The organism is Pseudomonas sp. JL27(2026) (assembly GCF_056933555.1).
In genome coordinates this window covers 5872086-5928101 of sequence record NZ_CM167794.1, presented here as the reverse complement: position 1 = coordinate 5928101, position 56016 = coordinate 5872086, and the positions used below count along the sequence as shown (strand labels likewise).

Here is a 56016-nt window from a genome sequence, read left to right as displayed (position 1 = left end):
CTTGATTGCCGTGTCGGGCAAAGATGTCGATGACCTTTTCCGGGCCGAAGCCCAGCCGCTTGGCCGCATGTTGCATCGCCTGCTGGCTGGCCTGATGGGGGATCACCCAGTCGATTTGTGCCTGGGTCAGCCCGGCCTGAGTCAGCAATTCATCCATCAGCGTGGGCAGGTGCTTGGCCGCAAGACGGAACACGCCTTTGCCGTGCATCGAAAAACTGGTCAGTGGTTCGAACGGGGTGTCGATGCGGCGCGGGTGAAAGCGCGAGCCACCGGCAGGGATCTGGCACAGGTGTGCGCCTTCGGAAAAGGTCTTGAGGCTGGAGGCAATGATCTTCGGCCCGCCATCGCTGACGCCCAGCACCACGGCGGCCGCGCCGTCGCCGAAGATCCCGCAGACTTCCACCTGTTGCCAGTCCAGCCCGCACGAAGCGATGTCTGAACAGACCAGCAGGATGCGCCGGTAGCGCCCGGCGATCAGCGGCCACGACAGGGTGTCGACGGCAGCGATGAAGCCCAGGCAACTGGCGTTGATGTCCATGGCCGGAATGCCGGATTGCCCCAGCCCCAGTTCCCGGTGCAGCAGGGCGGCGTTGCACGGCATGCCTTGGTCCATGGTGCCGCTGGCGCAGGCGATCAGGTCGATCTGGTCCAGTTCGAGGCCGGCCGCGCGCAAGGCGTGGTGCGCTGCAATGGCACCAAGGCTGGCGGCGGTTTCGGCACGGCTGGCGACATGCCGTTGGACCACGCCGCTGATGCGCGCCACGCTGCCCGCCACCAGGCCCAACTCGGTGTCCAGTTGGGCGCTGGTGACAATGCGCTCGGGCAAGGCATGCCCGGAACCCAAAATGGTCACGGGGCGGGGGGCAAGCGGCAAAGGCTGTGAAGTCTGCATTCAAATTCCGTTTGGCGAGGATAAAGCGTCGTGCGATGAATCGGCGGGAGGGTCTTGCGGGCCGCGCACAATGTCGCCCGGCGTGACCGGTGATTTGTGTAGCAGCAGCGCCAGCCCTTTCTGATAGTGCTCGGGGTCCATGTCGTCACTGTGTTTGGCGATCAGCAGCACCTGTTTTTTGCGCAGCAGGGCGGCATCGGCCACTTCATAGAAGTCTTCGCATTGGCTGATCAGGACAATTTTGTTCCAGGCCAGCCGCGAGGTGCGGCGCTTGCCCCGGCTGAGGACTAACTGTTCGTCTTCGATCAGCAGCCGGTAAGCGCCCTCGGCCCGGCTCAAAACAAACTGCACTTTGGCGCGGATCACCCGCTCGTTCAGGCTGCGAAAGTCTTTGTGTGGCCGGGTACGGCGTTCGGCAATCTGCTGGCGCAGCGGCTGTAGCCAGCGGCTGGAATAACGTCGCCAGACCCATAGCAGGCCCAAGGCAAAAACGATGTTGGCGATGATTGCTTCCGGGGTGAATGCCTGCTGCGCAAAATAACTTGCCGCGCAACCGGCTACCAGCAACAGGAGCAGTAGCGCGGGTGAGAGCAAGCGATCCTGCCAGTACGCCGTGCGCTGGTGCAGGCGCGCGCTTTGCAGGTCGTGCTTGTGCATTTCATGAGGTAGCAGGATGCCGATCCGTTTGGCGGTGTGTTCGGGAGTTATGTGAAAGTGAAGTTCCATCGTTCGGCCCTGGCGTCCATGTCCTCGAATGCGGCCGCATCTTAACCGTTTCAGCTTTTACACGGTGTAAGGATCTTGTCGGGGTGGCGAGCAGGCGACGGGCAACTAGCGACCTGAGCGTTGGTCTTTTTGCCTACCGTGGGAAGGTCTCGATGTTCGCTTGCACCAGATTGACCAGCGCGGCATCGAGCGAATGCCGCTGCCGGGCGTAGGCCTCACCGCATGCAGCGAAAGCCTCATCCTGATTGATCAGCGCGGCAGTCTCTGTCGGTGTTGCAGTGCCTGCGTGGCTGTTTCGCAGGTACCTCTGACGCTGGTCTGCTTGTTGGAGCGCGTCCGCCAGTTCACTCATCTGCAAATACCGAAGCTGGGCGATTGCCTGCGGTAGATGAAAATACAGGGCGCTGTCAAAACCCTCCCACTCTTCATGGAGGGTCCATTCGTAGAGCGTCATGAAACAACGCAGCGGTGGCGCCAGCCGTTCGATGTCGTCAAACGCCAGCCAGTACTGGCGTTGCAGGTTCTGCGCGTGCTCAATCGCATCGGCGATCAGCCTAATGGCTCGGCTGTTGTCCTGGGGGTGCTTGCGCAGAATGCGTTCGGTCAAGGTGAAGCGAGCGTCTTCAATGGCGCAGAGTGCTTGAGGCAGCTCGTAGTGAGCGCGTTCCAGATAGGGCTGTGCCTCGGTCGGCGGCAAACCGGACTTGGCCACCAGCAAGTGCAGCAGCTCGCTTTTGAACCGCTCGGCCGCACGTTCCGCATTGCCGGCGCATTGGTCGAGCAGCGTCTGTGCATGGCGCAGACTCACCGGAACGAGTTGCCGCAGGCGTGTGATTGCCTGGATGTGCGTCGTGTCCATTGGTTGGCGATACCTCCCTGTCCGTAACGTTCAGATCGTTTGCTCAGTCGACCACAGGCTGCAACCTTAATGAAGGAGCCCGGCGTTGTCTTTCAGCAGACAAAAAAAAGGGCCTGGAGAATGATCTCCAAGCCCTCAAAAGGTGAGAGGTGTCTAGTCCCTCAACCTGGTGAGCGTGGCTCTTCGTGCTCTTCGTTAAAAGAGAAGAGAGCCGGCGTTTGGTCAGGCCTTCAAAGGCACCAGACGCGGGGCAATCATGTTTTCCGGGCGCAGGATGTCGGCGAGCATGTCTTCGTCGAGCAACTTCTCCTCGCGCACCAGTTCCAGCACGCCGCGGCCGCTTTCGAGGGCGATACGGGCGATACGGGTGGCGTTTTCATAGCCGATGTACGGGTTCAGCGCGGTGACCAGGCCGATCGAGTGCTCGACCAGTTCGCGGCAGCGGGCTTCGTTGGCGGTGATGCCGACGATGCAGTGCTCGCGCAGCATGTCCATGGCGCGTTGCAGCAGGCGGATCGAGTCGAAGATCTTGAAAGCGATCAGCGGCTCCATCACGTTCAGTTGCAACTGGCCGCCTTCGGCCGCGATGGTCAGGGCCAGGTCGTTACCGATGATCTGGAAGGCCACCTGGTTAACGGCTTCCGGAATAACCGGGTTGACCTTGCCTGGCATGATCGAGCTGCCTGGCTGACGCGCTGGCAGGTTGATTTCGTTGATGCCGGTACGTGGGCCGCTGGACAGCAGGCGCAGGTCGTTGCAGATTTTCGACAGCTTGACCGCGGTACGCTTGAGCATGCCGGAGAACAGCACGAAGGCGCCCATGTCGGAGGTGGCTTCGATCAGGTCGGCTGCCGGTACCAGCGGTTGACCGCTGATCAGTGCCAGACGCGAAACGGCCAGGTGCTGGTAACGCGGGTCGGCGTTGATGCCGGTGCCGATCGCGGTGCCGCCCAGGTTCACTTCGGTCAGCAGTTCAGGTGCCAGTGTTTTCAGGCGTGCCAGGTCTTCGCCCAGGGTGGTGGCGAAGGCGCGGAATTCCTGGCCGAGGGTCATCGGCACGGCGTCTTGCAGCTGGGTACGACCCATCTTCAGGACGTGGTTGAACTCTTCACCTTTGGCCGCGAACGACTGGATCAGGCTGTCGAGGCTGGCGAGCAGGGCGTCGTGACCCAACAGCAGACCCAGGCGGATAGCCGTTGGGTAGGCGTCGTTGGTCGACTGCGCCATGTTCACGTCGTTGTTGGGGTGCAGGTATTGGTATTCGCCCTTGCTGTGGCCCATGGCCTCCAGCGCGATGTTGGCGATGACTTCGTTGGCATTCATGTTGGTTGAAGTGCCAGCGCCGCCTTGAATCATGTCCACCACGAATTCTTCGTGGAAATCGCCGCGGATCAGACGGGCGCAAGCTTCGCTGATGGCAGCGTGCTTGGCTTCGCTCAGGTGACCCAACTCGCGGTTGGCATCAGCAGCGGCCTGTTTGACCATGGCCAGGCCCACCACCAGCTTCGGGTAATGCGAAATCGGAACGCCGGAGAGACGGAAGTTATTCACCGCTCGCAGGGTCTGGATGCCGTAATACGCTTGAGCCGGTACGTCGAGTACGCCAAGCAGGTCTTTTTCTGTGCGGAAAGATGCAGCGGAGGACATGATAGAAATCATCTCGATATGGACCCGGTCTGTGCCGGAACGCTGCGAATGCTAGGCGTGTGCAAAATTTTGGGCCAATGCTGTTAAACACTGGCCTATGCACATTCGGCATAATGTCGGTGTGACGCCGCGTGTGTGGCGAACGTGTGACCTAAATTGGTGCGTGTCCGGGAGGACGTGATGAATCTGGAAAGCAAATGGCTCGAGGACTTCAGTGCCCTGGCCGCCACCCGCAGCTTCTCGCAGGCCGCCGAACGGCGCTTCGTGACCCAGCCGGCATTCAGTCGGCGGATCCGCAGCCTGGAAGCCGCGTTGGGGCTGCAACTGGTCAATCGCTCGCGCACGCCCATCGAACTGACGGCAGCGGGGCAGCTGTTTCTGGTGACCGCCCGCACCGTGGTCGAACAGCTCGGCGAAGTGCTGCGCCACCTGCATCACCTGGAAGGCGGGCAGGGCGAAGTGATGCAAGTCGCGGCGGCTCACTCCTTGGCGCTTGGGTTCTTCCCGCGCTGGATCGCCCAACTGCGCAACGAAGGCCTGAACATCGCCACGCGGCTGGTGGCCACCAACGTGGGCGATGCAGTGCACGCGTTGCGTGAAGGGGGCTGCGACCTGATGCTGGCGTTCTACGACCCGGATGCCGCGATGCAAATGGACCCGGAGATTTTCCCGTCGCTGCACCTGGGCCAGACTGAAATGCTCCCTGTGTGCGCGGCCGATGCCGACGGCAAACCACTGTTCGACCTTGAAGGCGAGGCCAGCGTGCCATTGCTGGCCTACAGCGCCGGGGCCTTTCTGGGCCGTTCGGTGAACATGCTGCTGCGCCAGCGCGCCCTGCGGTTCACCACTATTTATGAGACGGCGATGGCCGACAGCCTCAAGAGCATGGCGCTGGAAGGGCTGGGCATCGCCTGGGTGCCACAGCTCAGCGTGCGCGCCGAACTGGCCCGCGGTGAACTGGTGGTCTGCGGCGGCCCGCAATGGCATGTGCCGCTGGAGATCCGCCTGTATCGCTGCGCGTTGGTGCGCAAGGCCAATGTGCGGTTGCTGTGGCGCAAGCTGGAAGGCGGGGCTGCGGCTGGAGCATGAAGGGCCGCAGGTGCGAGGAGTGCCTCGCGCCTGCGGCAAGTTTCAGTACTGGCTGTCGACAAACGCTTTTATGCGCTTTCTGTTTCCTTCACTGAACACATAGCAATTGGATCTCAGTTGCAAGGGATCGGACATGAAGGTTTCACACCACCATCCGTTATAAAGCACTTCACTCTCTTCATGGGCAGCATTAAATGAATGCCCTAGTTCGTGCCCTATGATTTGCTTGAAATCAAGCGAAGCAATGGCGGAGTGGCCAGGCTGAGTGGCGAGGCCGCCTGTCCCTCCGAAGAGCGGGCTGCCATTAATGAAATCGTTGGTAATTAAAAGAATTCGATCATTGTTGGAGATGAGGAACTCGTTGCGGTCGTGCCGCTCTTTTCTATACTTCCATGTCAGTTTTTTCCAGTCTTCAAACATTCTTGGAGGGTCTGCATTTTTGTAATTGAAGTTGGTATAAGGTGGCCGGTCTCGATCAAAGACTACGCTGATTTTCCGGCCGGTTATGCTTTCGAATTCCTCCATGAAAGGCCGGATATTCTCAACGTAGGCTGTTTTTCGCTTCGATTCTGGAACGTCATCATGGAAGAGGGCGAAGATCCGGAAAGGATTCTCGAAATCATCGATGAGCCCGGCTTGTTTGTTTAGCGCGTTAGCATTGATGCTGAATATAAAGGTGGCGGCAAGTGCAAATAGTTTGAGTGCAATATGCATAGGTAGTTCTCATGGAAATAATTCCATTGATGATGGATAAAGATAAGTGTTGGGATCCAGTTGGCACTTTTTGTCTAAGTGCTGCGTAGATATATACCATGCAAGTGCCGGTTTTTCTTTTGAAACAGTTGCACTTTCAGGCAGGTTTTTTTTGCAGAGTGTGTAGGGGCTTGGTTGATATTTTTATTGTTTCGTTTCAGTTGCAAGTCAACTCGGAGTGGTTGATGCTCTCTTGACTTTGAAGTCAGTAAAACCGTCGATTTGCGGCACATGACAGATGGTCGTATCGGGGGCTGTTTATCTGCTTCATTGAGGTATACTGCGCGGCCTTCGGCCGGTTTGACTGGCCATAATTCGTACAATCAAGCCACGCATTTTGCGTGGCTTGTTGTTTTTTGACGCGCCTGCGGGCGCCCAGAGAGAAGAGGCACGACGATGAGTGCACTGGTTGGCGTGATCATGGGCTCCAAGTCCGATTGGTCCACCCTTAGCCACACCGCCGATATGCTGGAAAAGCTCGGCATCCCTTACGAGGTTAAAGTGGTCTCTGCCCACCGCACCCCGGACCTGCTGTTCCAGTATGCCGCCGATGCCGAATCGCGTGGCATCGAGGTAATCATCGCCGGTGCCGGTGGCGCGGCCCACTTGCCGGGCATGTGTGCGGCCAAGACCCACCTGCCGGTACTGGGCGTGCCGGTGCAGTCGTCGATGCTCTCGGGTGTCGATTCGCTGCTCTCTATTGTGCAGATGCCTGCGGGCATTCCGGTTGCCACGCTGGCCATCGGCAAGGCCGGCGCGATCAACGCCGCCCTGTTGTCGGCGAGTATCCTGGGCGCCAAGCACCCGCAATTCCATGCGGTGCTCAAAACCTTCCGTGCTGAGCAGACAGACAGCGTCCTGGACAATCCAGACCCACGCATCGCCTGAGGTTGTTGACGATGAAGATCGGTGTAATCGGTGGCGGCCAGTTGGGCCGCATGTTGGCTTTGGCGGGAACCCCGCTGGGCATGAACTTCGCTTTTCTGGACCCCGCGCCGGATGCCTGTGCAGCCGCGTTGGGCGAACACCTGCGGGCCGATTACGGCGATCAGGATCACCTGCGTCAATTGGCGGATGAAGTCGACCTGGTGACCTTCGAATTCGAAAGCGTCCCGGCTGAGACCGTGGCGTTCCTGTCGCAATTCGTGCCGGTCTACCCGAGTGCCGAAGCCCTGCGCATCGCTCGCGACCGCTGGTTCGAGAAAAGCATGTTCAAGGACCTGGGCATTCCGACGCCGGCCTTTGCCGACATCCAGTCGCAAGCCGACCTGGACGCCGCAGTCGCCACCATCGGCCTGCCCGCTGTGCTGAAAACCCGCACCCTGGGTTACGACGGCAAGGGCCAGAAAGTCCTGCGCAAGCCTGAAGATGTCGTTGGCACCTTTGCCGAACTGGGCAGCGTGGCGTGCCTGCTGGAAGGCTTCGTACCGTTCACCGGTGAAGTGTCGTTGATCGCCGTGCGCGCACGCGACGGTGAAACGAAGTTCTACCCGCTGGTGCATAACACCCATGACAGCGGCATTCTCAAGCTGTCCGTGGCCAGCACTGACCACCCGCTGCAAGCCTTGGCCGAGGATTACTCCAGCCGCGTGCTCAAGCAGTTGGATTACGTCGGCGTGATGGCGTTCGAGTTCTTTGAAGTCGACGGTGGCCTCAAGGCCAACGAAATCGCCCCGCGCGTGCACAACTCCGGGCACTGGACCACCGAAGGCGCAGAGTGCAGCCAGTTCGAAAACCACCTGCGCGCCGTTGCCGGCCTGCCGCTGGGTTCGACCGCCAAGGTGGGCGAGAGCGCGATGCTCAACTTCATTGGCACTGTACCGCCCGTGGACAAGGTCATCGCCATCGATGATTGCCATCTGCACCACTACGGCAAGGCGTTCAAGGTCGGCCGCAAGGTCGGTCACGCCAACCTGCGTTGCGCTGACAGGGCCACGCTTGCGCAGCAGATCATCAAGGTCGAAGCGCTCATTGCCGAGCAATAAACCTTGCGCGAGGCGGGAACCTTCGGTAACCGCCGTTCTCTGATGGCAGGATGCCAAAGTCTGACTAGGCTTTGGCTAAGTGCCCTGTCTCACAAGTACGGTTCCTCTTTTGTGAGACAGGACACACCCCTTCATTTCAGAGGAAACGCCATGGGTATTATCGGAACCATCTTCATCGGCTTGATCGTCGGCCTGCTGGCCCGTTTCCTGAAACCGGGCGACGACAGCATGGGCTGGATCATGACCATTCTGCTGGGTATCGGCGGTTCGTTGGCCGCTACTTACGGTGGCCAGGCACTGGGCATCTACCACGCTGGCCAAGGGGCAGGGTTCTTCGGCGCGCTGGTGGGCGCGGTGGTGTTGTTGGTGATCTACGGCCTGATCAAGAAAAACACCTGATTCAAACGACAAAGCCCCCTCTGCCTCAACCGCAGAGGGGGCTAGAATGCTCGGCGTTAGATTGTCCTTCCCTTGCCGAGCACCTTCATGCGCCGTCTTCTGCTGACTCTCCTTTTACTGGGCACGGGCCTTGCCCATGCCGGCGAACTGCCGGAAACCGACTGGCTCGAACTGATGCCCAAATCGGATCAAAAAGCCCTCGAAGCCATGCCCGAAATCGACCACAACTCGCCCGAGGCCAACGGCACCTTCACTGATAAAGGTGGCTTGAAACAGAGTAAAGGCTTGCCAGCGGTGATGTATTCGACCAAGACCGTGGCGTCGATGAACGACAAGAACATCCGCATTGGCGGTTATCCGGTCCCGCTGGAAACCGATGCCAAGGGCCGCAGCACGCTGTTCTTCCTGGTGCCATACCCTGGCGCCTGCATCCACGTACCGCCACCACCGCCTAACCAACTGGTGTTGGTGCGTTACCCAAAGGGTCTGAAGCTGGATGATATCTACACACCGCTATGGGTCACCGGCACGCTGAAAGTCGAGAAGGTCAACAACGACCTGGCCGATGCGGCGTATGCGCTGGATGCGGCGAAAGTGCGAGTGGTCAAAGAGTCGGATTTGTAAATACGTCAGCCCGTCTGGCGCCGATTAAATGTGGGAGCGGGCTTGCTCGCGAAGAAGGAGTGTCAGTCACATTAGTGTCGCCTGACACACCGCCTTCGCGAGCAAGCCCGCTCCCACAGTGGTTTTGTAGTGTTGCTTACAGCGGTGTGCTGGCGATGCTTACGCTCAAGGTATGACTGGCACCAGGTGCCAGGGTCACCACGTCACCCATCACATTCGCCGTTTCGATGCACAGCATGCGCTGCCAGCCATCGTCGGCCATGTCACTGAGCGCCGCCGCGCGGTCGATCCACGGGTTCCAGATCACCGCTGTCCGTGAACCGCTGGCAGTCAGCTCGATGCGCCGCTCCCAGGATGGGTCGACGATGCTGAGCATTGGCGGAGCATCGAGGTAGATGCGGTCGGTTTCCCCGGTAAATCGCAAATCACCGGCCTGAGTGACGGTTTTCCAGTGATCCAGGGTTTCGATGTAGTTCAGCCCGTCCAGGCCTTCTACGTACACGTTGCGTACATCGCTGACCGCAAAATAGCTGTGCAGCGCCTGGCTGATGCTGACGCTGTCGGTGCCTCGGTTGTGGCTGGTGAGGTGGATGTGCAATTGTTCGTCCAGACGAATGCTTAGCGTCAGGTCGACCCGATGGGGCCAGCCGGGCAGGCCGCCTTCAGGGTAGGGCAACACAAATTCGACCTTCAGGCTTTCGCCTTCGGCCTCGATTCCGTCGAGCTCCCAATCCATGGTGCGCACCAGCCCGTGGGCGGTGGCGGGTTGGTCGCTGACGCGCATGGCCTGCACGCTCGGCGGGTTGCGGTCCAGGTTACCGAACCACGGCCAGCACACGGGGACGCCTGCACGGATGCTCTTGCCGGTCTTGAACACCGCCTCATCGTTGAGCCAGATCAGTGGCGGTTGCCCGGCCAGTTGATAACTGAGGATGTGCGCGCCTTGCTGGGCCACCAGTAATTCGGCCTGACCGTGACGGATGCGCCAGCAGTTCAGTTCATCCAGTTTCACGGCTTCAACGTTGGGCGTATTCATGGTGCACATCTCGTTCAGGATCAATGACTGCAAGGGACCGCCAAACGGTCACTGGGTTTAACGCCGTGGCGGCACCGAACGGGTACGGCCGCTGCCATCGATGGCGACAAACACAAACACCGCTTCAGTCACTTTGCGCCATTCGCTGGACAGCGGATCGTCGCTCCAGACCTCAACCATCATTTTGATCGAGCTGCGGCCGATTTCCGTTGCCTGGGTATAGAAGGATAGCTGCGCGCCCACGGCAACCGGTACCAGGAATGCCATGCGATCGATGGCCACGGTCGCTACGCGACCACCGGCCACCTTGCTGGCCATGGCTGTGCCGGCCAGGTCCATCTGTGATACCAGCCAGCCGCCGAAAATATCGCCAAAGCCGTTGGTTTCACGGGGCAGCGCGGTGATTTGCAGGGCCAGGTCGCCTTGCGGAATAGGGTCTTCTTGTTCTAGCTCTATCATGCCGGGGGTGCCTCTGAGCCGTGACTCTTGGAGTGTGTAGCGGGTGAATAGCCGTCTTGTGGCTCTGCACGCAAAGTGCCTGACCTTCGCTCGGCGGCTTTGCATACTAGAGCCTGGAAAAACGTTTCAGCCCGAACATACTACGTTCGTCACGTTTCTCGTAAGGCGTACTAAAGGGAAACTCTGCGAAAGCGGCTGACGGAGGCCAACGACGTTTTCGCACAGCAACCCCTTACAGGGTGTAACAAGGCTGCGAGTATATCGAGCGGTAGACCGCGCGACGACTATCGGGTTCTCATTTTGACCGCTCTATGTGCTATTTCGAACAATTTGCTATCGTGCCGAACCTGCCCAAACCCCGGCCAGCGTTGTCGGGGTGGCAGATCCGACTATAAGAAAGAGAATCCCTTGCCATGACGACAGCGCCATCGAGCATCGCGACACCTGCGCAACCCGCACGTCCCTTGACCCGCAGTGACTACAAGACGCTGTCGCTTTCAGCCTTGGGCGGGGCGCTGGAGTTTTACGACTTCATCATCTTTGTGTTCTTCGCCACCGTGGTCGGCAAGCTGTTTTTCCCGGCGGACATGCCCGATTGGTTGCGCCAGATGCAAACTTTCGGGATCTTCGCGGCCGGTTACCTGGCCCGGCCACTGGGCGGCATTGTCATGGCGCACTTTGGTGACCTGCTGGGGCGCAAGAAGATGTTCACCCTGAGCATCTTCATGATGGCCGTGCCGACGCTGATCATGGGGTTGCTGCCCACTTACGCGCAGATTGGTATCTGGGCGCCGATCCTGTTGCTGCTGATGCGGGTCATCCAGGGCGCGGCGATTGGCGGTGAAGTGCCGGGGGCCTGGGTCTTCGTTTCCGAACACGTGCCCCAGCGGCACATCGGCTACGCCTGCGGCACGCTGACGTCGGGCCTGACGGCGGGGATTCTGCTGGGTTCGCTGGTCGCCACGGCAATCAACAGCCTTTACACACCGGAGCAAGTGGCCGATTACGCCTGGCGGATCCCGTTCCTGCTCGGCGGCGTGTTTGGCCTGTTCTCGGTCTACCTGCGCCGTTGGTTGCACGAAACCCCGGTGTTCGCCGAGCTGCAATTGCGCAAGGCCCTGGCCGAAGAAGTGCCGCTGCAAGCGGTGCTGCGCGATCATCGCGGTGCCATCGTCATCTCGATGTTGCTGACCTGGCTGCTGTCGGCGGGGATTATCGTGGTCATCCTGATGACCCCGACCGTGTTGCAAACCATCTACCACTTCTCGCCAACCACCGCATTGCAGGCCAACAGCCTGGCGATTGTGTTCCTGAGCCTGGGCTGTGTGGCCTCGGGCGCGTTGGCGGACCGTTTCGGTGCCGGCCGGGTGTTCGTATTTGGCAGCGCGGCGTTACTGATCAGCTCGTGGACCTTCTACCACAGCCTGTTCAACCACCCTGACTGGCTGTTCCCGATGTATGCCCTGACCGGCCTGCTGGTCGGCACTATCGGTGCCGTGCCCTACGTGATGGTCAAAGCCTTCCCGGCGGTGGTGCGCTTCAGTGGCCTGTCGTTTTCCTACAACCTGGCCTACGCCATCTTCGGTGGCCTGACCCCGATGGTGGTGACACTGTTGATGAAGGAAAGCCCGATGGGGCCTGCTTATTACGTGGCGATCATCTGTGGTATCGGGGTTCTGGTGGGCGGTTATCTCTGGAAGAACAACCGCTAGTCGACTCTTTGTATCGTCTGTACTGGCCCCTTCGCGAGCAAGCCCGCTCCCACATTCGACCGCATTCTTCTGAGAGGGCTCGGTTAAATGTGGGAGCGGGCTTGCTCGCGAAGAACGATAACGCGGTATTCCTACAAAACGCCAAATACTGGCCTTTCATCCAATTGTCATATTTCAGCCATAGAGTGTTCACACGGCCTGCTGATACTTGGCCCCGACTAACACCCCCTATCTGCTAGGAGTAAGGCATGAAACTGAAGCGTTTGATGGCGGCAATGACTTTTGTCGCTGCTGGCGTTGCGACTGCCAACGCAGTTGCCGCTGTTGACCCTGCTATCCCGAGCTACACCAAGACCACTGGTGTGTCGGGCAACCTGTCCAGCGTCGGCTCCGATACCCTGGCCAACCTCATGACCCTGTGGGCCGAGAACTACAAAAAAGAATACCCGAACGTAAACATCCAGATTCAGGCCGCTGGCTCTGCCACTGCGCCTCCTGCGTTGACGGAAGGCACCTCTAACCTGGGGCCTATGAGCCGCAAGATGAAGGACACCGAACTGGCGGCCTTCGAACAGAAGTATGGCTACAAGCCAACCGCAATCCCGGTTGCCGTGGATGCCCTGGCCGTGTTCGTGCACAAGGACAACCCGATCCAGCACCTGACCATGGAACAAGTCGACGCAATTTTCTCCTCGACTCGTCTGTGCGGCGCTAAAGAAGAAGTCAAAACCTGGGGCGACCTGGGCGTGAAAGGCGACCTGGCCAACAAACCGGTTCAACTGTTCGGCCGTAACTCGGTATCCGGCACCTATGGGTACTTCAAAGAAGAAGCCCTGTGCAAAGGCGACTACAAGCCAAACGTCAACGAACAACCCGGTTCGGCGTCGGTCGTGCAATCGATCAGCTCTTCGCTGAACGGTATCGGTTACTCGGGCATCGGCTACAAAACCGCCAGCGTGAAGACCGTGGCCCTGGCCAAGAAAGGCAGCACTGACTTCATCGAAGACACCGAAGAAAACGCCCTGAACGGCAAGTACCCGCTGTCGCGTTTCCTCTACGTGTACGTCAACAAAGCCCCGAACAAGCCTCTGGCCCCGCTGGAAGCCGAGTTCGTGAAACTGGTTCTGTCCAAACAGGGCCAGGAAGTTGTCGTGAAAGACGGCTACATCCCACTGCCAGCCAAGGTTGCTGCAAAAGCACTGGCTGACTTGGGTCTGGCGGAAGGCGGCGCTGAAGTCGCAAAAAAGTAACACCCTGAATCCGGGGGTATACCCCCGGATTCCTGTGGGAGCGAGCCTGCTCGCGAAGGGGTCATAACCGCCAACATCACTGTTGATTGACCCACCGCTTTCGCGAGCAGGCTCGCTCCCACACTTCCAATTTTTCAGTCCGCTGCCAGTTCACTCGGGCGGCGGATTTGCTGCGTCACTGCATTGTCATCTTTCTGTCATACAGGATCGCTAGGGTGTGCGCATGAATGATCTGGCCAATTCCCCCATGACTACGACATCTCCTCCCAAGCGCATTGACTTCAATACGCCTGAACTGCAACGCAAGCGCCGCATTCGCGCGCTCAAGGATCGCCTGACCCGCTGGTACGTCCTCGTTGGCGGCCTTGCCGTTCTGGGTGCGATCACGCTGATCTTCTTCTTCCTTGGCTACGTCGTTGCGCCTCTGTTCCAGGGCGCCGACCTGACCGTCAAAGACGCGATCACCCCGGCCTGGATGCAAGACGCCGGCAAACCCCTGATGATTTCCCTCGAAGAGCAGAACCAGGTCGCCATGCGGGTTTCCGACAAGGGCCAGGCGCTGTTCTTTGATATCGACAGTGGCGCTGAACTCAAGCGCGTCGATCTGCCGGTTCCGGCTGGCACTACCGTAACCTCCATTGGCGAAGACCAACCGGGCCATCCGCTGGTGGCGGTGGGCTTGTCCAACGGCCAGGCACTGGTATTCCGTCACACCTACAAAGTCAGCTACCCGGACGGCAAGAAAACCATCTCGCCAGCCATCGAATACCCTTACGGTGAAACCCCGGTCGTGCTGAACGAGGCGGGCGGTGCGCTGGAGCACGTCAGCCTCAATGCCACTGACTCGACCCTGGTGCTGGCCGGTTCCACCGGTTCGCAGCTGCATGTACTGTCGCTGACCAGCGAAGAAAACATGATGACCGGTGAGGTCACCAACGAGCAGAAGCGCATCGACCTGCCGCAAATGACCGAGCCGGTAAAGAACATCTTCGTCGACCCGCGTCAGCAGTGGCTGTACGTGGTCAACGGCCGTGCCCAGGCCGACGTGTTCAGCCTGCGCGACAAGAGCCTCAACGGTCGCTACAAACTGCTTGAAGATGGCGACGCCCAAGTGACCGCCAGCACCCAACTGGTGGGTGGGATCTCGCTGATCTTCGGTGATTCCAAGGGTGGCCTGGCCCAGTGGTTCATGGCCCGCGACACCGATGGCGAGCAACGCCTGAAGCAGATCCGGACCTTCCAGATGGGCACCGCGCCCATCGTTGAAATCACCGCCGAAGAACGTCGCAAAGGCTTCATCGCCCTCGACGCTTCCGGCAAGCTCGGCGTGTTCCACAGCACCGCCCACCGCACCTTGCTGGTGGACCAGGTGGTCGACGGCCAAGGCATCTTCGGTATGTCGCCGCGTGCCAACCGGGTGATCGTGGAGCAGGGCGGCAAGCTGCAACCGCTACTGCTCGACAACCCGCACCCGGAAGTCTCGTGGAGCGCGCTGTGGAGCAAGGTCTGGTACGAAAACTACGACGAGCCTAAATACGTCTGGCAATCGACCGCCGCCAACACCGATTTCGAACCCAAGCTGAGCCTCTCGCCGCTGACCTTCGGTACGCTCAAAGCCGCGTTCTACGCGATGCTGCTGGCCGCCCCGCTGGCCGTGGCCGCCGCGATCTACACCGCGTATTTCATGGCCCCGGGCATGCGCCGCAAGGTCAAACCGGTGATCGAACTGATGGAAGCGATGCCGACGGTGATCCTCGGTTTCTTCGCCGGGCTGTTCCTCGCCCCGTATGTCGAAGGCCACTTGCCGGGGATCTTCAGCCTGTTGCTGCTGATGCCGGTCGGCATTCTGGTCGCCGGCTTCACCTTCAGTCGCCTGCCTGAGTCGCTGCGCCTGAAAGTGCCGGATGGTTGGGAAAGCGCAATCCTGATCCCGGTGATCATCTTCGTCGGCTGGCTCTCGCTGTACATGAGCCCGTACATGGAAACCTGGTTCTTCGGCGGCGACATGCGCATGTGGATCTCCCACGACCTGGGCATCACCTACGACCAGCGCAACGCCCTGGTGGTTGGTCTGGCGATGGGTTTTGCGGTGATCCCGAACATCTACTCGATCGCCGAAGATGCCGTGTTCAGCGTGCCGCGCGGTTTGACCCTGGGCTCGTTGGCCCTGGGTGCCACGCCGTGGCAGACCATGACCCGCGTGGTGATCCTCACCGCCAGCCCGGGTATTTTCTCGGCACTGATGATCGGCATGGGCCGTGCGGTCGGGGAAACCATGATCGTGCTGATGGCCACCGGTAACACCCCGGTCATGGAAATGAACCTGTTCGAAGGCCTGCGCACCCTGGCCGCCAACGTTGCGGTGGAAATGCCGGAGTCGGAAGTCGGCGGCAGCCACTACCGCGTGCTGTTCCTCTCGGCGCTGGTGCTGCTGCTGTTCACCTTCGTCATGAACACCCTCGCGGAACTGATTCGTCAGCGTCTGCGCAAGAAATACTCGTCGCTTTAAGAAAGGTAGAAGTCTGTGAAACAGAACTCCCTGAAAGGATGGTTCAAGAGCGGCGCCCCCGGCGTCTGGATCAGCGGTGGCGCGGTGTCCATCGCGGTCATCATGACCATTGGCTTGCTGGCGGTGATTGCCGTGCGCGGTCTGGGCCACTTCTGGCCGGCGGACCTGGTGCACGCCCGTTACGACGTGCCGGGGCAGGCCAATCACATCGTGATCGGCGAAGTGGTGCAAAAGGAAGAAGTGCCCCGTGAGCGTCTGAAAAGCGCCGGCCTGCCGGTGCCGGACCAGGGCCCGGAATTCATGACGCGCGAGCTGATCAAGGTCGGCAACCGTGACCTGAACGGCACGGACTTCACCTGGATCGTCGGCGAGTGGCTGACTGACCAGAAGACCCCGCCTGAGTTGATGACCCTCGAGCGTCGCGAGTGGGGCAACTTCTACGGCACCCTGGTCAACGTCAAACAGGACGGCAAGGTCATCGCCGAAGGCGAGGCCGCGTGGCCAGAGCTGCAAGCGCGGATCGAGCGGGTCAGCAAACTCGCTGCGCAACTCAAGAGCCTGGAAAAAACCGACATCGGCGCAATCAACTCAGGCCTGGAACGCATCCGCCTGCACGGTCGCAAGCTGGAACTGGACGGCAAACTCGACGCTGCGGCCCAAGCCGACATGGATGGCGAGCGCGCTGAACTGAATGCGCGTTATCAGGACATCGAAGCACGCTTGAGCGACCTGCACGCGCAGTTCAACCGCGACAGCCTGACCGCTCGCGATGCCAACGGCAAAGAAGTTGAAATCGGCATCGGCAAAGTGGTGCATGCCTACCAGCCGAACGCCATGGGCACCGTCACCAAGATCGGCTTCTACTTCAGCAAGGTCTGGGAGTTCCTCAGCGACGACCCGCGTGAAGCGAACACCGAAGGCGGGATCTTCCCGGCCATCTTCGGCACCGTGATGATGACCCTGATCATGGCGATGATCGTCACCCCGTTCGGCGTACTGGCGGCGGTGTACCTGCGTGAATATGCGCGTCAGGGCACCATGACCCGTTTGATCCGGATCGCGGTGAACAACTTGGCGGGCGTTCCGGCGATTGTCTACGGGGTGTTCGGCCTGGGCTTCTTCGTCTACGTACTGGGCGGCTCGGTTGACCGGTTGTTCTTCCCGGAAGCCTTGCCGGCGCCGACCTTCGGTACGCCGGGCCTGCTCTGGGCCTCGTTGACCCTGGCGCTGCTGGCGGTGCCGGTGGTGATCGTGGCCACCGAAGAAGGCCTGGCGCGGATTCCTCGCACCGTGCGCGAAGGCTCGTTGGCCCTCGGCGCGACCAAGGCGGAAACCTTGTGGAAAATCGTGTTGCCGATGGCCAGCCCGGCCATGATGACCGGCATGATCCTCGCCGTGGCTCGCGCCGCCGGTGAAGTGGCGCCGCTGATGCTGGTGGGTGTAGTGAAACTGGCACCGTCGCTGCCGCTGGACGGCAACTACCCGTACCTGCACCTGGACCAGAAGATCATGCACCTGGGCTTCCACATTTATGACGTCGGCTTCCAGAGCCCGAACGTCGAAGCCGCACGACCGCTGGTATACGCCACGGCATTGCTGTTGGTACTGGTGATCGCCACGCTCAACCTGTCGGCAGTGTGGATCCGAAATCACCTGCGCGAGAAATACAAAGCTTTGGATAGTTAACAGGTCGACGCGGATCTTGTGGGAGCGGGCTTGCTCGCGAAGGCGGTGGGTCAGGCAACATTGATGTTGAATGTGATGGCCTCTTCGCGAGCAAGCCCGCTCCCACACTGATCTGCGTTCACCGGAACATTTATTGGAACCGCCAAAAGCGTTCCGAACCGAATTTGTTAGCACAGGGAGCTTCCCATGCAGCACGAAACACATACTCACGGCATCAACATGTCGGCCTTGGGACGCGACAAGCAGAGCTTGAGCCTGGAACAGGAAACCGTGGCCATCGAAGTGCCCGGCCTGAGCCTGTTCTACGGCGACAAGCAAGCACTGTTCGATGTCAGCATGAACATTCCGAAACAACGCGTGACGGCCTTCATCGGCCCGTCCGGCTGCGGCAAGTCCACGCTGCTGCGCACCTTCAACCGGATGAACGATCTGGTGGACGGCTGCCGCGTCGAGGGCGCCATCAACCTGTACGGCAACAACATCTACCGTAAGGGTGAAGACGTGGCCGAGCTGCGTCGTCGCGTCGGCATGGTGTTCCAGAAGCCGAACCCGTTCCCGAAGACCATCTATGAAAACGTGGTCTACGGCTTGCGCATCCAGGGCATCAACAAAAAGCGCATCCTCGACGAAGCGGTCGAATGGGCACTCAAAGGCGCAGCGTTGTGGGATGAGGTCAAGGACCGCCTGCACGAATCGGCACTGGGCCTGTCCGGTGGTCAACAGCAGCGTCTGGTGATTGCCCGTACCATCGCCGTAGAGCCGGAAGTATTGCTGCTCGATGAGCCGTGCTCGGCACTCGACCCGATCTCGACGTTGAAAGTCGAAGAGCTGATCTACGAATTGAAATCCAAGTTCACCATTGTGATCGTGACCCACAACATGCAGCAGGCTGCGCGGGTTTCCGACTACACGGCGTTCATGTACATGGGCAAACTGGTGGAGTTCGGCGACACCGACACCCTGTTCACCAATCCGGCGAAGAAGCAGACCGAAGACTACATCACCGGGCGGTATGGCTAGTTGAGGCAGCTGCAAGCCGTAAGCTTCAAGCGGCAAGTCAGAAGCGATGCGGCTTCACGTTCTCCACAACACAGCTTGCAGCTTGTAGCTTGCAGCTCTTGGTTAAACGCTTTTTCGGAGCGAACACTATGATTTCTAAGGAAGGCCTTACCCACCACATTTCCGCGCAGTTCAACGCCGAGCTTGAAGAGGTGCGCAGCCACCTGTTGGCGATGGGCGGGCTGGTGGAGAAGCAGGTCAACGACGCGGTGACAGCGCTGATCGAGGCCGACTCGGGTCTGGCCCAGCAAGTGCGCGAAATTGACGACCAGATCAACCAGATGGAACGCAACATCGACGAAGAATGCTTGCGCATTCTGGCCCGTCGTCAGCCAGCGGCATCCGATTTGCGGTTGATCATCAGCATTTCCAAGTCGGTGATCGACCTGGAGCGCATCGGCGACGAAGCGACCAAAATCGCCCGCCGTGCCATTCAGCTGTGCGAAGAAGGCGAGGCACCGCGTGGTTACGTGGAGGTGCGCCACATCGGTGACCAGGTGCGCAACATGGTCCGCGACGCGCTGGACGCTTTCGCTCGTTTCGACGCCGACCTGGCGTTGTCGGTGGCTCAGTACGACAAGATCATCGACCGCGAATACAAGACCGCGCTGCGTGAGCTGGCCACCTACATGATGGAAGACCCGCGCTCTATCTCGCGGGTCTTGAGCATTATCTGGGTGTTGCGTTCGCTGGAGCGGATTGGCGACCACGCGCGCAACATTTCCGAGCTGGTGATTTACCTCGTGCGCGGCACCGATGTGCGCCACATGGGCCTCAAACGCATGAAGCAAGAAGTTGAAGGCACAAGTGGCGAAACCGCTAATGTTCCGGACGAAGCTGACGATAAGTAAGATTGCCCAAGTAAAGCGCCCGGCCTTTTGGCCGGGCGTTTTTGTTTGCGGTTTTTGAATTCATAGCACCCGCGAACGAAAAGTCCCGGCGTGACTGAAGAGTTTTGGCAATGTGCCATCAGCCAGCGTTATGCTTGCCGGGATTTTTATAGGGGTGTTGGATGAGCAAGATCAGTGTGTTGGTGGTGGACGATGCGTCGTTCATTCGTGACTTGGTGAAGAAGTGCCTGCGCAACTACTTCCCGGGCATCCGGACCGAAGATGCGGTCAACGGCAAGAAAGCCCAGGCCATGCTGGCCCGGGAAGCGTTCGACCTGGTGCTGTGCGACTGGGAAATGCCGGAAATGTCGGGTCTGGAGTTGCTGACCTGGTGCCGCCAGCAGGACAACCTCAAGAGCATGCCGTTTGTCATGGTCACCAGCCGTGGCGACAAGGAAAACGTGGTTCAGGCGATTCAGGCCGGCGTTTCCGGTTACGTCAGCAAACCGTTCACCAACGAACAGCTGCTGACCAAGGTCAAGCAGGCGTTGAACAAGGTTGGCAAGCTCGACACGCTGATGAACAGCGCCCCGACCAAAATGAACTCGGCGTTCGGCAACGACTCCTTGAGCGCCCTGACCGGCGGCAAGTCTGCCGTGGTCGCGCCTTCGGCGGCGCCGGTCAACCCGTTCGCCAAGCCTGCTGTCGTGGCGCCCACGCCAGCGGCAGCGCCTTCGCGTGGCCTGCTCAACAGCCCGCCCGTGAAAGCGACGACCGCCGCCGCACCTGCCAGTGGTCGTGGCCAGGGTCAACTGCGCCTGCCAAGTGGCACCCAGCCGTGCGTGATCAAGGCCCTGAGCATCAAGGAAGCGCTGTTGGTGGTCAAACGCACCGACACCCTGCCGCAAGTGCTCGACAGCGCTGTGCTTGACCTGGAGCAGGGTGACAACGCCGAAGTCGCGCGCCTCAACGGCTACCTGCACGCCGTCGTCGCCCTTGAGCCGAAGCCGGACAGCGAGTGGCTGCAACTGACTTTCCGCTTCGTCGACCAGGACGCGCAGAAGCTCGACTATATCTCCCGCCTGATTGCCCGCGGCACGGCGCAGAAGCACTTCGTACCGGGCGCTTAAACTCAGCGTTGCCTGATAGTCCGCCTTCGCGAGCAAGCCCGCTCCCACATTTGAAATGCATTCCAATGTGGGAGCGGGCTTGCTCGCGAAGGGGCTATCCAGCTCACTACACCTTTCCCTGATACGCCCATTTTGAAACATCTGCCAATTACCCTCGTCTGTCTCAGCTGCTAGGCTCCTCCCCAAGCCTCACTCGACAGAATCTTTGCCCATGCTCGCGCGCTTGCTGTTTTTCTGTGGTCTCTTCATGGCCTCCACCTCGGCTGTGGCCATGACCATTTACAAATCCACCGATGCCAATGGCGTGGTCTCCTACAGCGACCGGCCTTCGAAGGGCGCGCAGGTGTTTGTGTTCCGCGATCGAATGGACGAGCACCTCGAACGACAGGTTCACCTGGACATCAGGAAGCAGAAGGGCGCTGACAGCGTTTTTGTGCGCAATGACCTGTTTGCCCCGGTGGAGATCGAGCTGAGCTTCAGCGGCGTGAAGAATGTCAGCGGTGCGCCACCGAAACCCATCCGCCGGGTCTTGCCGGCGCGCAGCAACCTGCGTGTGGCGCTGCTCGTGGCCACCCAGGCCGGCAAGCCGTTGGCGTATACCCCCAGGTTCCGCTACTCCCTGGGCGATCCCTCAGGAGCCTCCCTGGCTTACCGTTATCCGTTCCCGTGGCGTGGCGGGCCGTTTCGCCTGACTCAGGGCGCCAACGGCCAATACAGCCATTTCGGGGCCAAGAGCCGTTACGCCATGGACATTGCCATGCCCGAAGGCACGCCGATCATCGCGGCGCGTGGTGGGGTGGTGGTCAAGACCGAGAACAGCCAGAACGGGCGCGGCACCGACCCATCCGGCAACTTCGTGCGGGTGTTGCACGATGACGGGACCATGGGCGTGTACCTGCACCTTAAACAAGGTTCGGTGAGTGTTCGCGAGGGGCAACGGGTGGGGGTGGGTAGTGCATTGGCGCTGTCGGGCAATACCGGCAACAGCAGCGGGCCGCACCTGCACTTCGTGGTGCAGCGCAATACCGGGTTGGGGCTGGTGTCGATTCCGTATCAGTTCCGTCAGCCGGTAGGCAGCTTGCCGAACTTTGCGTTGGGCAAGCAGTAGACGCGAGACCTATTGTGGAGGGTTCTTTGTGGCGAGGGAGCTTGCTCCCGCTCGGCTGCGAAGCAGTCGTAATAAAGGGGAATGAGGTGTTTCAGGGTTAATGCGGCTGCAGGGTTGGGGCCGCTTCGCGACCCGGCGGGAGCAAGCTCCCTCGCCACAAGAGCCCGCTCGTCACCAGTCCTGCATTTAGTCGAGCATCAACACCTTGGCCAGGATGATTTTCGGGCCTTTCATCTTTTTGATGATGATCCGCAACCCTTCGACTTCCAGCACTTCTTCCTCTTCAGGCACCCGTTTCAGGGTTTCGTAGATCAACCCGGCGAGGGTTTCGGCTTCGATGTGGTCCAGGTCGATGCCCAGCAGGCGTTCAACCTTGAACAGCGGCGTATCGCCACGCACCAGCAATTTGCCTGGCTGGTAGGCGAGTATCCCGCGCTCAGCCTTGCGGTGTTCGTCCTGAATGTCGCCGACCAGCACTTCCAGCACGTCTTCCATGGTCAGGTAGCCGATGATGTTGCCGTCGGCCTCTTCAACTACGGCGAAGTGCGAACCGCCCTTGCGGAACTGCTCCAGCAACTGCGACAGCGGCATGTGGCGCGACACGCGCTCCAGCGGGCGGGTCAGTTCGGCCAGGTTGAACGACTCGGGAATGTGGTCCAGCGCGGCCAGTTCCAGCAGCAGGTCCTTGATGTGCAGCAGGCCCACGAACTCCTGGCGCTCGCTGTCATACACCGGATAGCGGCTGAACTTGTGACGACGGAACAGCGCGAGGATTTCCTTGAGCGGTGCGTTGAACTCCAGCGTCACCAGGTCTTCCCGGGAGTTGGCCCAGTCGACCACTTCCAGCTCGCCCATTTCCACGGCCGAGGCCAGCACACGCATGCCTTGGTCGCTCGGGTCCTGGCCACGGCTGGAGTGCAGGATCAGTTTCAGTTCTTCACGGCTGTAATGGTGCTCATGATGCGGGCCGGGTTCACCCTGGCCGGCGATGCGCAAAATGGCGTTGGCGCTGGCGTTGAGCAGGTAAATGGCCGGGTACATGGCCCAGTAGAACAGGTACAGCGGCACGGCCGTCCACAGCGACAGCAGCTCGGGTTTGCGGATCGCCCAGGATTTGGGGGCCAACTCGCCGACCACGATGTGCAGGTACGAAATGATGAAGAACGCGGTGAAGAACGACACGCCCTTGACCACTTCGGCAGATTCCACGCCCACCGCGCTCAGCACGGGTTCGAGAATGTGCGCGAATGCCGGTTCACCGACCCAGCCAAGTCCCAGGGACGCGAGGGTGATACCCAATTGGCACGCCGACAGGTAGGCATCGAGCTGACTGTGCACGGTGCGCAGGATATGCCCGCGCCAGCCGTTTTTATCAGCGATGGCCTCGACGCGGGTCGAGCGCAGTTTGACCATGGCAAATTCGGCCGCAACGAAAAAGCCGTTGAGCACTACCAGGATCAGAGCAAAAAGAATCATGCCGAAATCGGCGAAGAGTGTTGCGAGGGTCAAGCCAGGGGAAGGGTCCATGATGGAGTTTTGCGGGTTCCGTATATTCGAATAGAAAGGGGATTGCCGAGCCTGAAGGGCAGGCCCAAGTCAGCCAATGTAGCGGCTGACAGGGCGATTGCCTAGGGGGTAGTGACCTGTGTGGCTAGTCGGTCAGGCTGCCGGCCCGTGATTTTGCGACCTGTGCCGGCGCGAAATGGCAGGTGAAGGTGCTGCCGTGCCCCGGCACGCTGCTGATCTCCATTCGCGCCCGATGGCGCAGCAGCACATGCTTGACGATGGCCAGGCCGAGCCCTGTGCCGCCGGTGTTGGAGTTGCGGCTGGAGTCGACGCGGTAGAAACGTTCGGTCAGGCGCGGCAGGTGTTTGCTGTCGATGCCGATGCCAGAATCCTGCACGCTCAGGTGCGCGCCCTGGTCGTCACCCCACCAGCGGATGCAGATGTTGCCACCGTCCGGGGTGTATTTGACAGCGTTGAACACCAGGTTGGAAAACGCACTGCGCAGTTCCGCCTCGCTGCCCTTGAGCAAAAACGTCGGGTCGGCTTCCAGGGTGATGCGCTGGTTGCGCTGCCCGGACAGCGCCTGAGCGTCGCTCTTGATCGATTGCAGCAGGCCGTCGATGGGCACTGGCTGGTTGTCCGACGGGTAATCGGTGGCTTCGAGCTTGGCCAGCAACAGCAAGTCGTTGAGCAGCGTTTGCATGCGCCCGCCCTGTTGTTGCATTTGCTGCAGGGCGCGGCTCCAGCGCGGATTCACGTCTTCAACGTTGTCGAGCAGGGTTTCCAGGTAGCCGCAAATCACCGTCAACGGCGTGCGCAGTTCGTGGGAGACGTTGGCGATGAAGTCTTTGCGCATCTGTTCGAGCTGATGAATGCGTGTCACGTCGCGCACCAGCATCAAGTGTTCGTTGTTGCCGTAGCGGGTGATGTACAGCTGAATCCGCATCCGGTCGTTGGTCGGCGAAGGGATTTCCAGCGGCTCGGCGTAGCTGTCCTGCTCGAAATATTCCTTGAAGCGCGGGTGGCGCACCAGGTTGGTCACCGGTTGACCGCTGTCCTGTGGCGTCTTGAGGCCCAGCAGGGTTTCGGCGGCGCGGTTCCACCACTCCAGGTTACCGTCGCTGTCGAGCATGATTACCGCGTCTTTCAGCGCGGCGGTGGACTCCTGAACCCGGTCGATCACCGCTTGCAGGCGCCCGCGTACACGCTGATCGCGGCGTTGCAAGTGATAGATGCTGTCAAATACCTCGCCCCAGAGGCCGTAGCCATCGGGCGGTGCTTCGTCGGGTTTGTGCAGGCGCAGCCATTCGTGCAAACGCAGCAATTGCTTGAGGGTCCAGGCCAGGTAAATGCCCAGGCCCGCGGCCAGGCTCCAGCCGTACCAGCCGGTAATCAGGCCGATCACCAGGCAGCCGGTGACCAGCAAAAGCATGTGGCGGATCAGAGTGCCATGCCAGTTTTGGTTCACTTAAACACGCGTCCTTGTCAGCTTGTCGAGCACGTAAGGGGCGGCTCAGGCTTTCGTCGAAAACCGGTAGCCGGTGCCGCGCACGGTTTGTACCAGATTCTCGTAGGCATCGCCGAGGGCTTTGCGCAGGCGACGGATGTGCACGTCGACGGTACGTTCCTCGACATAAACGTTGCCGCCCCAGACCTGATCGAGCAGTTGCCCGCGAGTGTAGGCGCGTTCCTGGTGTGTCATGAAAAATTGCAGCAGACGGTATTCGGTCGGGCCCATTTCGGCCGGTTTGCCGTCGATGGTCACGCGGTGGCTGATCGGGTCCAGCAGCAGGCCGCCGACTTCGATCGGCGCTTCGCCATCGGTCGGGCCGGCGCGACGCAGTACGGCTTTAAGGCGCGCCACCAGCTCACGGGGAGAAAAGGGTTTGGTGATGTAGTCGTCAGCGCCGACTTCCAGGCCCTGGATTTTGTTGTCCTCTTCACCTTTGGCGGTGAGCATGATGATCGGGATGTCCCCGGTCAGCTCATCGCGCTTCAGGCGCCGGGCCAGTTCGATACCGGAGGTGCCGGGCAGCATCCAGTCGAGCAGAATCAGGTCGGGTTTACGGTCGACGATAATGGCATGGGCCTGCTGGGAGTTTTCCGCCTCCAGACAGTCATAGCCGGCCATTTCCAACGCAACGGCGATCATTTCGCGAATGGGCGCTTCGTCGTCGACGATCAGAATGCTCCTGCCAACCATGCCTTAATCCTCTTGTCATTTAACTGTCTTGCGCCGCATTAGATAACGGAATTATTGCAGTCGTGTGACAGTATTTTAGACCGCAGGAGAACAGCACATTCCTGAGCTACGCTTTAAGTCCGAATCCTGACAACCACAAAAGAAGGTTTCCATGACTCACTACGCTCAATCCTTAAAAGCCCTGATGCTGGCTGCTGCCCTGGCACTGCCGGCAATGGCCTTCGCTGCCGAACCCGCCATGATGAAAGGCGGCATGATGGTCGACCATAAGGGCATGACGGTCTATACGTTCGATAAGGACGCCGGTGGCAAGTCGATGTGTAATGGTGATTGCGCCAAGAGCTGGCTGCCGATGATGGCCCCGGCGGATGCCAAGGCCGAAGGTAAATGGACGGTCATCAAGCGTGACGACGGCATGATGCAATGGGCTTACGGCGGCAAGCCGCTGTACACCTTCATGAAGGACGAAAAACCCGGAGAAATGAAGGGTGACGGTATGAAGGACGTCTGGCACGTCATCCACGAGTCACAGAAGTAACCGACCCCGCCGATGCAGCCTGCTCCGCTTGCCGGAGCAGGTTTTGATCAGCGCAGTGCGTAATCCAGCACCAGCCCGGCGAAAATCGCCATCCCCGCCCAGTGATTGTGCAAAAACGCCTTGAAGCACTTGAGCCGATCCTTGTCGCGGGTGTACCAGAACTCCCAGGCAAAACACCCGACCGCCACCAGCAAACCACCGTGGAACCAGCCGCCGAGCCCGAATTTCGAACCGGCCAGCAGCAGGCAGCCCAGCGACAACAGTTGCAAGGTCAGGATGATCACCCGGTCAGCATCGCCAAACAGAATGGCCGTGGATTTCACCCCGATCCGCAGGTCGTCGTCGCGATCGGTCATGGCGTAATAGGTGTCGTAGCCCACGGTCCACAGGATGTTGGCGATGTACAACAACCAGGCCGTGGCCGGCAGGTCGCCGGTCTGGGCGGTGAACGCCATCGGGATGCCCCACGAATACGCGGCGCCCAGCACCACTTGCGGGTAGTAGGTGTAGCGCTTCATGAACGGGTAGCAGGCTGCCAGTGCCAGGGCGCCGAACGAGAGCCAGGCCGTCGTTGAATTGGTGCACAACACCAGCAGGAAACTCACGCCCATCAACAGCGCAAAGGTTGCCAGCGCTTCTTTGGAGCTGATTCTGCCAGCGGCGAGTGGGCGTTCGGCGGTGCGCTTCACATGGCCGTCGACCTTGCGGTCGGCCCAGTCGTTGATCGCGCAGCCACCGGCACGGGTCAGCACCACGCCGAGAGTGAAAATGACCACGTTGGCCAGTGACGGCGAACCGTTGCCGGCAATCCACAAGGCACACAAGGTCGGCCACAGCAGCAGGTAAATGCCGATTGGCTTGTCCATTCGGGTCAACTGAATGAAGTCCCAGGCCCGTGGGTGCAGGTGGTTCAGGGACTTGAGCAGGTTTTGGTACATCAGCGGTTCTCCGCGTCGAGGCCGGCGGCGTGCCACAGGCTCGGAAGGAATATTTCCGCGACCAGCACGCTCAAGCCGTCCCGGTCGAAACGTGAGCGCCGGCCCCAGAGTGCCGGGGCTTGGGACGCCAGTGGCAACCATTCGACGGGATAGCGGCACACCTCGATGGCGCGGCGCTGGAATGCGTGATCGCAAAACAGCAGTTCGCCCAGCGAGCGGCTGCCGAGTTCGTCCATGTTCAGCCCACCGTCCTGCAAGGCACTGCGCGATGCGACGCTGCGGGCGAACACCCAGGCTTCGCCGTGGCCGCGCAAATACACCTCGCGCACCCAGCCCTCGCTGCCCTCGGGCAACGCCAGCGATGCACATTCGTCGGCGCGCAACGGCTGCCAGCCTTCGAACAGCGGGGTCACGCTGAAACCGTTGTCCGACAAACGGGTCAGGCGACGGGTGAGCGAGCCTTCATCGAACAGCCAGTCGAGGATTTGCGCATCGGGGCGGGGCGTCAGTTGGTTGTCTGGCAGCCAGACCAGGGCAGGGGGCAGGGGTTTTGAGTGCGGCACAGTGAGTCATTATTGGCAGCAAATGAGGTGGCGAGCTTACCATGGTGACGGGTGATTTTGACCGACCCGGCAGGCATGCGCAGCGATCAGGCTTGCATCTGCCGACCCCGATCAGTACAAAGCGCCCTGAGCCTGGCGGCAGGCCTTTACCTATCGACCGTCCGTGCCAGAAAAAGCCTGAGAACCTGAGGAAACAAGTGATGAAGAAGTGGCAATGCGTGGTCTGTGGGCTGATCTACAACGAAGCCGACGGCTGGCCGGATGACGGCATCGCACCGGGAACCTTGTGGCAGGACGTGCCAGAAGACTGGCTGTGCCCGGACTGCGGCGTCGGCAAGATGGATTTTGAAATGATCGAAATCAACTAAGACATTTAGAGGAGTAAGGAATGAACGCACCTGTCGTGATCGTCGGTACTGGGCTGGCTGGCTACAACCTGGCCCGGGAGTTTCGCAAACTCGATGGCGAAACTCCGCTGCTGCTGATTACCGCAGATGACGGACGCTCTTACTCCAAGCCGATGCTCTCCACCGGTTTCGGCAAGAGCAAGGACGCCGATGGCCTGAGCATGGCCGAACCCGGCGCCATGGCCGAGCAACTCAAGGCCGAGGTGCGCACCCATACGCGCATCAGCGGTATCGACCCGGGCCACAAGCGTTTGTGGATCGGTGAAGAGGCCGTGCCCTACCGCGACCTGATTCTTGCCTGGGGCGCCGAGACCGTAAGGGCGCCGGTCGAGGGTGACGCGCCCGAAGCGATTTTCCCGATCAACGACCTGGAAGACTACGCACGCTTTCGTGCGGCCTCGGCCGGTAAACGCCGGGTGCTGCTGCTCGGTGTCGGGCTGATTGGCTGCGAATTCGCCAACGACCTGATGCTTGGGGGGTACGAAGTGCAACTGGTGGCACCGTGCGAGCAGGTCATGCCGACCCTGTTGCACCCGGCGGCCGCTGCCGCCATCCAGTCCGGGCTGGAAAGCCTCGGCGCACGCTTTCATCTCGGGCCGGTGCTCACTCGCTTGCAGCGGGTCACGGACGGGCTCGAAGCGCACCTGTCCGACGGCCAGGTCATTGCCTGCGACGTGGTGGTCTCGGCCATTGGCCTGCGCCCACGCATCGACCTGGCGGCCGCGGCCGGTTTGCAGGTCAATCGCGGGGTGGTCGTCGACCGCCAGCTCAAGACCTCCCACGCCAACATCTACGCCTTGGGCGATTGCGCCGAAGTCGATGGGCTGAACCTGTTGTACGTGATGCCCCTCATGAGTTGTGCGCGAGCGCTGGCCCAGACACTGGCCGGCAACCCGACGGCGGTCAGCTACGGTCCGATGCCGATTACCGTGAAAACCCCGGTCTGCCCGTTGGTGGTGTCGCCGCCGCCTCATGGCATGGAAGGCGTCTGGACCGTCGAAGGGCAGGGCACCGACATCAAGGTGTTGTGCCGCGATGCCAGCGGCAAGCTGCTGGGTTACGCGCTGACGGGGGCGGCGGTGATGGAAAAACTCGCGTTGAACAAAGAACTTCCCGGCTTGCTGGCGTAAATACTGGTCGTTCTGTCGGAATCACCCCTCTTTTGCCCCGACAAAGGTCGCGGGGAGACTGGCGCCGCTCTTGAACGCGTGCCATCCTCACTCCCGTCTGCCGCAGAGTAGAGCCTGCGGCGCCTTGGGCGCTGTTCCCGCAGGGGCAGCACGGACATAACAACAAAAAACCGTCAAAGAGGCTTCACTAATGCGTAAACCAGAACTCGCCGCTGCAATCGCGGAAAAAGCGGATCTCACCAAAGAGCAGGCTAACCGCGTCCTTAATGCCGTTCTCGAAGAAATCACCGGCGCGTTGCACCGCAAGGACAGCGTGACGCTCGTGGGCTTCGGCACCTTCCTGCAACGCCACCGCGGTGCACGCACCGGCAAAAACCCGCAAACCGGCGAGCCTGTGAAAATCAAGGCCAGCAACACCGTCGCCTTCAAGCCTGGTAAATCGTTGAAAGACAGCGTTAATCCATAAATGCGGTGAACTCCCTGAGTAACGGGGGAGAGTCGTATTAAAAATGGGCATGCCGGTTGATCTGGGTGTCCATTTTTTATGGGCGTTGCTTCCCTCTATGCCCATTGCATTTGAGGACTGGTTAATGAACTCGGATTAGGCAAGTTATATCTGTGTTAATACTTTCGGGTGCTCGCAGCGGGCCATCTTCAAAGCTGCCATGACGGTATCGATGGGTACAGTGCAGGGTGTATCGGGAGTGTTGGCATTTGGCCCGCGGCAACACGAGCGTTGTGCTACCTGTAGGCATAAGCGCTAGGTAATCGAATCAATATCCAGGTGGAAGGGGGCTCCCACCGTGTGGCCACCCGTTATGGCAGCTATCGCCCGGTCATTGTCATCGGCCGCTGGTGGGATCATCGCCAGTTGTTCCTGGGCTGTGTTCTCCACGTGAGCTTTCCAGCGAGGCAAATTGTCCTCAGCCAGCTCGGGTAGTCCAGCGAATAGACCATACACATCGGTCTCGGTGACGGCCTGAACATGCAGGGTGCTTAGACGGACACGCGTATCGTTGATGTTGTCGACTTCTTTGCGAAGAGCGGTGATGGCCGCTGCTTGAGCAATGACATAGGCGTCGGGGCGCGCCGCCAGGCTGCCCGCCAGGGTGCGCAATTGCTTCTGGATGCTCGTTAACGCCCCATCCACCGAATTAAACTCACGGTCAGTGACTAATGGGCGATTGAATTTCTGAGCTTCCTGCCAGCGGCGCAGGCTGGCCCAGCAGTTTGGTATGTAGCTGACGACCATTTTGTGGTCGGCATTATCAACTATCTGTCGCAGGAATGAGCCGCGATCCGGCAGGCCGTCGGTTGCCTTCAGCGCTTTGGCGCAGCCGTGGTCGTTGATGGAGCTGCAACATGGTTTCCAGAGGATCGAGGACTTGTGGCCTGCTCCAAAGTTAACCGGCATAAAGTGTCGCAGCGTGCCGTGGTGCGTGTAGGGTTCGCCGGTCATGTTGATCATGCCCAACACCAGCAATGACACCCCGACAGGCGGGCTCAGCACCGTCACGACACCCTGTGCGATGTACTCCCGCTTGGTGGACGTATTCATCCATGTCGATGGGACGCTTGGCACCGGGTCGTTGTGGTTGACGGTGCGGTGGTGAATCAGCGGCGCAGCCCCTTCTGCGAAGACTTTGTCACCGGCCCGTGGGGCACCGTAGGTGTAAAGCACAATGTCATAGTTCTCAGGGCGCTGACGCAGCATTTCAGACACTATCAGCGCAATCGCTCCGCCCAGGCTGTGCCCGGTGATGACCAGCTTTTGCCCGCTGTAAAACTTATCCAGGTAACGGGCTGCAAAACGATAAGCCACTTTGGCCGCGCCATAAAATCCGTTGTGCACCTTGCCAACCCCTTGTTCAAAGGGCACTTGAGTGGCATCCATGTCACGCAGGGCATCCGCCCCACTGGCGGTGCCCCGTATCGAGATCAGAATCAGCGCATCATGGTGAGTGATGAAGGCTTGAGTATCGGTACCATCGTCAGCTGCACTGTCATCAAACCAGTGAATGTTCGCCGGATTTTCCTGTTTTTCACCCAGGCATGGGTTGTTAACTTCCGAGTACAGTTCTGGGTCGAAGGGCACCACTTCCAGGCGCTTGGAGTACGGCACCTCCTCATACAAGGGGTAATAGGCTTTCCCCCCGGCCTGCGCCGCATCCACCTGCCAAAGCTCGTCAAATTTTGGCAGCGCGTCACCAAACCAGTTGCCGATGCTCGGTTGCAACGGAAAGCTCACGTTGTCGGCTTCTACCGGGTGTGAGGGGGGTTGCTGACCAAAGTCGCTGTAGCTCAGGGTCGCCATCAGCGCCAGTTGGTACAGGTTGAGCGCGCAGAAATCGTTGCTAGACGAGAGCATCGGGCGCAGGGCGCGCAGTGGACGCACCTCCAGCACGCTATGCCGGTTCGGCATCAGACCAACGCCTCGTGGTGGGCCTGAAGACGGTGAAAACCCCTGCACTGACATGGCCAGATCGTTGTGCGTGACGACAGTGCTCTTGCCACCCTCCAGAAACCCGGTCTGCTGGACCTTAGCGTTTTTTACCTGAGATTCCTGCCGAAACAACGAGAAAACATGGGCGTTGGGGGGGAAGTTACGTTTAACCAGCGGCGGCAGGTGCGCGTCAAACTCCACCAGTTCACGTACCTCAACCTGAAAGTAGCTGTGGTCTTTGCCTCTGGCGGGATTGGAGTGGGTCCTTACCCCCGATTTATGCCGAAAGCGAGTTTTCTCGGCCCGTACTTGCAGCTCGGTGATAGGCAGGGGGTAATGCTTTCGTTCTTTTAAACGGACATATGTCTTGTCTTGCCCTTCGTAGGGCTGATTCAGTTTCAGCACCACAGGGCCACAATAATGGTTGTCCACCTTGCCGGAGCCATTGGCGTCCAGCTTGCCGGTGTAGACAGCATTCTCGTAGTCGGTGACCACATACGCCAAGCCTGCATAGGGCTTGCCGTCCCCCAACTCATCCACCAATTGAAAACTGGTCGAGTGCCCACGTAACGGGCAGGTATGAATACGACCGTCAAAGGACGGTTTGTCATCGTCTTTCAGGGGAGCAAGGCTCATGGGGTCACCTCCTTGTTTTCGGTGCAGCCTGGATAAATGCTGCAGGTGCGACCATCGGGCATTTTGAAGGTGCTGAAATCAGTGTGGTTACCGAAGCAGAATGCGTCCTGGTCTTCAAAACTGTCGCCCATGCAACGTTTCCAGCCTCCAGGCACCTTGACCCAGGTATCGCCCATGTAGGGTTCTTCCTCATCCGCCAGCTTGATCTTCAGCTTCACGGTTTTGCCTGGGAGTTGATCGAGGGTGTACGCGGCAAACGGACGACCTTTGGTGACATTGCCCTGGGTATCAGTGTTTTTGCAGTAGAGAATTTTCCTGAGGATTCGAGTTTTACCCGAAGTCCGGAAAAACCACTGGCACTGGCCGGAAAACTGGCTTTCGCCAGCAGCATTGAAGGTGCCTTTGTCGTGGGGGGCGAGGTAGTCCCGCACCGCGATAAACCCGGAATCACCACCAGAGTCCCCGATGTCTTTCCCGTACGCCGCGTTGATCTCAAGCTCTATGCTGTTCACCACCAACTCGCAGCCTTTGCGGGTGCGGCGTATTTCGATCTGCGCATCGGGCTTGTATTCGGTCTGCCATTCGCGGTTGAACTGCGGTTTCAAGTTGTCACGTTTGCCCAGGTTGCAGGATTGGCCAGGGACGGGCACGTAGGTCACGGTTGCGACATAGGCAAAGTCCGGTGGCAAGTCGGCGGTAAAGGTAAAAGTGTTGGACTTACCGGTGGCTGAGCAGCCCATGCTCAGGGCCAGGCAACTGCCAAGGATTAAACGGTGAATGACGCGTTTCATACGGGGGCATCTCCCTGCCAGTACAGCGCTGCCTGATAAACCCGGTCAAAGTGCATCGCCGGGGTTTCATGTGGCTGGGGTAGCCCGCTCATGGGGTCACCTCCTTGTTTTCGGTGCAGCCTGGGTAAATGCTGCAGGTGCGACCATCGGGCATTTTGAAGGTGCTGAAATCAGTGTGGTTACCGAAGCAGAATGCGTCCTGGTCTTCAAAACTGTCGCCCATGCAACGTTTCCAGCCTCCAGGCACCTTGACCCAGGTATCGCCCATGTAGGGTTCTTCCTCATCCGCCAGCTTGATCTTCAGCTTCACGGTTTTGCCTGGGAGTTGATCGAGGGTGTACGCGGCAAACGGACGACCTTTGGTGACATTGCCCTGGGCATCGGTGTTTTTGCAGTAGAGAATTTTGGTGATGTAACGCTTGGGGCCAATCGTGCGGAAAAACCACTGGCATTGGCCGGAAAACTGGCTTTCGCCAGCAGCATTGAAGGTGCCTTTGTCGTGGGGGGCGAGGTAGTCCCGCACCGCGATAAACCCGGAATCACCACCAGAGTCCCCGATGTCTTTCCCGTACGCCGCGTTGATCTCAAGCTCTATTCTGCTCACCACCAACTCGCAGCCTTTGCGGGTGCGGCGTATTTCGATCTGCGCATCGGGCTTGTATTCGGTCTGCCATTCGCGGTTGAACTGCGGGTTCAGGTTGTCACGTTTGCCCAGGTTGCAGGATTGGCTAGGGACGGGCACGTAGGTCACGGTCGCGACATAGGCAAAGTCCGGCGGCAAGTCAGCGGTAAAGGTAAAAGTGTTGGACTTGCCGGTGGCTGAGCAGCCCATGCTCAGGGCCAGGCAACTGCCAAGGATTAAACGGTGAATGACGCGTTTCATACGGGGGCATCTCCCTGCCAGTACAGCGTTTCCTGATAAACCCGGTCAAAGTGCATCGCCGGGGTTTCATGTGGCTGGGGTTGCCAGTTTTCGGGTGGGGTGTAATCCGGCGCCTGCAAGCTTTGCGTCAGCAAAAAATGAATGCTGTCCGGTTCCTGCCAGCCCCAGGTGTGCGCCAGGTCGAACTGGCCGCGTAGCCAGGTATCAATGTCCTGCTGCTGGGCCAGGCTGAGCAGGTTGTCGGTGTGCTCGCGGACCAGGTAGCGGCGCGTATTGTCGAACTGTACGCCCTTGAATGTGGCTTCTGGTGTAGGGGTATGACACCAGGCGGGGTCTGTTGGCAGCGGATACTGACCGGGCGCCGGATTGTCAGTGACCCTCCATTGCTCAACCTGCCAATAACAGACGCTGGCCATCGATCCCAGATACTCCGGGCGCTGTTCAGGTTGCAGGTAGGCCAGCGCACGTGCGAACACGCGGTTATCGTGGAAACGATAGACGGCTTGATGGGGGCGTTCGCCAGTCACCAGACGTTCGCGCCAATGGGCGCTCAGCGTATCGAGGTCGGTGTTTTCAGCGCTGGCCAGCCAACCCCAGTTGCGCTCTGGCGACGTGAACAAGGTCCGGAGCGCCGGGAGATCAAGCGAGTCGAGTTCAAACAGGTACGGCCCGTTTTTCGCCAGCGACTCAGCAGGTGTACCAATGTACAGGTTACGGTAGCGCTGAGTTTCCAGCGTGCTGACCAATGTATTGCGCTCGTCTAGCTGCCCGAGGGAGTCCAGCACCAGGTAAAAGCGCCGCCCTGTCGCGGACTGGTCGTGTAGCCATTGCTCCAACGTGCTCATGCGTTATCTCCAATAATGCACAGGCCATCACGACAAGCCTCGCAGAGCGGGCAGTAATCCGCTGCTTGTTGTTTGGTGGCGGTCACGATGGACAATGGACTGGCGATGATTGCCTGAGGTGCGCTAGCCAGCGCCTGTAGGGGGGGAACCCCCGCCACGGGCGCGCCGCCCTCAACAATGGCCACGCTGCTGAAAATGCCCGCTGCATTGATCACGAGGTGGTGGCCGCCAGCCTTGAGCGTCAGGCTCATCCCGGCGTCGATCACCACCTGGGCGGCGGTGAGGTGCGCGTGGGGGCCGGCCTGAATCACCAGCGTGCCGCCCGCCGTGGTGCTGCTGTTGCCAGTGATGGATATCAGCTCGTTGCCGCCAATCACGGTGTTGCGTTGACCGTCGGTGGTGTGGGTTTCATCGCCCTTGATCAGGCTGGTGCTGTTGTTGGCCACCTGTTCGCGGCGGTCGTTGCCGATTTTGGTGTCGCTGTCGTTGAGGATCAGTTGTTCGAGGTCGCGCTGGGCGCGCAGGTAAATCAGCTCCCGCCCGGCGCGGTCTTCAATCGACAGTTCGTTGTAACCACCGGTGCGCGGAGAGCTTTGGCTGCGCAGTACGGTTTTGGTTTTGTTTGCGGGTAACGGATACGGTACGGACGTGACCTTGTTGGGCACGCAACCGGTAATCAACGGTTGGTCGGGATCGCCTTCCAGGTAGGTCACGACCACTTCCATGCCGATGCGCGGGATGGTCACCGAGCCGAAACTTTCCCCCGCCCAGCTCGATGAAACACGTAGCCAGCAACTGCTTTTGTCGCTCTTGAGTTCGGCTCGGTCCCAGGGCAGCTCGACCTTTACTCGGCCAAACTCATCACAGAAAACCTCCTCGCCGGCCGGCCCGGTGACGCGGGCGGTCTGGCTGACCAGCACGGTTTTTCGGGTGATCATCGGCGGACGGTAGAACACGTCCCACGGGATGGCGTTGAAGGTGTTGCAGTAGCCTTGGGTAAAACCGTCGTTGGATTGGGCATCGTGGGTGACCGTCTCCTCAAGCACCTGGGGTTGCTTTCCTGAGTGCGTCACGCTGAGCAACAACCACAAATCGTTGCAGGACTTGCGCGGGTGTTCGGCCAAGTCGAAGAAGTGGCCACTACGCAGGGTCGGCTGGTCGCTTTTGCCCTCGGCCAACTGGTAATCGGTACGGTGGCGTTCCAGCGCCTGCCGGGCGAGTTGTTTACCACGTTTTTCGGTCGGCATCAGCACCGGGTAGCGGTAGTCTTCGAGTGCAGGGCTGAACTCGGCGGTGAAGCGGCTCTCCAGCAACTGACTTGGGCGTTCCAGGTCATAGTCGCGGTGCGTAGTGGTGCTGGTGCGGGTGCTGAAGCGCTGGGAAAACTGGCTGACGAGCGGGTGGTCCGCCACCTGGCCAGAGCCTTGCTGATAAGGGATTTCGCCCAGCTTGGGGAAGTAGGTCTGATCGTCGGTGAACACCAGCAGATGGCCCTCTGCCGAATGCTGGTGATGCCACGCGATGCCGTCCTCGGCGCACAGACGCTGGACGAACTCAAAGTCACTCTCCCCATACTGGGTGCAGTATTCGCGCTCGGGGCTGGTACCGACATTGAAGGTAAAGGCATCTGCCTGAATGCCGTGACTTTTGAAGACTTGGGCAATGATGTGCGGCACCGTCAGGCGCTGGAAAATCCGTTGCTGATGGCTGAACTGCAAATAGTGCAGCGCGGGCACCAGGGTCAGTTGGTAATGGGTCAGGCGTTTCCCGCTTTCGCCCACCAAAACCTCTTCGATACGGCCATGAATGCCTTCGCCCTTCAGTCCGAACTGGAGAAACGCAGGTTGGCTGAGCAGGCTTTCAAGATCGAAATTCGTGTGTTCGCTGACCAGTGAAACCCGGATCGCATACAGGCTGCTGATGGCTTCAGTACCGTCGAAGGCCAGCACCTTGAAATCGTTGCGAACAGAAGGAATCAGTAACGCGAAGTGCGCAACATTGGCCGGCGCGAACATACACTAATCCTCAAGTGGAAAGAGACAGCGCGCGATGCCCATACCCTGTCTGGCCGAGCATGCGTAAATTGCCGGGCACGCTAACAAGAGGGTGAAAGAATTAATGTAGGACGAGTCCGTTAGCTCGGCGCGAATTTTCCGCATTTCAAAATGTTGCGTCAGCGAACGACAGACAGTGCAAGTCGAGTGCAATTGGGTGGTCAAGTCCATGCATTTTCGCCATGAATGGCCACGGTTGAGGAGTTTGCCGAGATATAAAGTGCCATCAAATCAGTGGCACTTTTTATTAAGTGTTATCGCCCGCTGACTTATTGGATTGATGGCGGTAACTTTTCAGAAGAATCCTACATTTATCAGTTTTTACTCTTGTCATGCTTTTCGCCAACCTCGGAAAGCGACTGTTCAATGATGATGATCAGGTTTGCAAGACCGCTCTGGCTCAGCGGTTCTGGAGTGATTGGCAGAAAGTGGGAATATTAAACTGATATCAGGGTATCCCCTGTCACATATAGGGTGATCACCTACGCGCCACAGCGAACACTTCGTCTTGTTGTTTAATCGGATGCTTGCTAGTGGCCATCATCGTGAGTACGATGCGCCGACTTAAAGAGCACGGCACTCAATCGGATGAGTCTTTTACGATGCTCTTGATACTGTCCAGCACCGCCGAAACTTCGGCAGGTGATTCGACCGTTATCTCAATAAAGGCCATGGATGTCCTACTCAAGCAAACTCTCCGCCCATTACCTTGAACTCGCTAAGTCCTCTGTTTCCAAAGAGAATTTTGCGGGCGAGGATGTTCGCTTCTCGAGCGAATTCGAAGCGTTGGAGAGTGAGTTGGGCAAAGCCCAATCCATGCACGAAAGCGGTCAGATCGACTGGCTGAAAATTCTCGAAAACAGCGAAACCCTGCTGCGAACCCAGTCCAAGGACTTGCGCGTGGGCGCCTGGTTGACGTGGGCGCTGTACCAGCGTGAATCGTTCCAGGGCTTGCTGGCGGGCATCGGTTTGCTGCATTACCTGTGCGAGAAGCACTGGGAACAGGTTCACCCGGCCAAATTGCGCACCCGCGCCGCCGCCGTCGGTTGGCTGGTGCCGCGCCTGGAGCAGGTGCTCAGCGAAAACGTTCCGATCAAGGAGCAGTTGCCGCTGTTCCGCCGCCTGGTGGAAAACCTCGAGGGCCTGGACAGTGCGCTGACCCAACACCTGGGCGATGACGCGCCGTTGCTGCTACCGATCTGCCGCCGCGTCAAAAGCATGGTCCAACGCGCCGCCGACAACCAGCCGGAGCCCGGTGCGGTGGGGGCGGTGGTGGCCCAGGTCAAGCAAGCCGCGACCCAGCTGTTTACCCCCGGCGCCCCGATCGATAACGAAAAAGAAGCCCACAAGGCCCTGCGCGCGCAGCAGGAAAATGCGCGCCCGCTGTGCGCCTGGTGGCTGAAACAGAAAGCCACCGACCTGCGCGCCCTGCGCCTGAACCGCACGCTGCTGTGGTTGCCGATCGACGCGGTGCCGGAGCGTAACGCCGAGCAGATCACCGCGCTGCGCGGGCTGCCGGCAGACAGGCTGAAGACTTATCAGGACCGCTTCGACCAGGGCAAATACGCCGACCTGCTGGTGGAGCTCGAAGCCAGCCTGGGCAAGGCGCCGTTCTGGTTCGACGGCCAGCGGATGGTCTGGGAGTGTTTGCAGAACCTCAACGCCGACCTGGCCATGCGCGAAGTGGAAATCCACTTCGCGTTGTTGATTCAGCGCCTGCCGGGGATCGTCGAGTTGCGTTACCACGACGGTGCGCCGTTCGCCGATCCGGCCACTCGCGCCTGGATCAGCGCCAACGTGATGCCCCATCTGCAAACCGCCAGCGCGCCGCGCAAAGTCGAAGTCAGCGCCAGCCAGCCGGCCTGGGAGTTGGCGCTCGAAGAGGTGCTGCCGGTCCTGCGCAAGGACGGCCTCAAGGCCGCCGTGCAGGTGCTCAAGCAGGGCCTGCAAGCTGCCCAGGGCGGGCGCGTACGGTTTTTCTGGCAGTTCAGCCTCGCGCGGCTGTGCTTCCAGGCCAAGAAGTACGAACTGGCCAAGACCCAGCTCGAAACCCTCGATTCAGAATTACAGAACTCAGGCTTGCACGCCTGGGAGCCTGATCTTGCGCTGGAAGTGCTGCACCTCCTGCATAGCTGCTGTGAGTTGTTGCCGCAGAACCACGCAGTGCGAGAACGCAAGGAAGAGATTTATCGCAGGCTGTGCCACCTCGACCTCGAAGTGGTACTCGAATAGGCCCCAGGGCCACAACCGCAAGGAGAAAAGCCATGGCCAAAGAAGGCTCGGTAGCCCCCAAGGAACGCATCAACGTCACCTTCAAACCCGCCACCGGCGGTGCTCAGGAAGAGATTGAACTGCCGCTGAAGCTGCTGGCAATCGGTGACTACACCCACCGCGCGGACGAACGCAAAATCGAAGATCGCAAGCCGATCAGCATCGACAAGATGACCTTCGACGAAGTGCTCGCCAAGCAAGAGCTGAGCCTGACGCTGAGCGTGCCTAACCGCCTTCAGGAAGACAGCGAGACTGACGAATTGGCAGTGAAACTGCGCGTCAACTCGATGAAGGACTTCAACCCGGCCAGCCTGGTCGAGCAAGTGCCTGAGCTGAAAAAACTGATGGAACTGCGCGATGCGCTGGTGGCCCTCAAAGGCCCACTGGGTAACGCCCCTGCCTTCCGCAAAGCCATTGAAGGCGTTCTCGCCGACGACGAATCCCGCGGTCGCGTACTGGGTGAGCTGGGCTTGAACGCCGCAGCCTCGGACGCCTGAGTCTCCATCAGCCAAGGAAGCCAACACTATGAGCACCAGTGCAGCACAGCAAAAAGACAACGAGAGCGGCGAGTTCAGCATTCTCGACAGCATCATCGCCGAAACCCGCCTGACCAAGGACGACGAAGCCTACGACATCGCCAAGCGCGGCGTGTCGGCGTTCATCGAAGAACTGCTCAAGCCGCAGAACAACGGTGAGCCGGTCAAGAAGGCCATGGTTGACCGCATGATCGCCGAGATCGATGCCAAGCTCAGCCGTCAGATGGACGAAATCCTTCACCACCCTGACTTCCAGTCCCTGGAGTCGGCGTGGCGTGGCCTGCAGTTGCTGGTCGACCGCACCAACTTCCGCGAAAACATCAAGATCGAAATCCTCAACGTCTCCAAGCAGGACCTGCTGGACGACTTCGAAGATTCGCCGGAAGTGATGCAGGCTGGCCTGTACAAGCACATCTACACCGCTGAATACGGCCAGTTCGGTGGTCAGCCTGTGGGCGCGATCATCGCTAACTACTACATGTCGCCAAGTTCGCCAGACGTGAAACTGATGCAGTACGTGTCCAGCGTAGCCTGCATGTCTCACGCGCCGTTCATTGCCGCGGCCGGCCCGAAATTCTTCGGCCTGGAAAGCTTCACCGGCCTGCCGGACCTCAAGGATCTGAAAGATCACTTCGAAGGCCCGCAATTCGCCAAATGGCAGAGCTTCCGCCAGTCCGAGGACTCGCGTTACATCGGCCTGACCGTGCCACGTTTCCTGCTGCGCAACCCGTACGATCCGGAAGAAAACCCGGTGAAATCGTTTGTGTACAAAGAAACCGTCGCCAACAGCCACGAGCACTACCTGTGGGGCAACACGGCCTACGCGTTCGGCACCAAGCTGACCGACAGTTTTGCCAAATTCCGCTGGTGCCCGAACATCATCGGCCCGCAAAGCGGTGGCGCGGTTGAAGACTTGCCGTTGCACCACTTCGAAAGCATGGGCGAAATCGAAACCAAGATTCCGACCGAAGTGCTGGTGTCCGACCGTCGTGAATACGAGCTGGCCGAGGAAGGCTTCATTTCCCTGACCATGCGTAAAGGCAGCGACAACGCCGCGTTCTTCTCCGCAAGCTCGGTTCAAAAGCCGAAGTTCTTCGGCATCAGTGCCGAAGGCAAGGCTGCAGAGCTGAACTACAAGCTCGGCACCCAACTGCCGTACATGATGATCGTCAACCGCCTGGCTCACTACTTGAAAGTGCTGCAGCGCGAGCAACTCGGTTCGTGGAAAGAACGTACCGACCTCGAGCTGGAACTCAACAAGTGGATCCGCCAGTACGTGGCCGACCAGGAAAACCCGAGCGCCGAAGTCCGTGGCCGTCGCCCGTTGCGCGCTGCCCAGATCATCGTCAGCGATGTTGAAGGCGAGCCTGGCTGGTACCGCGTCAGCCTGAACGTGCGTCCGCACTTCAAGTACATGGGTGCCGATTTCACCCTGTCGCTGGTTGGCAAGCTGGACAAAGAGTAAACCCGGAGCTCACTCATGACTGGATACGGCAGCCTTTTCGAACGCCTGGGTGGCGACGCGGACAAACGCGTCGGCTGGAGCCGCGAGGCCTCCGCCATGGCGTCGGTGGCTGCCCATCTGGCCAAGATGCTCAGCACCCGTGCGGGCAGCGTGCAAACGCTGTCCGATTACGGGCTACCCGATCTCAACGACATGCGCCTGAGCCTGCACGACTCTCTGAGTCAGGCCCGCCTGGCCATCGAAAGCTTCATCGAAGCCTACGAACCGCGCCTGAGCAATGTGCGTGTCGTTTCACTGCCGCGTGACAACGACCAGCTGCGACTGTCCTTCAGTATCGAAGGCCTGTTGGAGGTGGAAGGTTTCAAGCGTCAGGTCAGTTTTGCCGCGCGCCTGGATGGCAGCGGCCAAGTCAAGATCAACTAGGGACATGCAATGGGCAGTTCTGAACCAGGGTGCGGTGGTCATGAAGGGACGTAGCGTTTTGCTGTTGATTGCCCTGACCTTTGTGGCTGTGGTCTCAGGCGCCTGTTATGTGAAAGTTGCGGCGGGACGGCTGGCTCATGTCTATTCCACCACCTGGAACGACAGCGAGACGTGCTACATCAACTCCTACATTCCCCAGTACTCGGCCCTCGGTGTCGCTGGAAGCCTGGTGCGCATTTTCGCCAGCGAAGCCTATTTCAAGGTGTACGCCAAGGACGGGACATTGCTGAGGTCGTCCGAATGGATGATCTGGCAGAACGAGTTCACGGTGGACGAGGCTTCGCAGTGGGTATTCAACCGAGCGATCTATCCGACCGTTAAAGGTTATCAGGGCTGGTCTGTCCCGGAGTGCGGTCAAGCCACGGCCAGTCAGGCTTTTTTCGCGCCGCCGTCGGCCAACAACGTCCCCTTTGAAACCGGGGGGGACAGCTGAAAATGAGGTTGCGCCCGACCCTTTGGCCAATGACCGCTCTCGTAGCGGTTTTGACGTTCCTGGCCTGGACGACGCCGGTGTTATCCAACGCCTTGATGCTGCTCATGGACCGGGTGAATTTCATCCCCGCAGAGTCATCGATCTGGACCTTCGAACCCTATGAAATCAACCAGGGATCGAGTTCCTGGTGGGTCTATGGCGAGGACGCGCAACACTATTACTACTTTAGCTACGAACCGGATGCCCCTTATCTCGCGTTCGCCAAGGCAACCGAGTGCGCAGGCTTCGACTCGCGTGACTTCCGCACATGGTGCGCGCGATGAACGCGCTCGGTGTGGCATGGAAGTGGTTCCGCCACGTCCTCAGTGTGGTCGGGGCGCTGGCGATCATTCTTGGCGGGGTGTTTCTCGGCGGTGCGAGTTTCGACAAGCCTGCACCACGGGTGTTGGCCGATCACCCCAAGGCTCAATGGCTGGGGGCCGAGGACGGCGGGTATTACGTGGAGATCACCCGGTCCAACCCACCGGATTACTGGGTGCAGGTGCGCTATGAAAGCGGAAGTCTGCTGAGCGAGGGCTGGATTCGCTATGGAACTCAAAGCGGTACGCTCCTGACGGCGGCCCAAATCAGCAGTGCCGACCTCGAAGAGATTTCGGTCACGGCGTATCTGCCCATTACCAAGAACAAAGGAGATCGTGCGCAGTGAGCTTCAGGTCATTCATGAAGATGTGGTTGGTGGTGGGCGGCGTGCTAATGGCGGGCTGCACCACGCAGCTGACCTACAACAACGACATTTTTCTCGTAAACACCTGTGGGGTGCCGCTGGAGATCGAGTCGCATGGCAGCAGCAACTTTTTGCCGCCCATACCCGCGCATGTCATTGCACCGGGCGAGCGCGACTACGTGGCCAGTTACCTGTCCTATGGCGAAGACGTGAGCCCGCAAATCAGCGACAGCTATTCGTTGACCGTCAAAGGGGCTGGGCGAACACGTACCGTGACCGCTGACGAAATGCGTGACGCCGTGGCCAAGGTCAAACGAGAAAGAAACGGTCGCTTGCGCAGCTGGAGCATCGTGGACGGGGCGTTTTGCCCATGATCACTTTGCCGGACGAACTGCGTTTTTACCTGATGGTGGTGGCTGACAGTATTCTGTTCGGCGGCCTCGCGTTCCTGAGCCTGCTGCTGATCGTCAGCGGCCTGAGTCGCACGCTGCGCGAATCGTGGTTGCATCGGGGCCTGACGTTCATGGTGCTGGCGACGCTCATTGCCATGGAACTCGTCGGTTCCTGGTACGCCAATTTGAGTCCGGCATGAGCCCCGTGGCCCGAATCCTTTGCAGCGTGCTGATCCACAGTCTTTTCTGTGTCGGTTACGTGTTTCTCAACAACTGGGTGGCGGACACCTACAGCGCGATCAACGGCGGCTTGACCTCCCGTGGCGTGAATATTCGCCTGACCAGCAAGTTTTTGTTCGAGCTGTTTCTGGGGGTCAACCTGCTGATCGCCCTGTTGCCCAACCTCAAGGCCAAGCTGGGGCTGTGGGCTGCGTTGGTGCTGCTGATTCCGTTGTGGCTGCTGCCGCACCATCCGCTGCGAACGCTGTTTTATGGCCTCGGGCAGGGCGCGTTCACCTTGATGGCGATTGTGTTGAGCGTCGGGCTGGACCGGTGGTGGAAGCGCAGAGCGGCCCCCCAAAAACCAACTGGGCTTGCGCAGGAGTTGCAGGAGATTGCCGAGTATTTCCCGCTCGGTGGCCACGCTCCCGGCGGCGGCTATCCGTGGGTGCGTGCACTGGATTCGGTGGGCCTTGGCGCTTATCAGATGGCCTTCATGCCGTGCGCCGACAGCCTTGCCCGGTTGCGCCGGTTGATCGAGCGCGAAGGCTTCGTCAGCGAAGTCGCGCATACCGAGCGATTCCGCACGCTGAAGAAAGCCCATGGCGCGGTGGTGTCGTTGGGCGAGCGCGATGAATTCAATGTGCGGGTGGTGATTCTGGTCACCAACAGCCTGGCGCTGGTCGAGGCCGTGCGCGACCTGCCGATCACCCCACCCGGGCCGTGGGTGGTATTCCCGCAAGTCGACCCGAGTGAGTTGCTTGGCCTGCAAGGCAGCCTTGAGTGGTGGTGGGACGTCTATTGGCAGCCGTTCTGGGAAACCCTCGACGAGCCCGCGCAGCAGGCGTTTCTCCAGCAGAGCGGGGCGCCTCAGGCCTGGGTCGATTTTTTCGAGCGGCGTGAAATATTGGCCGCCGCACTTGAATTGCGGTATCGCCATGCATAGCGCCGGCCGACGGCGATTTTTCAAGGTGGCCCTGTGGCTTCCGCTCGTGCTGTTGCTGGGAGCGATGCTGGGCGAGTGGCTGGACGGTAGCGCCCCGCGGCTGGAGGCGCGGCAGGTGGTGCTGATTAACGTGTTCGCGTTCGGCCCGCTGGCGTACCTGGTGTTTGCCGTGTGGGCAACACGTTCTCTGAATGGGTGTACCGAGAAACAAGTATTGCGAAGCGTATGGCTGGCCCCGCTGTTGTTCATCCCTTTTTATGCCGGGGCATGGGTGTTGTATGGCGTGGTAACCCTGTTGACGGGGGACCTGGACGGTTTCGGGATGATGGTCATGTGGGTGGCATTTTTGCCGTATCTGCTCATCGCCGGTTATGTCATTTCAGGGCTGACGGTTGCGCTCTACAGGACGTTTTATTGATGAGTTTCGCTCCCTCGAATACAGCCGCACGCATGGACGTGGCGGTCTCAACAGCAACCCGAATCAGGCAGGTAACCCGTGTCCTTTAATCACTACTACCAAAGCGAACTCACCGCGCTGCGCCAGTTGGGTCGCCGCTTCGCCGAACGTAGTCCGGCGCTGGCCCCTTTCCTGGGTCAGGCTGGGCGTGACCCGGACGTCGAGCGCCTGCTGGAGGGTTTCGCGTTCCTGACCGGGCGCCTGCGCCAGAAGCTCGACGACGAACTGCCGGAGCTCAGCCATTCGCTGATGCACCTGCTGTGGCCCAACTACATGCGCCCGCTGCCGGCGTTCAGCATCTTGCAGTTCGACCCGCTCAAGCGTTCCGGCCCGGCCCTGCGCGTGGAGCGCGACACGCCAGTGGAGAGCGTGCCGATCGATGACGTGCGCTGCCGGTTCCGCACCTGCTACCCGACCGAAGTCCTGCCGCTGGACCTGACCGCGCTGACCTACTCGGTCAAGGGTGACGGTTCGCTGTTGAGCCTGCGCCTGGACATGGCCTGCGACGGCCACATCGGTGAACTGGACCTGAGCCGCTTGCGCCTGCACCTGGCGGGCGAGCGCTACATCAGCCAGATGCTTTACCTCAGCCTGCTGCGCAACCTGGAGGGCATCGAACTGATCCCGCTGGACGGCTCCGGCAAGCCGCTCAATGGCGTCAACGGCATGCCAATGGCGTTCAAGATGCCGGGCGACCGCGTGCAGCCGGTGGGTTTTGCCGAAGAAGAGGCGCTGATTCCGTACCCGCTCAATACCTTCCGTGGCTACCGCTACTTGCAGGAATACTTCGCCTTCCAGGACAAGTTCCTGTTCGTCGACCTGACCGGCCTGGACCTGCTCAAGGCCTTGCCCGAAGACACCCTCAAGCAGATGCGCGGCCTGGAATTGCGCTTCGACATCCGCAAGAGCGGCATCCAGCGGCTGCGCCCGACCCTGGACAACGTGAAGCTCTACTGCACGCCGATCGTCAACCTGTTCGAACACGATGCGTTACCGATTCGCCTGGACGGCAAACAGGATGAATACCTGCTGTTGCCGGCCGAATTCGACCTGGAAAACTGCGGCGTGTTCTCCGTTGAAGGCGTGACCGGGTGGAAGCCCGGCGGCCTCGGTTATCAGGAATACGTGCCGTTCGAATCCTTCGAACACGACCCGAGTTTCGACGTGCCGCAAAGCCGTCCGCATTACAGCATCCGCCAGCGCTCCTCGTTGCTGCACGACGGCCTCGACACCTACCTGAGCTTCGGCATTCGTCACACCGAAGCCCACGAAACCCTGTCGATCGAGCTGATGTGCACCAACCAGAACCTGCCGCGCCGGCTCAAGCTGGGCGACATCTGCATGGCCTGCGAAGAGACCCCGGAGTTCCTCAGTTTCCGCAACATCACCCCGGCCACGTCGAGTTTTGCGCCGCCGCTGAACCGTGACTTCCTCTGGAAGCTGATCAGCAACATGTCGCTCAACTACCTGTCGCTGGCCAACGTCGACGCGCTCAAGGTGATCCTCGAAACCTACGACTTGCCGCGCTACTACGACCAACACGCCGAGAAGGTCAGCAAGCGTTTGCTGGGCGGGCTCAAGTCGATCCGTCACCAGCACGTCGACCGTTTGCATCGCGGTTTGCCGCTGCGCGGGTTGCGCACCGAGCTGACCATCGACCCGGAAGGCTACATCGGCGAAGGCGACCTGTTCGTGTTCGCCTCGGTTCTTAACGAGTTTTTCGCGCTTTACGCCAGTCTCAATTCGTACCACGAGCTGCGGGTAAAAAGCACACAGGGAGAGGTGTACCAATGGACACCACGTATGGGCCTGCAGCCCCTGCTTTAAGCGGGCTGAGCCGGGTAATACGCGAGTACTCGCTGTTTCAGGGCGTGCTGCTGGTCATCGACCGGCTGCGCGAGGCGCACCCGTTCCTGAGCGAAGAGGACCTGTACGACCAGCTGGAATTCCAGGCCAACCCGAGCCTGGGTTTCCCCGGCAGCGACGTCGACCGCGTGGAGTTTTTCGAAGAGCACGGGCAACTGCGCGCGCGCATGCGTTTCAACCTGATCGGCCTGGTCGGCTCCGGTTCGCCGCTGCCGGCGTTCTATGGCGAACAGGCCCTGGGCGACAGCGAAGACGGCAACCCGACGCGCAACTTCTTCGACCTGTTCCACCATCGCCTGCAACGCCTGATGCTGCCGATCTGGCGCAAGTACCGTTACCGCGCCAGCTTCCAGAGCGGCGCCCTCGACCCGTTTTCCTCGCAGCTGTTTGCGTTGATCGGGCTGGGCGGCGAAGACATTCGCCGGGCCAAGGAACTGAACTGGAAACGTTTGCTGCCGTACCTGGGCCTGTTGAGTTTGCGGGCGCACTCGGCGGCGCTGATCGAAGCCGTGCTGCGCTATTACTTCAAGCACGCGGAGCTGACCATCGAGCAGTGCATCGAGCGCCGTGTAGAAATCCTCGAAGAGCAGCGCAACCGTCTCGGTCACGCCAACAGCCAGCTCGGTGAAGACCTGGTGCTGGGTGAGCGCGTGCGCGACCGCAGCGGCAAGTTCCGGATTCACATCCGCGAACTCGACTGGCAACGCTTCCACGAATTCCTGCCGATCGGTTTCGGCTACCAGCCGCTCTGCGCGCTGGTGCGGTTCACCCTGCGTGACCCGCTCGACTACGACATTCGCCTGGTCCTGCGCCAGGAAGAAATCCGCGAACTGCGCATCGGTGAGCAGAACGCCTGTCGCCTGGGGTGGACCAGTTGGCTGGGCCGCGAAAAAGCGGACGGCGTGGTGACCCTGGGCAGCAAAATTCATTAAGGATGTGAAACCTATGATCAACGTAGACCTGCAACAACTGATCCAGGCGCTGGACGCCGAAACCCGTCGCGACCTGGAAAGTTCTGCCGAACGCTGCGTCGCGCGCGGCGGCAGCAAGATCCTCGTCGAAGACCTGCTGCTGGGCTTGCTGGAGCGCCCGCAAGGTCTGCTCGCACGCGCGTTGCAGGACGCCGAAGTGGATGCCGGCGAACTGAGCGCGGCCCTGCAATCGCGGGTCGAGCACAGCGCTTCGCGCAACCCGGTGTTCGCCCCGGAGCTGGTGCAGTGGCTGCAAGACGCGTTGCTGGTGGCCAACCTTGAACTGGGCCAGAGCCAGGTCGAACAGGCTGCGTTGATCCTCGCCCTGTTGCGCAACCCGATGCGGTATGCCGGTAGCCGCTACCAGCCATTGCTGGCGAAATTGAACATTGATCGGCTGAAAGACTTTGCTCTGTCGCAGAAGGAAGAACCGGCCACCGGCAAACCTGCCGTGCCGGGCGAGTCCCTGCTGCAACGTTTCACCCATAACCTGACCCAACAAGCCCGCGACGGCAAACTCGACCCGGTGCTGTGCCGCGATGGCGCGATTCGTCAGATGGTCGACATCCTCGCCCGTCGGCGCAAAAACAACCCGATCGTGGTCGGTGAAGCCGGTGTCGGTAAAACTGCCATTGTCGAAGGCCTGGCCTCGCGCATCGCTGCCGGTGAAGTGCCGCAGGTGCTCAAGGGTGTTGAGCTGCTGTCGCTGGACATGGGCCTGCTGCAAGCGGGCGCCAGCGTCAAAGGTGAGTTCGAACGTCGCCTCAAGGGTGTGATCGACGAAGTCAAAGCCTCGCCGAAACCGATCATTCTGTTCATCGACGAAGCCCACACCCTGATCGGTGCCGGTGGCAACGCCGGTGGTTCGGACGCCGCCAACCTGCTCAAACCAGCCCTGGCCCGTGGCGAGTTGCGCACCATCGCCGCCACCACGTGGGCGGAGTACAAAAAATACTTCGAAAAAGACCCGGCCCTGGCCCGTCGCTTCCAGCCGGTTCAGTTGCACGAACCGACGGTGAGCGAAGCGGTGACCATCCTGCGTGGCCTGGCTCAGGTGTACGAGAAGAGCCACGGCATCTACCTGCGGGATGACGCGGTGGTCGCGGCGGCGGAACTGTCCGCTCGTTACCTGGCCGGTCGGCAACTGCCGGACAAAGCCGTCGACGTCCTCGACACCGCGTGCGCCCGCGTGCGCATCAGCCTGGCCGCCGCGCCGGAAAGCCTCGAGCGCCTGCGCGGTGAGCTGGCCGAAGGTGGCCGTCAGCGTCAGGCCCTGCGCCGCGACGCCGAGGCCGGTTTGCTGATTGATCACGAAGCGCTGGACGCGCTGGAAGATCGCCTGGACGCCGCCGAAGACGAAATGGTCGCCCTGGAAACCCTCTGGACCGAGCAGAAGGAACTGGCCGAGCGCCTGCTGGACCTGCGTCAGCAACTGGCCAAGGCCCGCGAAGCTGCCGCCGTTGAACCGACCGTGACTGTGGAAGAAGACGCCGAAGGCACCGTCATCGAAACCCTGGAGACCCCAGTGGATGAGGCGCAGAGCGTCGAGACACTGGAAGCCGCGTTGAACGAAACCCATCGCGCCCTGACCGATGCCCAGGTCAAGGAACGCCTGGTGAGTTTCGAAGTGTGCCCGCGCCTGGTCGCTGAAGTGATCAGCGCCTGGACCGGCGTGCCGTTGGCGCAACTGGCCCGTGAGCACAACGCCAAGGTCGCGAGCTTCGCCACCGACCTGCGCACCCGCATTCGCGGTCAGGAGCAAGCCGTCCACGCCCTCGACCGTTCGATGCGTGCCACCGCTGCGGGCCTGAACAAACCCGATGCACCGGTGGGCGTGTTCCTGCTGGTGGGGCCAAGCGGCGTCGGCAAGACCGAAACCGCCCTGGCATTGGCCGACCTGCTGTACGGCGGTGATCGTTTTATCACCACCATCAACATGTCCGAGTTCCAGGAGAAGCACACCGTGTCGCGCCTGATCGGCGCACCGCCGGGCTACGTCGGTTACGGCGAGGGTGGCATGCTCACCGAAGCCGTGCGCCAGAAACCGTACTCGGTGGTGCTGCTCGACGAAGTCGAAAAAGCTGACCCGGACGTGCTGAACCTGTTCTATCAGATCTTCGACAAAGGCGTGGCCAACGACGGCGAAGGGCGTGAAATCGACTTCCGCAACACGCTGATCCTGATGACTTCGAACCTGGGCAGCGACCGCATCAGCGATTTGTGTGAAAACGGTGCGCGTCCCACTGCCGAAGTACTGGAAGAAACCATTCGCCCGGTGCTCAGCAAGCATTTCAAACCGGCGCTGCTGGCGCGTATGCGTGTGGTCCCGTACTACCCGGTGGGTGGCCCGGTGCTGCGCGAACTGATCGAAATCAAACTGGACCGGTTGGGCGAGCGCCTGAACCGTCGTCAACTGGATTTCACGTACTGCCAGAACCTGGTCGATCACCTGGCCGAACGCTGCACCCAAAGCGACAGCGGCGCACGCCTGATCGACCACTTGCTCGACCTGCATGTGCTGCCGTTGGTGGCCGACCGTTTGCTCGATGCCATGGCCACCGGTGAAAGCCTCAAGCGCGTGCATGCGACGCTCGACGGCGACGCTGGCGTGACCTGCGAGTTCGCGTGAGGTGTCACTGATGTTCACTCGCGTGGCGCAGCCGCTGATCTATGCCGAAGCCTTGCTGGCGCAGTTCGCCAGCTTGTCGCGCGCGGCTGACGGCGCGGCGCTGCTCGGTGACTTTGTGCGCGCCGTGTGCGAACTCAGCGGTTGCGAGTTGAGCCAGTTGTACTTGCTCGACGCAACCCACACGTGCCTGGGTTTGAACGCCGAATGCTTGCAGGGTGTGTTGCAGCCACGCGAGGCCGCGAGCCTGCCGGCGGACTACAACGGTGAGCAACTGTTGCAGTTTTCGCTGTGTCAGAACCGGGTGTTGAGCCTGAACGAACTGAGCGGCAGCCTGCACGAAACCAGCTTCCTGCCGGCCCAAAGCACACCGTGGCAATCGCTGCTGTGTGTGCCATTGGTCAACGCGCAGCAAGCGGTGGTCGGGCTGTTGTTGTGCGCCAGCCGTGAACACGTCGAGCTGCAAGGCTTTGCCGATTCGCTGGGGCAACTGGGCTCGTTCGTGCTCGGTCAGTTGCATTTGCTGCACCGCCTGCGCCGGCCGGTGGGGGAGGTCGCTTCGATTTCCACCAGCGTGCCGAGCGCCAGCGGTTACGGATTGATCGGCAAGAGTGCTGCGATGCGCGACACCTGTCGCTTGATCAGCAAAGTGCTGCACAGCCCCTACACCGTGTTGTTGCGTGGCGAGACCGGCACCGGCAAGGAAGTGGTGGCCCGCGCGATTCACGATTGCGGGCCGCGCCGCTCCCAGGCGTTCATCGTGCAGAACTGCGCTGCGTTCCCGGAGAACCTGCTGGAAAGCGAGTTGTTCGGCTACCGCAAAGGTGCCTTCACCGGCGCCGACCGCGACCGCGCCGGGCTGTTCGATGCGGCCAATGGCGGCACCCTGCTGCTTGATGAGATCGGTGACATGCCGCTGTCGTTGCAAGCCAAGTTGTTGCGGGTGTTGCAGGAAGGCGAGATTCGTCCGCTGGGCTCCAACGACACCCACAAGATCGACGTGCGCATCATCGCCGCCACTCACCGCGACCTGGCGGTGCTGGTCAGCGAAGGCAAGTTCCGCGAGGACCTGTATTACCGCCTCGCGCAGTTCCCCATCGAGTTGCCGCCCCTGCGCCAGCGCGATGGCGACATCCTTGACCTGGCCCGGCACTTTGCCGACAAGGCCTGCACGTTCCTGCAACGCGATGCGGTGCGCTGGTCCGATGCGGCGCTCGATCACCTGTCCGGCTATGCCTTCCCCGGCAACGTGCGGGAACTCAAGGGCCTGGTCGAGCGCGCCGTGCTGCTGTGTGAGGGCGGCGAGTTGCTGGCCGAGCATTTTTCGCTGCGTGTCGATGTCGTGCCGGAAGACAGCAGCCTGAACCTGCGCGAACGCCTGGAGCAGGTCGAACGCAGCCTGTTGCTCGATTGCCTGCGCAAGAACGATGGCAATCAAACCCTGGCGGCCCGCGAACTGGGCTTGCCACGCCGAACCCTGCTGTACCGCCTCGGGCGCCTGAACATCAACCTCGGTGATTTCGATGGCTGATCTCAGTTTCCGCACCCCAACGCCGTTGGTTGGAATGCCAACTGTGGCCCGCGAACTCCCCGTGGCCAGGGCGCTTGCCCCAACCTCATTCGCTTTTTTCAGCGCCGCCCGAACGGGGCGACGCTTTGTGCATTTCCTGATCATGGAGACCCTCTGATGCCTGTACGTCACTGGCAAGCCGTCCTGTTGACCCTCGTCGTTCTATGCGGCCTCGGCGGCTGTAGCGGCAATTACAAATTCAACGACAACACCTATCGCCCACTGGGTGATCCGCAGGCGGTCAATCGCGGCAAGTGACCGCAAGGAGCGACATCAATGGAACTGGTTTTCGAAATGCTGAACACCAAGCAATTCGTGCCTACCGATCTGTGCCAGAAGACCTTTAAACAGGCTGGCGGCGTGATCGGGCGGGGCGAGGATTGCGACTGGATCATTCCGGACCGTAAACGCCACCTGTCCAACCATCACGCGCTGATCAGCTACCGTGAGGGCACGTTTTACCTGACCGATACCAGCAGCAACGGTATCCAGGACAGTGAAAGCGGCGCGCGCCTGCGCAAGGGCGAAGCGCAGCGCATCGAACATGGCAGCGTTTATGTGCTCGGGGACTTCGAGATCCGCGCACGGCTGGTTCGCGATCCGGCAGCGTTCGAGGCTGAAGTCGGCCGTCCGCAAGCGGCGGGCAGCATCATTCCTGACGATGCGTTCCTGGACCTCGACCCGCTCAATGCCCTTGATCAGCAAGAGCGCGTGTACTCGGAAATTGACGAGCTGGGCGCCCTCAATGCGCCGCGCCAGGAACCCCGTCAGCGCGCCGACTATGCGCGCATCGACATGGAAAGCCTGATGGTGCCGGAGCTGATTGATGCCCCGGCGCCCGTGGCTCCTGCACCCGCACCCAAAGCGCCGGAGCGTCAGAGCGAAGGTTTCTGGGAGCACTTTGGCGACGCCCTGGGCGTGGACCTCAAGGGCCTCGACCACGAGAGCCGCGAAGCCCTGGCGATCAACGCCGCACGCTTGCTCAAGCAAAGCGTGGGCGGTTTGCAGCAGAGCTTGCGCACCCGCTCGGAGCTGAAAAACGAACTGCGTCTGGCACTCACCACCGGCCAGGCCACCAGCAAGAACCCGCTGAAATTCGCCGTCGATGCCGGCGAAGCGCTGGGCATTCTGTTGCAGGGCAACAAGCCCGGCCAGTTGCCGGCCGAACAGGCGATCTCCCGTGCGTTCCGCGATTTGCAGGCGCATCAGGTCGCGTTGCTCACCGCCAGCCGTGCGGCGGTGCGCGGGACTCTGGAGCACTTCTCGCCACAGCAACTGACCCTGCGTTTCGAGCGCGACGGCAACAAGCCGTTGATCGCCACCTCGGGCAGTCGCTGGAGAGCCTACGGCCGTTACCACCAGGCGCTGCGTCAGGACGATGACTGGAGCGAACGCCTGCTGGCGCGCGATTTCGCCCAGGCCTACGAAGAACAGATCCGCCTGATCTCCACCCTCCACACCGACCACCAAGGATGATGCGCATGTCTCGCTGCTCGACCGCTTTTTTCAAGACGCTGACTGCGCTCACCGCCCTGGTGCTGCTGGCCGGTTGCTCGTCGATGTCGCCGTATTCCACGATGACCAAACTGAACCTCAAGCTGACCGCCAGCGATCAGCTCAACCCGGACCTCAACGGTCGGCCGTCGCCGATTGTCGTGCGGCTGATGGAACTCAAGCATCCGGTGGCTTTCGAAAACGCTGATTTCTTCAGCCTGTACGAACGCGCCAAGGACTCGTTGTCGCCAGACCTGGTGGCCAGCGAAGAGATGGAGTTGCGCCCGGGCGAAACCGTCGAACTCAAGCTCAGCGTGGAAGAGGGCAGCCGCTTCGTTGGCGTGCTCGCGGCCTATCGCGACCTGCCTGAAAGCCAATGGCGCTACGTGGTGCAACTCACTCCGGTCGAGCTGACCGAGGCCGAGTTGACCCTCGACCAGACCGGCATTCGCCCCACCCACGCAACGATCGCCAAGGCTGACTGAACATGAACGTGCATAAAGTCATTTGGCAGGAAGGCATGCTGCTGCGTCCGCAGCATTTCCAGCACAACGATCGCTACTACGACAACCAGATGAAAACCCGCACTCAGTTGCTGGGCAGCTACACCTGGGGGTTCCTGGGGCTGGAAATCGACTTGCAGTTCCTCAACATGGGCAAACTGGTGATCAGCCAGGCCTCGGGGATTCTGCCGGACGGCAGCCTGTTCGAACTGGGTGGCAACACCGAGCCGCTGGCACTGGACGTCCCGCCGAATACCGGTAACACGCCGATCTACCTGGCGTTGCCACTGGTGACCGGCAACCACATCGAGTCCCGCCGCCCCGAGCAGTCCGACGTGCTGGCGCGTTACACCGCGTACGAGGCGGAAGTCGCCGACTCCAACGCCGGCGACGACTCCAGCAGCCAGGTCAGCTGCGCCCGCCCGGATTTTCGCTTGCTGCTCGGCGAGCAACAGAGCGACCAGGCCTACGTGAAACTCAAGGTCTGCGAAGTCCTCGACACCACGCCCGACGGCGTGATCAGCCTCGACCCGGACTTCGTCCCGACCTACATTCACGCGCACGCTTCGGGCTATTTGCTGTCGTGCCTGAAAGAAGTCATCAGCATGCTCGGACACCGGGGCGACACCATTGCCGACCGGATTCGCTCCAACGGCAAGGTCGGTGGCGCGGAAGTCGGCGACTTCATGATGCTGCAACTGATCAACCGTACCGAACTGGTACTGCGCCACTTCCTGGGCCTGGAACAGGTTCACCCCGAAGAGCTGTACCGCACGCTGCTGTCGATGCTGGGCGATCTGGCGACCTTCGCCAGCGACAGCAAACGCCCGCGTCTGGACAGCCGTTACCAGCACAGCGACCAGGGCGCGAGCTTTCGCAAGTTGATGGAAGCAATCCGTCAGGTGCTGTCGATGGTGCTCGAACAGCACGCCATCGAACTGGTGCTGCAAGCTCGCCAGTACGGGATCACCGTGTCGCCGCTGCACGATCACAAACTGTTGGGCTCGGCTTCGTTCGTGCTCGCCGCCAGTGCCAACTGCGACTCCGAAGAGCTGCGTCATCGCTTGCCGGCGCACCTCAAGGTCGGTCCGGTGGAGCGCATTCGTCAGTTGGTCAACCTGCACCTGCCGGGCATCAAGGTCAAACCCTTGCCGGTGGCGCCGCGCCAGATCCCGTTCCACTCCAACAAAACCTATTTCATCCTCGAACTCAGTTCCGAAGACCTGGCGCAACTGGAGCGTTCCGGCGGCTTCGCGTTCCACGTGTCCGGCGAATTCGCCGAGCTTGAACTGAAATTCTGGGCCATCAGGAACTGACCGACATGATGAAGGACATGGATCACAACCAGGATGACAAGACTGTCCTCCTTGATCGCCAGGGCCAGGGCCCGGCTTCGAGCCCGCTGACCGACTTCGCCGCACCGCCGCGTTTCGAGCAGTTGGAAGAACGGATGATCTACGCCGCCCGCCTGCGTCCGGCGGAAGCGTTCAACATCAGCCTGAACTCGCTGGTGGCGGCGTCCTCGGAGTTGCTGTCGGAAGTGGTGCGGCTCAAGCACAGCGAAACCCGCGAAGACATGCACGCGCTCAATGAGCGCCTGACCTCCGGGCTGAAACTCTTCGAAGTGCGCGCCTTGCACAATGGCGCCGAGAGTAGCCAGGTGATGGCCGCCCGTTACGTGCTCTGCACCGTGGTCGATGAAGCTGTGGTGACCACGCCGTGGGGCAACGAAAGCGAGTGGTCGCAGATGAGCCTGCTCAGCAGCTTCCACAACGAAACGTTCGGCGGCGAGAAGTTCTTCCAGTTGCTTGATCGGCTGTCGAAGAACCCGGTCAAGCACCTGCCGATGCTTGAACTGATGTACCTGTGCCTGTCCCTGGGTTTCGAAGGCAAGTACCGGGTGCAGGCCCGTGGCATGCTCGAACTCGAAGGCATCCGCGATGCCTTGTACCGGCAGATTCGTCAGCTGCGCGGCGACGTGCCGCGTGAACTGTCGCCGCACTGGGAAGGCCTCAACGACAAGCGTCGCAGCCTGGTGCGCATCGTGCCGTGGTGGATGGTGGCGTTGTTCACCGTGGTGTGCCTGGTGGTGATGTATTCGGGGTTTGCCTGGGTGCTGGGCGAGCAGCGCGAAACCGTTCTGCAACCTTATCAGCAGCTTGATCCGGCAGCGGTTCAGCCGCAGTCGTAAAACAGGGACGTGTGATGAAAAACTTCTTCAAGAAAGTCGGCGCCTTCCTGCGCAAGACGTGGGTCTGGACCCTGCTGCTGGTGCTGTTCGTGGCGCTGCTGGTGTGGTTCGTCGGGCCGCTGCTGGCGGTCAACGATTACAAGTTCTGGGCCGAGTCGACCTCGCGCCTGCTGACCATC

General features: G+C 60.3%; 55 protein-coding genes (2 of these 55 running past the window's edge). 38 read left to right on the top strand and 17 right to left on the bottom strand.

Annotated features, from left to right (window positions below; all coding sequences use genetic code 11):
* The 4 genes from AC1Z1G_RS27235 to AC1Z1G_RS27220 all read right to left on the bottom strand — a co-directional run.
* Positions 1–892, bottom strand: the 5' portion of a protein-coding gene (locus tag AC1Z1G_RS27235) for a 3-oxoacyl-[acyl-carrier-protein] synthase III C-terminal domain-containing protein (protein ID WP_483623663.1). Its footprint begins 128 nt before the window's first position; only the first 892 of its 1020 coding nucleotides appear in the window; it begins with the start codon at positions 890–892; its stop codon lies off the left edge, out of view.
* Complete coding sequence (locus tag AC1Z1G_RS27230) at positions 893–1618, bottom strand: hypothetical protein (protein WP_483623661.1); 726 nt, start codon at positions 1616–1618, stop codon at positions 893–895.
* 133 nt (positions 1619–1751) lie between these two features.
* Positions 1752–2477, bottom strand: coding sequence for a hypothetical protein (locus tag AC1Z1G_RS27225; RefSeq protein ID WP_483623659.1), 726 nt, complete (start codon positions 2475–2477; stop codon positions 1752–1754).
* A gap of 222 nt (positions 2478–2699) precedes the next feature.
* A complete protein-coding gene (locus tag AC1Z1G_RS27220; protein WP_483623657.1) occupies positions 2700–4124 on the bottom strand; it encodes an aspartate ammonia-lyase in 1425 nt (474 codons plus the stop codon).
* A gap of 180 nt (positions 4125–4304) precedes the next feature.
* On the opposite strand from AC1Z1G_RS27220, the gene AC1Z1G_RS27215 reads away from it, so the two are divergent.
* Entirely contained in the window at positions 4305–5213 is a 909-nt protein-coding gene (locus tag AC1Z1G_RS27215) for a LysR substrate-binding domain-containing protein (protein ID WP_483623655.1), read from the top strand.
* A gap of 42 nt (positions 5214–5255) precedes the next feature.
* Here AC1Z1G_RS27215 and AC1Z1G_RS27210 read toward each other — a convergent pair whose 3' ends face one another.
* Entirely contained in the window at positions 5256–5927 is a 672-nt protein-coding gene (locus AC1Z1G_RS27210) for a zinc metalloprotease (RefSeq protein ID WP_483623653.1), read from the bottom strand.
* A gap of 435 nt (positions 5928–6362) precedes the next feature.
* Here AC1Z1G_RS27210 and purE point away from each other — a divergent pair, with 435 nt between their 5' ends.
* The 4 genes from purE (at position 6363) to AC1Z1G_RS27190 (ending at position 8974) form a co-directional block, all read left to right on the top strand.
* A complete protein-coding gene (gene purE / locus AC1Z1G_RS27205; protein ID WP_483623652.1) occupies positions 6363–6854 on the top strand; it encodes a 5-(carboxyamino)imidazole ribonucleotide mutase in 492 nt (163 codons plus the stop codon).
* Between the two features lie 11 nt (positions 6855–6865).
* On the top strand, positions 6866–7951 hold the full coding sequence (locus AC1Z1G_RS27200; RefSeq protein WP_483623651.1) for a 5-(carboxyamino)imidazole ribonucleotide synthase: 1086 nt from the start codon (positions 6866–6868) through the stop codon (positions 7949–7951).
* Positions 7952–8101: 150 nt separating this feature from the next.
* Positions 8102–8350: a GlsB/YeaQ/YmgE family stress response membrane protein gene (locus tag AC1Z1G_RS27195; RefSeq protein WP_483623649.1), complete on the top strand. Its 249-nt coding sequence runs from the start codon at positions 8102–8104 to the stop codon at positions 8348–8350.
* An 87-nt stretch (positions 8351–8437) separates the two neighbouring features.
* A complete protein-coding gene (locus AC1Z1G_RS27190) occupies positions 8438–8974 on the top strand; it encodes a DUF3299 domain-containing protein (protein ID WP_483623648.1) in 537 nt (178 codons plus the stop codon).
* A gap of 136 nt (positions 8975–9110) precedes the next feature.
* On the opposite strand, the gene AC1Z1G_RS27185 is transcribed toward AC1Z1G_RS27190, so the two are convergent.
* A complete protein-coding gene (locus AC1Z1G_RS27185) occupies positions 9111–10010 on the bottom strand; it encodes a D-hexose-6-phosphate mutarotase (protein WP_483623646.1) in 900 nt (299 codons plus the stop codon).
* A 57-nt stretch (positions 10011–10067) separates the two neighbouring features.
* A complete protein-coding gene (locus AC1Z1G_RS27180) occupies positions 10068–10469 on the bottom strand; it encodes an acyl-CoA thioesterase (RefSeq protein WP_347902781.1) in 402 nt (133 codons plus the stop codon).
* 413 nt (positions 10470–10882) lie between these two features.
* On the opposite strand from AC1Z1G_RS27180, the gene AC1Z1G_RS27175 reads away from it, so the two are divergent.
* The 8 genes from AC1Z1G_RS27175 (at position 10883) to AC1Z1G_RS27140 (ending at position 21753) form a co-directional block, all read left to right on the top strand.
* Positions 10883–12181, top strand: coding sequence for an MFS transporter (locus AC1Z1G_RS27175; RefSeq protein WP_483623645.1), 1299 nt, complete (start codon positions 10883–10885; stop codon positions 12179–12181).
* Between the two features lie 248 nt (positions 12182–12429).
* On the top strand, positions 12430–13431 hold the full coding sequence (locus tag AC1Z1G_RS27170; protein ID WP_483623643.1) for a phosphate ABC transporter substrate-binding protein PstS: 1002 nt from the start codon (positions 12430–12432) through the stop codon (positions 13429–13431).
* Positions 13432–13906: 475 nt separating this feature from the next.
* Complete coding sequence (locus AC1Z1G_RS27165) at positions 13907–15940, top strand: ABC transporter permease subunit (RefSeq protein WP_483628002.1); 2034 nt, start codon at positions 13907–13909, stop codon at positions 15938–15940.
* A 15-nt stretch (positions 15941–15955) separates the two neighbouring features.
* On the top strand, positions 15956–17626 hold the full coding sequence (gene pstA, locus AC1Z1G_RS27160; protein WP_483623641.1) for a phosphate ABC transporter permease PstA: 1671 nt from the start codon (positions 15956–15958) through the stop codon (positions 17624–17626).
* A 186-nt stretch (positions 17627–17812) separates the two neighbouring features.
* The gene (pstB, locus tag AC1Z1G_RS27155) at positions 17813–18646 is read left to right on the top strand and encodes a phosphate ABC transporter ATP-binding protein PstB (RefSeq protein ID WP_483623639.1); all 834 of its coding nucleotides are present in this window, start codon (positions 17813–17815) and stop codon (positions 18644–18646) included.
* Between the two features lie 128 nt (positions 18647–18774).
* Positions 18775–19536, top strand: coding sequence for a phosphate signaling complex protein PhoU (gene phoU, locus AC1Z1G_RS27150; RefSeq protein ID WP_483623637.1), 762 nt, complete (start codon positions 18775–18777; stop codon positions 19534–19536).
* 161 nt (positions 19537–19697) lie between these two features.
* Positions 19698–20645, top strand: a complete 948-nt coding sequence (locus tag AC1Z1G_RS27145; protein ID WP_347902776.1) for a response regulator — start codon at positions 19698–19700, stop codon at positions 20643–20645.
* Positions 20646–20856: 211 nt separating this feature from the next.
* Positions 20857–21753 (top strand): peptidoglycan DD-metalloendopeptidase family protein, encoded by an 897-nt coding sequence (locus AC1Z1G_RS27140; protein WP_483623636.1) that lies wholly within the window; start codon positions 20857–20859, stop codon positions 21751–21753.
* Positions 21754–21939: 186 nt separating this feature from the next.
* Here the strand turns inward: AC1Z1G_RS27140 and AC1Z1G_RS27135 are convergent, their stop codons facing one another.
* From AC1Z1G_RS27135 to phoB, 3 genes are all read right to left on the bottom strand, one after another.
* Entirely contained in the window at positions 21940–23280 is a 1341-nt protein-coding gene (locus tag AC1Z1G_RS27135; protein ID WP_347902774.1) for a hemolysin family protein, read from the bottom strand.
* 124 nt (positions 23281–23404) lie between these two features.
* Positions 23405–24691 carry a phosphate regulon sensor histidine kinase PhoR gene (gene phoR, locus AC1Z1G_RS27130; protein WP_483628001.1) on the bottom strand — a complete coding sequence of 429 codons (1287 nt, stop codon included), beginning with the start codon at positions 24689–24691 and terminating at the stop codon, positions 23405–23407.
* Between the two features lie 81 nt (positions 24692–24772).
* Positions 24773–25462 (bottom strand): phosphate regulon transcriptional regulator PhoB, encoded by a 690-nt coding sequence (gene phoB, locus AC1Z1G_RS27125; RefSeq protein ID WP_007896474.1) that lies wholly within the window; start codon positions 25460–25462, stop codon positions 24773–24775.
* Positions 25463–25613: 151 nt separating this feature from the next.
* Between phoB and AC1Z1G_RS27120 the strand changes: the two genes are divergently transcribed.
* Positions 25614–26000, top strand: a complete 387-nt coding sequence (locus tag AC1Z1G_RS27120; RefSeq protein WP_483623634.1) for a COG4315 family predicted lipoprotein — start codon at positions 25614–25616, stop codon at positions 25998–26000.
* Positions 26001–26047: 47 nt separating this feature from the next.
* Here AC1Z1G_RS27120 and ubiA read toward each other — a convergent pair whose 3' ends face one another.
* Positions 26048–26938: a 4-hydroxybenzoate octaprenyltransferase gene (ubiA, locus tag AC1Z1G_RS27115; protein ID WP_483623632.1), complete on the bottom strand. Its 891-nt coding sequence runs from the start codon at positions 26936–26938 to the stop codon at positions 26048–26050.
* Positions 26938–27501, bottom strand: a complete 564-nt coding sequence (locus tag AC1Z1G_RS27110) for a chorismate--pyruvate lyase family protein (protein ID WP_483623630.1) — start codon at positions 27499–27501, stop codon at positions 26938–26940. Before AC1Z1G_RS27110 ends, ubiA begins: the two co-directional genes overlap by 1 nt.
* 200 nt (positions 27502–27701) lie before the next feature.
* Here AC1Z1G_RS27110 and AC1Z1G_RS27105 point away from each other — a divergent pair, with 200 nt between their 5' ends.
* The 3 genes from AC1Z1G_RS27105 to AC1Z1G_RS27095 all read left to right on the top strand — a co-directional run bounded on the left by AC1Z1G_RS27105 (position 27702) and on the right by AC1Z1G_RS27095 (position 29504).
* Entirely contained in the window at positions 27702–27869 is a 168-nt protein-coding gene (locus tag AC1Z1G_RS27105) for a rubredoxin (RefSeq protein WP_007954349.1), read from the top strand.
* A 20-nt stretch (positions 27870–27889) separates the two neighbouring features.
* Positions 27890–29038 (top strand): NAD(P)/FAD-dependent oxidoreductase, encoded by a 1149-nt coding sequence (locus tag AC1Z1G_RS27100; RefSeq protein WP_483623628.1) that lies wholly within the window; start codon positions 27890–27892, stop codon positions 29036–29038.
* A 190-nt stretch (positions 29039–29228) separates the two neighbouring features.
* Positions 29229–29504 carry an HU family DNA-binding protein gene (locus tag AC1Z1G_RS27095; RefSeq protein ID WP_003213368.1) on the top strand — a complete coding sequence of 92 codons (276 nt, stop codon included), beginning with the start codon at positions 29229–29231 and terminating at the stop codon, positions 29502–29504.
* Positions 29505–29798: 294 nt separating this feature from the next.
* Here the strand turns inward: AC1Z1G_RS27095 and AC1Z1G_RS27090 are convergent, their stop codons facing one another.
* From AC1Z1G_RS27090 to AC1Z1G_RS27070, 5 genes are all read right to left on the bottom strand, one after another.
* The gene (locus tag AC1Z1G_RS27090; protein WP_483623626.1) at positions 29799–32117 is read right to left on the bottom strand and encodes a lipase family protein; all 2319 of its coding nucleotides are present in this window, start codon (positions 32115–32117) and stop codon (positions 29799–29801) included.
* Positions 32114–32908, bottom strand: a complete 795-nt coding sequence (locus AC1Z1G_RS27085) for a hypothetical protein (RefSeq protein WP_483623624.1) — start codon at positions 32906–32908, stop codon at positions 32114–32116. Before AC1Z1G_RS27085 ends, AC1Z1G_RS27090 begins: the two co-directional genes overlap by 4 nt.
* A gap of 88 nt (positions 32909–32996) precedes the next feature.
* Entirely contained in the window at positions 32997–33791 is a 795-nt protein-coding gene (locus tag AC1Z1G_RS27080) for a hypothetical protein (RefSeq protein ID WP_483623623.1), read from the bottom strand.
* Entirely contained in the window at positions 33788–34636 is an 849-nt protein-coding gene (locus tag AC1Z1G_RS27075) for a DUF4123 domain-containing protein (RefSeq protein WP_483623621.1), read from the bottom strand. The genes AC1Z1G_RS27080 and AC1Z1G_RS27075 overlap by 4 nt, the downstream gene beginning before the upstream one ends.
* Positions 34633–36651: a type VI secretion system Vgr family protein gene (locus tag AC1Z1G_RS27070; RefSeq protein ID WP_483623620.1), complete on the bottom strand. Its 2019-nt coding sequence runs from the start codon at positions 36649–36651 to the stop codon at positions 34633–34635. The genes AC1Z1G_RS27075 and AC1Z1G_RS27070 overlap by 4 nt, the downstream gene beginning before the upstream one ends.
* Positions 36652–37365: 714 nt before the next feature.
* Between AC1Z1G_RS27070 and tssA the strand changes: the two genes are divergently transcribed.
* From tssA to tssM, 21 genes are all read left to right on the top strand, one after another.
* On the top strand, positions 37366–38922 hold the full coding sequence (gene tssA, locus AC1Z1G_RS27065) for a type VI secretion system protein TssA (RefSeq protein ID WP_483623619.1): 1557 nt from the start codon (positions 37366–37368) through the stop codon (positions 38920–38922).
* Between the two features lie 32 nt (positions 38923–38954).
* Positions 38955–39458, top strand: a complete 504-nt coding sequence (gene tssB, locus AC1Z1G_RS27060; RefSeq protein ID WP_347902764.1) for a type VI secretion system contractile sheath small subunit — start codon at positions 38955–38957, stop codon at positions 39456–39458.
* A 28-nt stretch (positions 39459–39486) separates the two neighbouring features.
* The gene (gene tssC, locus AC1Z1G_RS27055; protein WP_347902763.1) at positions 39487–40962 is read left to right on the top strand and encodes a type VI secretion system contractile sheath large subunit; all 1476 of its coding nucleotides are present in this window, start codon (positions 39487–39489) and stop codon (positions 40960–40962) included.
* A 15-nt stretch (positions 40963–40977) separates the two neighbouring features.
* Positions 40978–41385, top strand: coding sequence for a type VI secretion system baseplate subunit TssE (gene tssE, locus AC1Z1G_RS27050; RefSeq protein ID WP_347902762.1), 408 nt, complete (start codon positions 40978–40980; stop codon positions 41383–41385).
* 4 nt (positions 41386–41389) lie between these two features.
* Positions 41390–41878: a hypothetical protein gene (locus AC1Z1G_RS27045; protein WP_483623616.1), complete on the top strand. Its 489-nt coding sequence runs from the start codon at positions 41390–41392 to the stop codon at positions 41876–41878.
* 29 nt (positions 41879–41907) lie between these two features.
* A complete protein-coding gene (locus AC1Z1G_RS27040) occupies positions 41908–42201 on the top strand; it encodes a hypothetical protein (protein WP_483623615.1) in 294 nt (97 codons plus the stop codon).
* Entirely contained in the window at positions 42198–42584 is a 387-nt protein-coding gene (locus AC1Z1G_RS27035; RefSeq protein ID WP_483623613.1) for a hypothetical protein, read from the top strand. Before AC1Z1G_RS27040 ends, AC1Z1G_RS27035 begins: the two co-directional genes overlap by 4 nt.
* On the top strand, positions 42581–42976 hold the full coding sequence (locus AC1Z1G_RS27030) for a hypothetical protein (protein WP_483623612.1): 396 nt from the start codon (positions 42581–42583) through the stop codon (positions 42974–42976). Before AC1Z1G_RS27035 ends, AC1Z1G_RS27030 begins: the two co-directional genes overlap by 4 nt.
* Positions 42973–43194, top strand: a complete 222-nt coding sequence (locus AC1Z1G_RS27025) for a hypothetical protein (RefSeq protein WP_483623610.1) — start codon at positions 42973–42975, stop codon at positions 43192–43194. The genes AC1Z1G_RS27030 and AC1Z1G_RS27025 overlap by 4 nt, the downstream gene beginning before the upstream one ends.
* Positions 43191–44159 carry a hypothetical protein gene (locus tag AC1Z1G_RS27020; protein WP_483623608.1) on the top strand — a complete coding sequence of 323 codons (969 nt, stop codon included), beginning with the start codon at positions 43191–43193 and terminating at the stop codon, positions 44157–44159. The genes AC1Z1G_RS27025 and AC1Z1G_RS27020 overlap by 4 nt, the downstream gene beginning before the upstream one ends.
* Positions 44152–44577 carry a hypothetical protein gene (locus tag AC1Z1G_RS27015; RefSeq protein WP_483623606.1) on the top strand — a complete coding sequence of 142 codons (426 nt, stop codon included), beginning with the start codon at positions 44152–44154 and terminating at the stop codon, positions 44575–44577. Before AC1Z1G_RS27020 ends, AC1Z1G_RS27015 begins: the two co-directional genes overlap by 8 nt.
* Positions 44578–44655: 78 nt before the next feature.
* The gene (gene tssF / locus AC1Z1G_RS27010; RefSeq protein ID WP_483623604.1) at positions 44656–46443 is read left to right on the top strand and encodes a type VI secretion system baseplate subunit TssF; all 1788 of its coding nucleotides are present in this window, start codon (positions 44656–44658) and stop codon (positions 46441–46443) included.
* The gene (gene tssG / locus AC1Z1G_RS27005; protein WP_483623602.1) at positions 46407–47414 is read left to right on the top strand and encodes a type VI secretion system baseplate subunit TssG; all 1008 of its coding nucleotides are present in this window, start codon (positions 46407–46409) and stop codon (positions 47412–47414) included. The genes tssF and tssG overlap by 37 nt, the downstream gene beginning before the upstream one ends.
* A gap of 13 nt (positions 47415–47427) precedes the next feature.
* A complete protein-coding gene (tssH, locus tag AC1Z1G_RS27000) occupies positions 47428–50082 on the top strand; it encodes a type VI secretion system ATPase TssH (protein WP_483623600.1) in 2655 nt (884 codons plus the stop codon).
* Between the two features lie 10 nt (positions 50083–50092).
* Entirely contained in the window at positions 50093–51610 is a 1518-nt protein-coding gene (locus AC1Z1G_RS26995) for a sigma-54 interaction domain-containing protein (RefSeq protein WP_483623598.1), read from the top strand.
* Between the two features lie 156 nt (positions 51611–51766).
* Positions 51767–51907: a type VI secretion protein gene (locus AC1Z1G_RS26990; RefSeq protein ID WP_092276060.1), complete on the top strand. Its 141-nt coding sequence runs from the start codon at positions 51767–51769 to the stop codon at positions 51905–51907.
* Positions 51908–51925: 18 nt separating this feature from the next.
* Complete coding sequence (tagH, locus tag AC1Z1G_RS26985) at positions 51926–53125, top strand: type VI secretion system-associated FHA domain protein TagH (RefSeq protein WP_483623596.1); 1200 nt, start codon at positions 51926–51928, stop codon at positions 53123–53125.
* Between the two features lie 5 nt (positions 53126–53130).
* Positions 53131–53628 carry a type VI secretion system lipoprotein TssJ gene (gene tssJ / locus AC1Z1G_RS26980; protein ID WP_347902749.1) on the top strand — a complete coding sequence of 166 codons (498 nt, stop codon included), beginning with the start codon at positions 53131–53133 and terminating at the stop codon, positions 53626–53628.
* Between the two features lie 2 nt (positions 53629–53630).
* On the top strand, positions 53631–54962 hold the full coding sequence (gene tssK / locus AC1Z1G_RS26975; RefSeq protein ID WP_347902748.1) for a type VI secretion system baseplate subunit TssK: 1332 nt from the start codon (positions 53631–53633) through the stop codon (positions 54960–54962).
* Between the two features lie 5 nt (positions 54963–54967).
* A complete protein-coding gene (gene icmH, locus AC1Z1G_RS26970; protein ID WP_347902747.1) occupies positions 54968–55837 on the top strand; it encodes a type IVB secretion system protein IcmH/DotU in 870 nt (289 codons plus the stop codon).
* 14 nt (positions 55838–55851) lie between these two features.
* Positions 55852–56016, top strand: the start of a protein-coding gene (tssM, locus tag AC1Z1G_RS26965) for a type VI secretion system membrane subunit TssM (protein ID WP_483623594.1). It continues 3375 nt past the right edge of the window; 165 of the gene's 3540 nt are visible here — the first part of the coding sequence; it begins with the start codon at positions 55852–55854; its stop codon lies beyond the right edge, outside the window.

Bases quoted from the DNA above. Each gene is read 5' to 3' on its own strand.
- AC1Z1G_RS27230 (WP_483623661.1), bottom strand. From the start codon at position 1,618: ATGGAACTTCACTTTCACATAACTCCCGAACACACCGCCAAACGGATC.
- AC1Z1G_RS27225 (WP_483623659.1), bottom strand. From the start codon at position 2,477: ATGGACACGACGCACATCCAGGCAATCACACGCCTGCGGCAACTCGTT.
- AC1Z1G_RS27220 (WP_483623657.1), bottom strand. From the start codon at position 4,124: ATGTCCTCCGCTGCATCTTTCCGCACAGAAAAAGACCTGCTTGGCGTA.
- AC1Z1G_RS27215 (WP_483623655.1), top strand. From the start codon at position 4,305: ATGAATCTGGAAAGCAAATGGCTCGAGGACTTCAGTGCCCTGGCCGCC.
- AC1Z1G_RS27210 (WP_483623653.1), bottom strand. From the start codon at position 5,927: ATGCATATTGCACTCAAACTATTTGCACTTGCCGCCACCTTTATATTC.
- purE (WP_483623652.1), top strand. From the start codon at position 6,363: ATGAGTGCACTGGTTGGCGTGATCATGGGCTCCAAGTCCGATTGGTCC.
- AC1Z1G_RS27200 (WP_483623651.1), top strand. From the start codon at position 6,866: ATGAAGATCGGTGTAATCGGTGGCGGCCAGTTGGGCCGCATGTTGGCT.
- AC1Z1G_RS27195 (WP_483623649.1), top strand. From the start codon at position 8,102: ATGGGTATTATCGGAACCATCTTCATCGGCTTGATCGTCGGCCTGCTG.
- AC1Z1G_RS27190 (WP_483623648.1), top strand. From the start codon at position 8,438: ATGCGCCGTCTTCTGCTGACTCTCCTTTTACTGGGCACGGGCCTTGCC.
- AC1Z1G_RS27185 (WP_483623646.1), bottom strand. From the start codon at position 10,010: ATGAATACGCCCAACGTTGAAGCCGTGAAACTGGATGAACTGAACTGC.
- AC1Z1G_RS27180 (WP_347902781.1), bottom strand. From the start codon at position 10,469: ATGATAGAGCTAGAACAAGAAGACCCTATTCCGCAAGGCGACCTGGCC.
- AC1Z1G_RS27175 (WP_483623645.1), top strand. From the start codon at position 10,883: ATGACGACAGCGCCATCGAGCATCGCGACACCTGCGCAACCCGCACGT.
- AC1Z1G_RS27170 (WP_483623643.1), top strand. From the start codon at position 12,430: ATGAAACTGAAGCGTTTGATGGCGGCAATGACTTTTGTCGCTGCTGGC.
- AC1Z1G_RS27165 (WP_483628002.1), top strand. From the start codon at position 13,907: ATGCAAGACGCCGGCAAACCCCTGATGATTTCCCTCGAAGAGCAGAAC.
- pstB (WP_483623639.1), top strand. From the start codon at position 17,813: ATGCAGCACGAAACACATACTCACGGCATCAACATGTCGGCCTTGGGA.
- phoU (WP_483623637.1), top strand. From the start codon at position 18,775: ATGATTTCTAAGGAAGGCCTTACCCACCACATTTCCGCGCAGTTCAAC.
- AC1Z1G_RS27145 (WP_347902776.1), top strand. From the start codon at position 19,698: ATGAGCAAGATCAGTGTGTTGGTGGTGGACGATGCGTCGTTCATTCGT.
- AC1Z1G_RS27140 (WP_483623636.1), top strand. From the start codon at position 20,857: ATGCTCGCGCGCTTGCTGTTTTTCTGTGGTCTCTTCATGGCCTCCACC.
- AC1Z1G_RS27135 (WP_347902774.1), bottom strand. From the start codon at position 23,280: ATGGACCCTTCCCCTGGCTTGACCCTCGCAACACTCTTCGCCGATTTC.
- phoR (WP_483628001.1), bottom strand. From the start codon at position 24,691: ATGCTTTTGCTGGTCACCGGCTGCCTGGTGATCGGCCTGATTACCGGC.
- phoB (WP_007896474.1), bottom strand. From the start codon at position 25,462: ATGGTTGGCAGGAGCATTCTGATCGTCGACGACGAAGCGCCCATTCGC.
- AC1Z1G_RS27120 (WP_483623634.1), top strand. From the start codon at position 25,614: ATGACTCACTACGCTCAATCCTTAAAAGCCCTGATGCTGGCTGCTGCC.
- ubiA (WP_483623632.1), bottom strand. From the start codon at position 26,938: ATGTACCAAAACCTGCTCAAGTCCCTGAACCACCTGCACCCACGGGCC.
- AC1Z1G_RS27105 (WP_007954349.1), top strand. From the start codon at position 27,702: ATGAAGAAGTGGCAATGCGTGGTCTGTGGGCTGATCTACAACGAAGCC.
- AC1Z1G_RS27100 (WP_483623628.1), top strand. From the start codon at position 27,890: ATGAACGCACCTGTCGTGATCGTCGGTACTGGGCTGGCTGGCTACAAC.
- AC1Z1G_RS27095 (WP_003213368.1), top strand. From the start codon at position 29,229: ATGCGTAAACCAGAACTCGCCGCTGCAATCGCGGAAAAAGCGGATCTC.
- AC1Z1G_RS27090 (WP_483623626.1), bottom strand. From the start codon at position 32,117: ATGAGCCTTGCTCCCCTGAAAGACGATGACAAACCGTCCTTTGACGGT.
- AC1Z1G_RS27085 (WP_483623624.1), bottom strand. From the start codon at position 32,908: ATGAAACGCGTCATTCACCGTTTAATCCTTGGCAGTTGCCTGGCCCTG.
- AC1Z1G_RS27080 (WP_483623623.1), bottom strand. From the start codon at position 33,791: ATGAAACGCGTCATTCACCGTTTAATCCTTGGCAGTTGCCTGGCCCTG.
- AC1Z1G_RS27075 (WP_483623621.1), bottom strand. From the start codon at position 34,636: ATGAGCACGTTGGAGCAATGGCTACACGACCAGTCCGCGACAGGGCGG.
- AC1Z1G_RS27070 (WP_483623620.1), bottom strand. From the start codon at position 36,651: ATGTTCGCGCCGGCCAATGTTGCGCACTTCGCGTTACTGATTCCTTCT.
- tssA (WP_483623619.1), top strand. From the start codon at position 37,366: ATGTCCTACTCAAGCAAACTCTCCGCCCATTACCTTGAACTCGCTAAG.
- tssB (WP_347902764.1), top strand. From the start codon at position 38,955: ATGGCCAAAGAAGGCTCGGTAGCCCCCAAGGAACGCATCAACGTCACC.
- tssC (WP_347902763.1), top strand. From the start codon at position 39,487: ATGAGCACCAGTGCAGCACAGCAAAAAGACAACGAGAGCGGCGAGTTC.
- tssE (WP_347902762.1), top strand. From the start codon at position 40,978: ATGACTGGATACGGCAGCCTTTTCGAACGCCTGGGTGGCGACGCGGAC.
- AC1Z1G_RS27045 (WP_483623616.1), top strand. From the start codon at position 41,390: ATGCAATGGGCAGTTCTGAACCAGGGTGCGGTGGTCATGAAGGGACGT.
- AC1Z1G_RS27040 (WP_483623615.1), top strand. From the start codon at position 41,908: ATGACCGCTCTCGTAGCGGTTTTGACGTTCCTGGCCTGGACGACGCCG.
- AC1Z1G_RS27035 (WP_483623613.1), top strand. From the start codon at position 42,198: ATGAACGCGCTCGGTGTGGCATGGAAGTGGTTCCGCCACGTCCTCAGT.
- AC1Z1G_RS27025 (WP_483623610.1), top strand. From the start codon at position 42,973: ATGATCACTTTGCCGGACGAACTGCGTTTTTACCTGATGGTGGTGGCT.
- AC1Z1G_RS27020 (WP_483623608.1), top strand. From the start codon at position 43,191: ATGAGCCCCGTGGCCCGAATCCTTTGCAGCGTGCTGATCCACAGTCTT.
- AC1Z1G_RS27015 (WP_483623606.1), top strand. From the start codon at position 44,152: ATGCATAGCGCCGGCCGACGGCGATTTTTCAAGGTGGCCCTGTGGCTT.
- tssG (WP_483623602.1), top strand. From the start codon at position 46,407: ATGGACACCACGTATGGGCCTGCAGCCCCTGCTTTAAGCGGGCTGAGC.
- tssH (WP_483623600.1), top strand. From the start codon at position 47,428: ATGATCAACGTAGACCTGCAACAACTGATCCAGGCGCTGGACGCCGAA.
- AC1Z1G_RS26995 (WP_483623598.1), top strand. From the start codon at position 50,093: ATGTTCACTCGCGTGGCGCAGCCGCTGATCTATGCCGAAGCCTTGCTG.
- AC1Z1G_RS26990 (WP_092276060.1), top strand. From the start codon at position 51,767: ATGCCTGTACGTCACTGGCAAGCCGTCCTGTTGACCCTCGTCGTTCTA.
- tagH (WP_483623596.1), top strand. From the start codon at position 51,926: ATGGAACTGGTTTTCGAAATGCTGAACACCAAGCAATTCGTGCCTACC.
- tssJ (WP_347902749.1), top strand. From the start codon at position 53,131: ATGTCTCGCTGCTCGACCGCTTTTTTCAAGACGCTGACTGCGCTCACC.
- tssK (WP_347902748.1), top strand. From the start codon at position 53,631: ATGAACGTGCATAAAGTCATTTGGCAGGAAGGCATGCTGCTGCGTCCG.
- icmH (WP_347902747.1), top strand. From the start codon at position 54,968: ATGATGAAGGACATGGATCACAACCAGGATGACAAGACTGTCCTCCTT.